The sequence below is a fragment of the Bacillota bacterium genome, assembly GCA_013314855.1.
GTDB lineage: Bacteria > Bacillota > Clostridia > Acetivibrionales > DUMC01 > Ch48.
Map to the genome: position 1 here is coordinate 1 of JABUEW010000001.1, position 57671 is coordinate 57671.

The window sequence follows — 57671 nt, forward strand, 5'->3', positions numbered from 1 at the left end:
ACCCTCTAGTTAATTCCTATCTCTACGCGGACTTCTATATCCGCTAGCTTATCCTTATCTCAAGGCTTTGTCCTTGCTCTTCTTTTTTCGCTCTCGCTTCGTTTTCTCAATTCAAAGAGCCCTCTTTTATACACTGTTCACTTTTCAATGTCCATATCCGCATTTTAATTATATTTACAAGCGGCTTTACTAATATACCATCATCCAACGTATATTTTCAACTTAAGTAAACCTTTTTATCCTGGAAATAAATCAATTTATATTCTAATATCTTACATAAACTCATTAAATCTAATAACCGTTTTGTTTTATTCACTTCTCAATTTCAGTTATATTCTATTATAAGACTTTATTAATAAAATATATGTTTTATTATATTCTATTCTTCTTTATAAAATATATGTTCTTTTAATCTCATCCATCTTTTGTTTGACTTTTTTAAAATCTTCCCACATAAACACCTTTTTCGTTTCGTCTCTGAGAAGCGCCGCAGGATGAAAAGTAGGCATAATCCAAAACTGTTGCTTTTCTACCCATTGCCCACGAATCTGAGTGATTTTTGCATTTTTATCTATTATATATTTTATTGCCGTAGCACCAAGACATACAATTATTTTTGGATTTACGAGTTTTACCTGTTTTCGCAAATATGGTAGGCACTGCTGAGCTTCCTCTTCAAAAGGCACACGATTTGACGGCGGCCGACATTTAACAATATTTGCAATATAATACATGTCCTCCGTTATCATTAATGCATCAAGAAGTAAGTCCAAAAGCTTTCCTGCAGCACCAACAAATGGAAGCCCCTCTATATCTTCCTGTCTCCCAGGTCCCTCCCCTATTAACATTAAATCTGCATTAATATTCCCACGGCCTATAACAACATTTGTCCTGGTTTTACTCAAATTACATTTTCTGCAGTTTGAACACTCTTCTATCAATTCATCCCAACTCAACATATACAAAGCCTCTCGTAACATAAACTTAACAACGCCTGCACTATAATACTGCACTATAATATCCATTATTTTAATGGCGGGTAATTTTTAAAATTTCATACTATCTATTATAATATACTATCTATAATCTTTTTCATTACACTTCCAGCGCTGTCGTGTATAACAATCTTAGCCTTATAGTCGTATGGTGTAGAAGTTTTATTAATCAATATCAGTTTATTGCCCCTATAATAGTTTATAAGCCCGGCAGCAGGATATACCACGAGACTGGTACCAATAACCAACATCACTTCAGCATCCATTATAGCCGATATTGCACCCTCCATAACTCTTTCATCTAAAGATTCTTCGTACAGCACAACATCAGGTTTTACTATCCCGCCACAAATATTACATATTGGTATGGGTTTGGTTAAATCCATTATATAGTCCAGGTCAAAAGCTTTGTTGCAATTCATACAATAATTTCTATAAACTGACCCATGCAACTCATACACTTTTCTTGATCCAGCGGCCTGATGCAGTCCATCAATATTTTGGGTAACTACAGCTTTAAGCTTCCCTAACTGCTCCAGTTTAAACAATGCTATATGACAGTTGTTAGGTAATGCATCCCTGTAAACTAAATTGTTTCTATAATAATCAAAAAAGTTTTCAGTTTCTTTAATAAAAAAAGTATGACTCAACAGGTATTCCGGAGGATATTTATACTTGTTATCAGAAGCATAAAGCCCTCCGGCAGACCTAAAATCGGGAATATTGCTTTCTGTAGAAACTCCTGCGCCTGTAAAAGCAACAACATTATTGGAGTTCTTTATTATCTCTGCAGCTTGTTTCACTAAGTCCATATCTGCCACCTCCAACTAGTATCAATACAACAAACCTATTCCATATGCTCAAGGTTTTCAAAAACGGATTTTACCATGTTTTGAGCCTCGCCATGCTTTACAAGCATCATAAAAAAGAAAGCTATTATCATTGCTATGGTTCCATATATAAACATAAATCCGTCACCTAAGTAATCCTTAATTCCACCGTACAAAATAGGACTTACAATAGATGCTAACATTGAGAAAAAGTAATAATATCCCGTATACTTGCCTATTCCCCTATTGGATGTCATTTCAACCACCATTGGATATGAATTAATATTAATCAAAGCCCAGCTGACCCCTCCTATTCCCATTAACACAAACATGACAGGTATGTATTTTACAAATATCAAGCTGCTGAAAGTAAGGGTTATAATAATAAGTCCCAAAAGAATTGTTTTCTTTCTCCCCAGCTTTCCCGCAACTAACCCCGCAGGTATTGAAAAAATCAGGAATAAGGCTGAAACCGTCATGAGAAGGTAAGATGAAATGCTTTTATCAACTCCCAAAACTTTTTCACCGTATGTCGAAAAGAATGTCTCAATTGCATTAAATCCGGTAAACCAGAAAAATATAGCTAATAAAAGGAATATAAGGCTTAATACTTCTCCTTTCTCCGCCTGCTTTTCTGTCGAAAATTTTTGGGATACTTCCTGTTTATCATCAACTATTTCCTTCGGTTCATGAATAAAACTATACATTAATATAATTGTAAGAATCAATATTCCTGACCCTATTGCAAAGGGGTAGTATTCATTTAGCTTAAACAAAATTCCTCCTAACAAGAATGCTACTGACGCCCCCAGTCCACCCATAAAATTAATTATACCGTTTGCCTTGCTTCTTAAAGCATGTGGCGTAAAATCCGGCATTAATGCTACAGTAGGTGCCCTGTATATACTCATAAAAAAGTTTAGTAGTATAACAGTTGCCATTAGGAGAGGAAGACTGGACTTGGAAAAAGGTATAAGGAAAAATGCAATTGCTGAAAGGGGAATACCTACAAGCAAGTACGGCATCCTTCGTCCATACCTTGTATTTGTCTTATCACTTAATGTACCAAAAAGCGGTAGAAATACAAGGGCAAAAACATTGTCAATGGTCATAACCATCCCTACTGTCAAGCCTTTTAAACCAAGTTTATCCAAATATATAGGTACCGCTACATTATATATTGACCATACTATGCTTACAGTAAAAAAACCCAGTCCTATCAGGAATATTTTTTTATAATCCAGCTTCAATGTTAATACCCCATTTCTTCCAGTATTTTAATTGCTATATCAGGTACATTTGTAATAATACCGTCTACCCCTGCCAATGCAGCCAACTTTATATGCTCAGGTTTATCAATGGTATAAGGATTAACCAATACTCCATTTTCATTACAGGCTTTTACAGCTTCAGGGGGTATACTTATATACAGAGGATGAATTGCTTCAGCCCCAAGTCTCTTTGCATACTCCCATGGTTCTACCAAACCCGCTGAATACAAAAGCCCGATTTTTATTTCCGGCGCAATCCTTTTTACCTCCAATAAGCTGTAATGGTTAAACGACGAAATTATAACCCTTTCTTCCATTTTATATTTTTTTACCATTTCTACTACAAGCCTTTCAATACCGGGGTATAAAACGGCACCGCTTTTTAGCTCAATATTAAACAAAATATCTTCAGTTGAAATCAAGTCCATAACTTCTTCAAGAGTAGGAATAGGTTCATTCTCGAATTCCTCTGAAAACCAGCTACCAAAATCCAGTTTTTTTAGTTCCTGAAGAGTTTTGTCCTTTATTAGCCCTGTTCCATTACAGGTACGTCCTAGTTGTTGGTCATGGACTACAACAGGATAACCATCCTTGGTTAAATGGACATCAATCTCTATCCCCCCTGCCCTCATTTCCAACGCTTTTCTAAAAGCGGCCATGGTGTTTTCAGGCGCATAAGCGGATGCTCCCCTGTGAGCAATTATTATTGGTTTTTTCATACCATATCCCCTTTCATTTCATTTCATTTCTCCATAAAGCTTTTGACATTACCGCTATTTTCATGTAGTCCTTCAAATTCTTCCCTTTTTTACTTGCATTGGTGTAGTTCCAATCTCGCTGCGAAATATGCGGTTAAAATGATTAACATTATTAAACCCTACTTCAAAACAAATTTCTATAACTTTCATTTCAGGTCTTGTTTTAAGCAGCTCTACAGCCTTTGCTATTCTTAATCCGTTAATATATTCCGTAAAGGTTTTTTGCGTCATCTGTTTAAAGAGGTACCTAAAATAAGATTGAGAAAGCATTGCCACCTTTGAAACATCATTTATTGTTATATCTTTTGTATAATTATTGTTTACAAACTCAATTGCATTATATAGTGCATCCCTGTGCCTTGCCAGGACATTGTCAAACTCTGTTCCCGTTGTTACTTTTTTGTATTCCCTTCCTACAATAACCAAAAGCTTTAAAAGCAATGCTTTTATGACAAGTTCAAAATCAGTATCCATACGTTCATATTCAAGTAATACTTCATTTAGAATTTTTTCTACTTCAATCTGGCTACTTCCTGTTAGGTTAAGCCTCGGTTTTACTTCATGTTCAGCCACAAGAAAAGGTTCAAGATATGCAAAGTCCATAAAACCACTATCATGGGAACCATTTAAAATGTTTGAGAAACGTTCATTGATAAACTCAGGTACAAACTCGAATTCAATAAGCTCAAACTTTTCCCTATAGGCATCAATAAAATAGTGCGGCACATGTGGAGGAATAATAAAAATATCACCTTTATACACCTCAAAAGCATTATTATTAATTACATGCTTGAGCCTTCCTTTACACATGTAAACAATCTGTATAAATTCATGCATGTGTTTAGTTTGATTGCACCTGCCCATTTTTATAATAAAAAAGGGCAAGTTGTTTTTATTATCCTCTATTCTTACAATATGTACGCCTTCATACATATTACCTTCAAGATAATTGCCATTCAAAAATAATTAATCCTCCCATACCCAAGAAAATTTGCCTCGCTCATGATTCTCTTAAAAAGATTTTACTATAAGAATAACTAATTCTCAAGTAGGATTGTAAATTATGTAAGAAAAAGAAAGGTACTGCCACTCTCCTTTCATATGAGCAGTACCCTGATAAAAGCATTGCTTCATGCCATAAATTGCCTATCTCTGTACACGGCCGGATGCATCCCCGCCCATCAGGCTTTCAACTTCCTTTACTGTTACCCTATTGAAGTCACCACTTATAGAATGTTTTAAACAGCTTGCTGCCACAGCAAAATTGAGGGCATCTTCTTTGCTATCATACTTATTAAGTCCGTATATTAAACCTCCTGAAAAAGCATCTCCTGCACCCACACGATCCACTATATCAGTAATATCGTATTTTCGGCTATGATAAAAGTTTTCGCCGTCGTTCAGGCATGCAGACCATCCATTATAATCTGCGCTTTTGCTTTCGCGCAACGTAATTGCCATAACCTTCAGGTTCGGGAATGCTTTCATAACCTTACCTGAAAGCTCCTTATACTTGTCAACATTTAATTGTCCGCTTTCAACATTAACATCTACAGTTATGCCAAGAGATTTCTGGCAGTCTTCTTCATTGGCTATACCGATATCAACATACTTCACCAGTTCCGACATAACCTCAATTGAAGTTTTGCCGTACTTCCATAGTTTTCCACGATAGTTAAAGTCACAAGATACGGTAAGTCCCATATCTTTAGCAATCTTTACAGATTCTAACGATAATTGAGCTGCCGACTCACTAATTGCTGGCGTTATGCCTGTTATGTGGTACCAGGTAGCACCTTCGAAAACCACTTTCCAATCAATATCGCCAGGCTTTGCTAATGCTATGGCTGAATATGAACGATCATACACAACCTTCGACGGACGCTGATTAGCTCCATTCTCAAGAAAATAGATTCCCATTCTTCCAGGTCCTCTTTTTATCAGGGAAGTATCAATACCAAACTTGCGAAGTTCTGCTACACATGCATCTCCTATTTCATTTTGCGGCAGTACAGTTACATATGCAACATCCATTCCGAAATTTGCCAATGATACGGCTACATTAGCCTCTCCACCACCAAAAGTAGCTTCTAATAAAGGTGATTGGAAAAACCTCTCCAATCCGATCGGCTTTAATCGGAGCATAATTTCTCCAAAAGTAACTACTCTTTGTTTCATTCTTTCTTAACCTCCTCTTGTTACTTTACGTTTTACATTATTATGCTTTACAATATTATGCTTTATTTATTTTGCAATAAATGAATTGCAAAGCCGCCAATTTCTTCCTTAAGGTAAACTGCAACAATAGGACCACCTGCAGAACCTTTTGCAGTACTCATATCAACTGCAATACCATTACGCTCCAGGTAAGCTATGGCTCTGGATATACTATTGGTCTTAATTGCTATATGTCCGTTTTTACCTAACCCCATACTCTTGTTTACTTCAATACCGGTGCCTGCAAAGTTAGAACTATTACCTTCTTTTAATGGCAGGTTAAATATTGTTGCAAATTTTCGGGCAACTTCCAATGAGCTTTCTGCATCAGGCATATTTATACCAACATGGGCAAGGTCAAACCCAAGCATAATATTTACTGCTTCACGGGTAAGCCTGGTAATTTCTTCAAAATTACCGTTCTTAATTAATTCATCTTTAACCATCCAGCTTCCACCACAAGCTAAAACTTTATTAAATGCAAGATATTGGTTAATATTACTTGCATTAATACCGCCTGTGGGAATAAATTTCATCATACCATATGGCGCACTTATCGCTTTAAGGGTATCAATTCCTCCTAAAGACTCGGCCGGGAAAAATTTGACCACTTCTAAACCAAAACCAAGCGCCATTTCAATATCTGTGGGACTGCTGCATCCTGGTGTAATGGGAATATCATTATCTACACAGTACTTTACTACAGAAGGGTTAAATCCTGGACTAACAATAAATTTTGCTCCTGCATCAACTGCACGCTTTACCTGATCTACACTCAATACCGTTCCTGCACCTACAAGGATATCAGGCAATTCCCTACTTATATTTTTTATTGCTTCTTCTGCTGCAGCAGTACGAAAAGTAATTTCTGCAACAGGTAAACCACCTTCAAGCAATGCCCTTCCAAGGGGAACAGCATCTTTTGCATCATCAATTTTGACAACCGGTACTATTCCAAGGTCACCAATGCTTTTTAAAACTTCATTCATTATAGTCACTCCTCTTTTATTTTTTATTAATTTATTATCGTATTATAATTCTCATTATGGATCTCTTAATATTTTTATAAATCTCTTTTTATACTTTATTAACAGGGTACTTTGGTTTTTTACCCAATAAAACATCCCTTACGTTCTCGGCAACTTTACGTTTTAATTCCGACATTGAGTCTTCACTGTACCAGCCAACATGGTCTGTAAGTACACAATTCTCAAGTTTCATTAGAGGGTTGTCGGCATCAAGTGGTTCCTTATTATGCACATCCAGCCCTGCGCTGTTGATTTGTCCGGAAACCAAAGCATTTATAAGCGCTTGCTCTTCAATTACCGCTCCCCGGGAAGTGTTAACTATAATCGCAGTAGGTTTCATCATGGCAAAAGTCTCTGAATTTATAATACCCCTGGTTTTATCATTTAACGGCATATGAATCGATATATAATCTGCCTCTTTTATTGCAGTCTCCCAGTCTACTTTTTCAGCACCGGCCGCTTTAATAACTTCAGCATCTACATATGGGTCATACACAAGTATCCTAGAGAAATTGAAACCCTTGATTTTTCTGTGTAACGTACGGGCTATCATTCCGTATCCAAGAAATGTAAATATTTTACCTGCCATCCGATATATAGGATCTGCACTACCTATATTCCATTTTCCAGCCCTGACCTGGGCATCGCGCCGTGCCACTTTCCGTACACATGCCATAAGTAATGCAAGGGCATGGTCTGATACTTCCTCTGCACAATAGTCGGTAACATTAGTTACATAAATTCCTTTTGCAGTACATGCTGAAACATCAACGTTGTCATAACCCACTCCATATCTGGCAATTACTTTACACTTTTCTAATTTATCAACTACTTCTGCAGTTATAGGTGCCAAATTTACCATTATCCCATCGGCATCACGACATGCATTTATAACTTCTTCTACTGTAGAACAATTTGATATTATAACTTCTGCATCAATACTTGAAAGTATCTGTTTTTCTTCCTCATAGGTTTTATGTCGGTCATCGGTCATAACCACCTTGAATCTAGCCATCTTTTTCTCCCCTCTTCATTTCATAATAATTATCACAATAAATTCTACCATAATAAATACAACAAATACAAACACTATCTTACTAGAATATTTTTTCTATTTTACCAAAATATATTTATTAATCATACTAATATTCTTATTAGGGCAGCGGTTGTAGCACATTCCACAAGCTACACACTCCTCATTGTTAATTTCCCAGCAATCGTCATGCTTCAAGTGAATTGCAAATTCACTGCAAATGGAAGCACACAAACCGCATCCTTCTCCACATCCGCAGTTCAGGCAACGCTTTGCCTCTGCTACAGCCTCTTCCTCCGTCAATACACGGGTGTGGGTTGAGAAGCTCTTGACCCTTTCTTTTCCATCCATTGTATTCAAATCTATATGACCGTTATCCTTAAAATATCCTGTACGTTTTAATACATCCTCTTTTGAAACAACAGGATATTCAGGTTCATACTCCAGTACCGCATTTTCTTTTGAAATATATTTATCAATGGATACTGCTCCCCGTTTTCCTGCTGCAATAGCTGCAATTACACTTTCTACATTTACAACATCCCCTCCTGCGAATACTCCTTCAATGTTGGTTGCTCCTGTAGAAGCTTCACATATAACCATACCGCGCCTGTCAACAGTAAGGCCTTTCACAGCTTTAGGATCAGGCTTCTGTCCCGTTGCTGCAATTACAGTGTCACATGGAAGTACAAACTCTGCATAATTTACTGCTTCCGGTCTTCTCCTGTTGGATTCATCCCTTTCACCCAATACCTGGTTAACCATCCTTATGCCGGTTACTTTTCCATTTTTAACTTCGATCGCCTTGGGAGCAACAAGGTACATTACCTTTATACCCTCTTCTTCAGCCTCTGTAATTTCTTCCTGTGAAGCCGGCATCTCATCCTTGCTCCTTCTATAAGCTATATAGACTTCTTCAGCTCCAAGCCTCCTTGCAGTACGAGCCGAATCAACAGCAGTAAACCCGCCGCCGATAATAACAACCCTTTTGCCCACATTTGGATCTTTACCGTCGTATACAGACTTTAAGAAGGATATGGCTGGATATACACCCTCTGCATCTTCGCCGGGAATGTTAAGGCTTTGACCTTCTTGAGCTCCAATACCAAGGTATATTGCAGAATATCCATTGTCTTTAAGAGTCTCCAGAGTAAAATCTTTTCCGAGGCCCTTTCCTGTAACAAATTCAATTCCCATACCCTTTAGTGTGTCAATCTCTTCATCCAGTATTTCATGGCTCATTCTAAATCTAGGTAGCCCATAGCGAAGCATCCCGCCGATATAGTTTTCTTTCTCAAATACTGTTACTTTATAACCTGCCAGTGCCAGATTAAATGCACATGAAAGCCCTGAAGGCCCTGAGCCTATTACGGCAACTTTTTCATCTCTTTCGGCTTTTTTACAAATATCCGGCTTCCACCCTGCTTTTTTAGCATAATCAATAACAAATTTCTTTATTTCCCTAATTGGTATAGGCGTCCCTATATCGCCTCTTGTACACTCTTCTTCGCAAGGATGGTTACAAACCCATGCACAAACCGACTGTAAGGGATTTTTTGACATTATTAGCTCATAAGCCCTCTTGAAATCTCCCTTTGCCACTTTCTGCACATAAGCCTGGGCCGGTACACGGTGGGGGCATGCAGCCTTACAGGGAGCAGCCAGGTTGGGTTCGGTTATCTTTGCATAGCCTTCGTAAAGGGTAAGCTCAGGTGCACTTTTTACCAAAGGTACAACCATGTCTCTCATTTCCCTGGTAGATTTATAGCCATGTTCTTCCATGTAATTCTTTAGGTCTAAAATTAAGTCTTCAATAAAACCGAAACCACTAATAAGAGTTTCTGCACATATACCAATCAAGTCGGCTCCGCACATTATCATTTCGACGGCATCCCGGTAGTTTCGCACACCACCGGCAGCCATAATTTTGGGCCCAGGGCCATTAACTTTCCTTATTTCGTAAGTGTCCCTCAGGGCTAGAGGTTTGACCCACGCTCCTGCATGGCATGACATGCTTATTTCATCCTGTAAATGATAAACCGCCTTACCGGGGTTATCCAAATCAATAGGAGGTATTCCGAGACGGTTTGCAGTACCCCCTACGGCATCTGCTCCTGCAGCATACAAAGCTTTTGCCACCTGGGCAATCTTTCCGCCTTCAGGTGTAAGTTTTACAAAGAGAGGAATTTTTATTGCCTTTTTTACCTCACTTACAATCTCTGCAACGGCATCGGCCTGTTGACCGAGGCTCGCACCTGTACGAACTGAACAACACTTTTCATTACCTGACGATATTTCAACATTATAGGACATATTGGGACAACACATATTCAGCTCAATAATATCGGCACCAACTTCTTCAAATTTTTTAGCCATATTTACCCAGCCTTCAATACCCTTGTCTCCGGCATAAGTAATATTTGCCATTAATATAAGTTCTTTTAATACTTTTTTCGCATCTTCCATTAATTCCAAACCTTCGACAAAGGTAAGGCGTTTCTCTGCCGTAAAAGCCAGGGCATTTCTGTCATTAAATATGGCATACCTTGGAACCCTGTTAATATAAGGTGCAGGATCTATGGTAAGCTTTATACTGGCTGCGGCCCAGCCGGTTTCCTCAATCCGCTTCAATTGTTTTACAGATTTTGTAGTAGGCCCGGAAGCCACATAAAATGGGTTTTTAAATGTAATCCCCCCTACCTCTACAGGCAGGTATAAGTCTTTGTTCATAATAAGTATTACCCCCTAATAAACTAACTTTAAATATTAAAATATTAAACTCCACAATATTTACAAGATTAAGCTCCTATTTTTAAAGCCCTTCATTAACAATTTAGAGCCTATCATTTACAACTTTAATACCTTCTCTTGCCGATTTATAAATCAGGTTTACTACTTTCAAGGCTTCAAGGCCGTCAACACCTCTTAACCCCACCCTTGCATCTTCATCCTTAAGGCAGCATTCCATAAAGTGCCTTATTTCATTTACATAACCAAGGTTGAATTTTTCATCAACAGCAGGCTTTGACCAGCCTGTAGTTATTTCAGCTTTTTCAACAGTATAACTTAATCCGGGAACTGAATAGCAAGTAATTGGAGATGAAAATGTAAGATCAATATGCATACAGCCTTGAGTACCGTAGATATCTATAACATCTTCCATGCCTCCCATGGTAACATAATTAGCTTCCAATAGAGCCTGTGTCCCATCGGCAAATTTAATGATGCATGCAGACCAGTCTTCACCCTCCATTTTTTTGTGTATAAGATTGTTGTCACTTCCCCCTGAAGTCATAGCCACAAGTTCTGTCCATTTGTTTTCTTTAAGTGCAAGCATAAAGCCCACAGGGTGAATTCCAAGATGAACCATGCATCCCCCTCCGCAATATTTAATTGTCTGGGCGAAAGGTGAATGAGACCCGCTGTGGCATTCCCTGGCACGGATGTATAAAGGTTTTCCTATAGCACCTTCATTAATAATTTCCAGCGCCTTATTGATGGCCGGCGCAAAAATCCAGTCTTCTGCATAGTAAAGCTTCTTACCGGCTTTATTTGCCGCTTCAACCATTTCTTCGGCATCTTCAACAGTCGTAGCAAGAGGTTTTTCCGAAATTACATTCCGCCCCTTTTTGAAGGCTTTAATTGCTACATCATGATGAAGAAAATTAGGAAGGCAAATATCCACAACTTCACACTCTACTTCCTCAATAGCCTTGTCATAATTGTCATAAGCAACATAATCTGTCAATCCATACCTTTTTGCAAGGGACTCTACCCTTGAAATATCCTTGTCACATATTGCAACTATCTCTGCTAATTCCTTACATCGGGAATACCCATCCATATGAAGGTCAGCGCTGAATGCTGCCCCAACTAATAAAACTTTAACCTTTTTACCCATTAAAATCCCCTCCTAATTAAATAATGCTGAAAACCCAATTTGCATACTGTACACTTTTATCAATCAAAATATCCAGTATCTTCTTCCCTTTTTCTTTGGTAGCAAGACTTGGTTTCCCCCATACGCCGTTTTTACAATACTTGAATATGGGCGCATAGTTTAGAAAATCCCTTGGAACATCCGGTATGCAATCCTCAATTAAATCTTTCCTGACAAGCTTTTCATTAAGATAAAGTATTACTGAAGTTTCGAACTCACAGGCATGAAGATTATCCCTGCACTCCAGCACTCCTCTCATTTCCTCTGAAGTGAAATATTGTACAATATCTATCTTTGCCACTTTAATATCGGGATTGGTTGCATTAACCTCCCTTACAGCAGGTGCGCCGGTAAAAATCCCTCCATGGGACTGGATATAGACAATTTTCCTAAACCCTTGTTCTTTAAGGCTAAGAAGAATATCTTTAACCATGGAGTAAAAGGTATCGGGATTCATCCATACACTTCCCTTTTTGCCCATATGTTCCCTGCATGTACTAATGGGGAGGGTAGGTAAAAGGTATGCTCCCATTTTCTCCGCAACTCCTCGGGCAATAGCCCCTGCTATTATAAAGTCAGTACCTACGGGAAGATGCGGTCCATGCTGCTCTGTTGAACCAACTGAAAGTATTGCAGTGTCCGGGTTGGCTTCCATTATTTCATCTACAGTTGAATTGTACCATAACATGCATGATGCCCCCTTTAAATAAGAATCTCTACACACACAAATAACGGAGAAACATCTCCGTTACAGTATCAATCCTCTTTTTTATGCTTTCCTCCGTATCTATTTTTCTTCCCAAAAGTTTTGATAAGGTATACCTGTTTGAAAAATATGAAAAACTACAGGTAAGCAAAGACAAAATTACCTGTTCAGTATCCACATCCGACCTAAAAATACCATCTGACTTACCTTTATTTATAACTTTTCTTAAAAGGTTAAACACAGGATCCTTAATCCCTGAAAAATCGATATCCTTAATATACTCACCCTTGTTTAAATTTTCCCAAAGTATAAGGTTAACATAAGTAGGATTGTTTTTTAAGAAATCAAAATAAAGGTTTATTATCCTTTTCATAGCGTCAATACAACATATGTTTTCGGATAACAATACCATTTCCTGCTTGCTAAGCCTGCTGTAAACCTCTACAAGGACTGCCCTATATAGTTCTTCCTTGTTTCCAAAATACTCGTAGAGCATCCTTTTATTTATATTAGCCGCTTCAGCAATATCATCAACACGTGTACCGTATATACCCTTCTCGGCAAACTTAATTTCAGCAGCCTTGAGTATATCTTCTTTTGATTTTTGCGAATTTCTTTCCCTTTTTACATTCGCCTTTACATTTTCTTTTATATTTGTTCTTTTCATTATGAAATCTCCTTATGAAATCATCCAGTAAGTAACTTGTTAGTTACATTATACATCAGTGATATAAGGATGTCAATAAAAAGCTTTGAACAACTTCTTATGCTTTTAAATTCGGTATTTTGCGGCCTAGAATCTCCTCCAGAGCTTTCCATGCTCTCTGACATTCATCACTTATTAATTCAGGAGTAAAACCAAAATCCAGATACATATTAATGGCTTTATAACTTTCGGAATAAATAACATAAATATACTTGGCTTTGCAGGATATCTTGGTGCACCAGTACTGGGGTTCTGGCTGTTAATCTCAATACTTCGTTCGGGTAGAATTTAGGTCGTTGGGCACGGAGATGTTTTGTTCACCACATGAAGCAATGCCACATGAATCAATAAGTGATTCATACGAGAAAAAGGGTGGATTTAAACCACCCTCAATATTAGAATTTCATATCTGGCACTTTATTTTTAATCTTTTTTAGTGTAAACTATTCATGTAAACTATTTATATTTTTCTGAGTCATTGGAGAATTGTCCCCATTGGATTCGCCCTTATTCCATTCATCGGGTTGAAATTGCATTCGAGGACTGTCCCCAATGACTTTTTATTTCTTATTACCTGTTCCATTTATCATATGCATCCTGCATTATCTTTGTAAGTTCATCAAGCCCCATTGATTTAACAGTATTTACATAATTGTCCCATTTGTCAAGAGGTTCTTCACCAATTATAAACTTGGCAATCATTTGTTCAACGTAGGTATTTATATCATTTTTTAGGAAGTTCATTCTTTCAGCCTGTTCCTGAGTGAAACGTACAGTATTTGGGTATATTGGTATCATATATGGGAAGTAGTGTTTTTCGCTTTCATTAGCTTTTAATAGAAGTAACGGGTCTGCGCTAGGTACTGCATCTGTTACAACCCATCCGAAACCACCGGGCATTACATGCTTGTTGATGTATTCAACAGGGTTTAAACCTTCCACCTTTGATTCCCGCGTATAAGTTTTTCTTGATGCATCATCAAAATACCAGTTATAGTCGAGTATTCCAAGGAAGTTGCTCAACCCGCAAAGGCCTTCTACGTTTTCATCTACTGTTCTGAAGAAAACATCAGCCCATCTTACCATAGCTTCCGGATACTTACATTTGTTTGTAAGTACGAATGTACCGGTATAAACCCCCGGAAAATCGGCTGTTACTTTTTTATTATTAATTGCGGATGTTAAAGGTGGAAGCAGTTCGTAAGGAGCATCCTGCCCGGGTTGAAGCACTGAAGATAATGAAATTGTACTTATACCCATTTTACCTTCTTTATACTTGGCAATATACTGCTGCATGGTTTGAGTAAACATTTCATGATCAAGCAGTTCTTCTGAATACAGCTTTCTCATATACGCAAGGTATTCCTTAAATGCAGGCTGAACAGGATTAAATACTACTTTGTTACCAATAAGGTCAAAGTTAGCTCCTCCAGCCTGGCCACTGAAAGCAGCATAGAATATCGGATGCAGTATGCCTGGTATATTTCCAGCACCCGCCGGTTCCATTTTCCAATAGGATAAAGGTATTTCATCTTTCTGGTTGTTCTTGTTGGGATCCTTTTCTTTAAAAGCTTTAAGCACATTATAAAGCTGCTCTACTGTTTCTGGCTTATTCATTTCCACATTTGCCAGCCACTCCATATTTATATACAGTATATTGGCTGCCATCGTTTTAGTTCTTACTATATAAGGTAAAGAATAAATATGTCCGTCACTTGCTGTAATTGCTTTCTTTATATTGGGGTTTTCTTCCAATATCTTTTTAATATGGGGTGCATACTTGTCAATATAACCCTCCAGCGGCAAAAATACACCCTGCGGCCCATAAGTTTCTTCATCTTGTATTGATATCGCACCTTGATAGAATACGTCAGGATAATCTCCGCTTGCAAAAATCAAGTTCTTTTTCTCCGAATAACCGGTTGCTAATGGAGTGTCATACTCAAAACTGATGTTTGTGAGTTTTTCCATTCTCTTCATAACTTCCATGTCTTTCCATTCCCCATGAAGCGGACTCTTAGCTCCCATAAGTTTTAGTGTAATTTTCTCTTTTGCAATAGGGAAGCCTGTAGCATTCATATAAGCAGGAGTATCATCCTTTGTCGCGGGTTTCTCATCGGCATTCTGTGTCTGGTTTTGTGAAGTATCATTTGAGGCTGTGTCTTTTTCTTTAACAACACATCCAGCCATGCTTCCCACAATGAACGTCAGGATTACCACAATTAACAATAGATTTTTTAGTTCTTTGAATTTACTCATTAATTAATTACCCCCTTTAGATATTTTTTTGGTATTAATCCTATTTTTTGCTAATACTTGTTGTCCTTTTATCCTTTAATAGCACCTACCATAATACCCTGTACAAAATATTTTTGTATAAATGGGTATGCTATAAGTACAGGGGCAGTAGACACTATTATGACCGCATACTTAATCATATCTGCAATTCTTGCCTGCTTTGCAATTGCATCAATTTCCTCACCGGTTTTCATCATCTCAGTACTCATTTCATTTAGTATAAGTATTTCTCTCAGTATAAGCTGTAGTGGAAACATTTCCCTTTTTGATATGTATATCAAAGCTGTAAAATAGCTGTTCCAATGAGTTACTGCATAAAATAGTGTAATAACTGCAATAATTGGGGTTGAAAGCGGTAACACAATTGTAAGAAATAATCTTGTATTTGAACAGCCATCCATTTCGGCAGCCTCTTTCATTTCATTTGGTATATTTGATTGGAAATATGTCCGTGTTATTATTATATTGTACATACTTGCAGCTCCTGGTATTAATAATGCCCAAATTGTATCCCTCATACCCAGGCCTTTAATGATAAGGTAAGTAGGAATAAGACCGCCGCTGAAAAACATAGTAAAGGTAAAAAGACCCATAAATAAGTTTCTGCCGTAAAAATCTTTCCTTGATAAGGCATAGGCAGCAGGGAGAGTCACAAAGAGATTTATTATTGTGCCTAAGAATGTATAAAATATAGTATTCCTATAACCTGTCCATATCTCTTTATCTCTGAATACCCTTAAATATCCTTCAAAATTTATACCTTTTGGCCAAAGCCAGACTTTACCCTGATTAACTAGATCAGGATTGCTTATAGAAGCGCTTACTACGAATATTAACGGATATATTTCTATTATTAGGACAAGGGTCATAATAATTACGTTTATAATATTAAACAATTTATCAGCTTTTGATTCTTTAATAGCACTCATATCGGGTCCTTCCTCCTCATTACTTCTCTCTAACATCTCACATCTAACTTCTACCACAGGCTTGTTTCGTTTAAACGTTTGGCAATATTGTTAACTATTACCAATAAAGTAAAATTAATCACTGAGTTAAAAAATCCTACCGCAGAAGAAAAGCTATACTGGGCATTCAATAACCCGGTCCTGTATACATATGTTGATATTACGTCAGAAGATTCCATATTCAATGAATTCTGCATCAGGAATACCTTCTCAAATCCTACATTCATAATAGTTCCGCTGTTAAGGATTAATATAATAACCATTGTTGGCATTATACCCGGAATGTTAATATGCCTTATACGTTGAAGTTTTGTTGCTCCATCCACTATTGCTGCTTCATGGAGCTGAGGATCAATACTACTTAAAGCTGCAAGATATATAATTGAGCTCCACCCGGCATTTTGCCATACTCCTGTCCAAACATATATACTTTTAAACATACTTGCCTTGGACATAAAGGGGATGGGCTCTCCTCCAAAAGCTTTAATTATTTCATTAACAATACCATTAGAAGGTGAAAGGAATGCAAAAATCATACCTACCAGTACCACTGTTGAAATAAAGTGGGGGGCATAAGTTACATTTTGCACAAGTTTTTTAAATCTCTCATTCTTCAATTCATTTAGTAATAATGCAAGTATTATAGGTATTGGAAAACCTGCAGCCATAGAATATAAAGCTATGCTCACAGTATTTTTTATCAGAACTTTAAAATAATAGGATTTAAAAAAATAATTAAAGTGTTTCATACCTACCCAGGAACTACCCCAGATTCCTTTAGTTGGAATGTAATTTTTAAAGGCTATCTGGATGCCATACATAGGGCCATAATGAAATATAAGGAAGTATAGTAAAGCAGGTAGTATGAATATATATAATTCATAATTTTTACTTATTTTTTTCCATGCATTATTACTCTTATTTTTAGTTTTTCTCATTATATTTACATCAGGACTTTCAATTGTATTTGCGTTTTGTGCCATATTTTAAGTTTCAACTCCCTTTTATAAGCCGGAATCCTAAGGTTTAACCTTTGTCTTTTATCTTTTAATAATTTAGTAATGTCCTTCAATAATTTTACCGATTTATATGTAAAAAATATCATTGAATAATAGAATTGTAAATTAGTTTTTTGTTGATGAGATTTGTTTTTATTGCATCTATACCGTGACTTATCAATTGATTTATCGATTTATTACACAGATGTCTTATGAAAATACTTTAAATCTTCAAAAAATAAAGACTTTTAACGGCAATCTATTGGTTTTTTTTACTATTGTTTGTTTTTCTTGCAGAATACAGTTCCCTATACTGCCCCGGAGTTATCCCTTCAGTTTTTTTGAACTTCTTCATAAAATATGTTAGGTCAGTATAACCTATTTCCCTGACAATACCTTTTATTGGCATATCAGTAGTACTTAATAGCTCCTTGGCCTTTTCTATTCTAAGTTTAATAACATAATCCGTAAATGTATAATTGGTTTGTTCTTTGAAAAACCTGCTTAAATAGTAAATTGAAAAGCCAAACTCATCAGCTACACTTTCAAGACTTAAATTAACATCATGAAAGTTTGCATTTATATATTCCAATATCTGGTTGTTTAATTCAGCACTTTTGGTATTTTTTCTTTCTTTTATATAATCACATAGCTTTGAAACAATTATTTTGGTTTCCTTTTTTAATTCGTCTATATTAGAGAACTTCATTAACCCTTCAATATCATAATCTATATCTGTTATTTTCATTTCATTAATACTCTTTATTATCATGTTAACTATATCATAGCAGATATATTTTATCATTAAGGCAGAAGATTGATTTTTAGCCACATTCTCAAACATAATTTCCAGTGTTTCAATAGCAACAGTTTTATCACCTTGTTTCAAGCTTTGCACAAACCGCAGTTGGTCTTCCACTGGATACCAAAAAACCTGTTGCTGAGATTTTCCAATATCATTAAACATTAATATACCTTGTCTTCCCCTTACTTTATTCTCTTCTAGGGCAGCATAGGCTTCGATAAAGGAGCGGTTTATTTTATTTATATTATTATACAATTTCCCACCGCCAATAATAATATTTTCTCCGGTTGTTTCCTCCAATACCTGTTTTATCCTTAAAGTAAGCTGTAGGTAATCTTCATACTGTCCCTGTCCTGTATTAAGATTAAGAATTAAAGCTATAGCATCATCCTGGATTAATTCTACAGGATATGCAACACCATTTGTACTGAACTTTTCCTCCACAACTTCAAATACCTTATCTTTAAACATCCTGGTATGTCTATCTTCAGTTTTTAGTTTTTTATCCACCATTACCACAGCAAAAGAAAATCCATTTAAGTTAATATTAGAAAACTCAATAAGAGTCTTCATAGTTCCTTCATTAAGTATCTCACCTTTTAAAAGCTTTGTAAGAACCTGTTCTCTTATAAAAGGCTTTTGCATATTTATCTGTGCTTTCAAATTCCTATTTTGTTTTATTGCAGTTTCAACGGTACGACCAATCCTATCTATCTCATCCATTCCCTTTCGCCATTTACAATCCCTTGCTATATCAGACTCATCAGAATTATTACCAGAATGGTTTGATTCCGGCCATTGAAGTGTAATAAAATTCATTAGTTTTTTTATAGGTTTGTAAAGATTAGTAGAAAAAACAACTGCTAATATAGCTCCAAAAGAAAGTATTATCAAAAATGCCTCAAGCATTAATGTCTTAACATTTATTAACTGTTCAAAAAACTGTGCTCTGGGTATTGCAACTACAAATGTAAGTCCTGTATTTTCCGAAGTTTCAATTATTAGAGAAACATCTTTATTCCCAAATTTTACATCCATTATGCCTGTTTTATCTGTAGTCTTAATTAAGTCTATATCTTCCGGCTTTAATTCAAACGACTTATTTTCAGATAGCAATACTAATTTGTTCTTATCAAGTATTATCAGACTTCCTTTGATATAACCTATGAAATCCTTAAACAAAGCTCCAATGGTTGACTTCTTTATAAGAAAAATAATTACTCCATACGGGTCATAGTTGCCATAGGAAATTGGGTACATATAAGTTATAAAATCTATATTAGGGGAATTAAATAATTTAAGCTTCTCTGAGCCTATAAATGCAGGAAATTTTAATGATTTTATTTCATTAATAAAATCCTCCTCAGCTTTTTTATCATATTTATAAACATTCCTTGCAAGTGTAGATATTGTGCTTTGACCGCCTAAAGAATATACATTACCTGTATTTTTCAAATACATATAATAATCGTCAATAAAAGCATTTTGAACCTTATACATTCCCAGCTGATAAAGTCCTTCTAATCTTTTATACTCATTTCCGCTCATATTATATGGAGTCAGTTTATTATCTACATTTATTCTTAAAGCAAGATCTTCTAATTCTTTTATCCTTAAGTCTAAATTATTTTTTAACTGAGTCAATTTATACTTATTTGATGCTTCAATTTCCTTCCGTATATTTACAACAGAAATATTATATAATACGCCTGTCATTACAATCAAAGGAGTAGCAACAATAAGAAAATATGAAATTAGAAGCTTGTATTTATATAATGTATCTGTTCTCACTATTTTTTTAATCAAAATATCAGCCTCCAGGTTTTTACATCTTGGTTATAAGGATATTATATTATTGTCTATACATTCCATTTCATTGACCTCTCCACAGCCTTTTTCCAGTTCAAATATTTTTCTTTCCTAACTTCGTCACTCATTGTTGGGGTAAATACTCTATCAAGAACCCATTCATTTGAAATATCTTCTTTACTGTTCCAGAACCCTACTCCGAGACCTGCCAGATATGCAGCTCCAAGAGCCGTAGTTTCCGTTATTTTCGGACGTTTAACATTAATGTTAAGAATGTCAGCTTGGAACTGCATCAAGAAATCACTTACACTCGCTCCTCCGTCAACTTTCAGTTCTTTTAGTTCAATTCCTGAATCCATTTTCATTGCTTCAAAAACATCCATGCTCTGATATGCTATTGACTCAAGGACAGCTCTTATTAAATGCTCCCGCCTTGTACCTCTTGTAATTCCTACAATAGTTCCTCGTGCATACATATCCCAATATGGTGCTCCGAGGCCTGTAAAAGCCGGCACCATATATACTCCTCCTGTATCTTCAACTTTTTCCGCTTCAATATCCGATTCGTGGGCGGTTTTTATCATTCCGATTTCATCCCTTAGCCATTGAATTGCTGAACCTGCGTTGAACACACTTCCTTCCAGGGCGTATTCAACCTCGTCACCTATAACCCAGGCTATTGTGTTAAGAAGGTTATGTTCTGATTTTATGGGTTGCTTTCCTATATTCATAAGTATAAAACAACCTGTCCCATAAGTGTTTTTAGCAGTCCCAACATCAAAACACGCTTGCCCAAATAACGCTGCCTGCTGGTCTCCTGCTATGCCGCTTATTGGTATGGGAATTCCCAATATATCCTCACAAGTTTCCCCTATTATACCGGATGAAGGTACTACGGCAGGAAGTATGCATTCAGGTATTTCCATTTGTTTTAAAAGCTCCTTATCCCATTTGAGTTCCCTTATATTATAGATCATTGTCCTGGAAGCATTTGAATAATCCGTCACATGTAATTTTCCACCGGTAAGATTCCAGATAAGCCAGCTATCTATGGTTCCTGCCATTAACTCTCCCTTTCTGGCTTCTTCCATAGCACCAGGAATATTTTTAAGTATCCATTGTATTTTTGTTCCTGAAAAATAAGCATCTATTACAAGACCAGTCTTTTCTTTTATTACTTCCTGTAAGCCATCAAACTTTAATCTGTTACAGATGTCGGCAGTCCTTCTGCACTGCCATACTATAGCGTTGTAGATAGGTTTCCCTGTATTTTTATTCCATACAACGACAGTCTCTCTCTGATTTGTAATACCTATACCAGCAATTTTGTCAGGGGAAACCCCCGAGTCCTCTATAACACCTCTTAGAACTGCAAGCTGACCTGCCCATATTTCCTCCGGGTTGTGTTCTACCCATCCAGGGTGTGGATATATCTGTTTAAAGGGTTTGTTTTTTATACTCTTTATTGTACCCATATCCATATCAAAGAGTACTGCCCTTGAGCTTGTCGTACCCTGATCAATTGCTAAAATATACTTTTTTTTCATAGAACCCCCCCTTGGAGACACTGCGTTATTTCTGTAAGATTAAGCGTTTATTTGTATATAACTTCTATAGTTATTATTTTATCTTAGTATAGCCCAAATAACAACATGAAAGCAACCAAATCTTTAAAAACTATTGTTAAAGAAATTGGAATGCTATATAATAAAAAAATAAATACAATCTATACTAGATGCCAATAATAAAAGAGCCAATGATAAAAGATTAGAAACTAAGTTAAGAAACTAAAGGTTATATTTTAAAAGATTATTAAAAGATTATATTATTATTATAAATATAGAGGAATTAAAAACATACATATGATATACACAAGAAAATCTAACATCATGCTGACAATGAGCCTGTATTTACTGATGGTGGTTTATGCAATTTCAGTAACGATGGTGGGCCCTTTGATGTCAATATTGATAAGTCATTATACTCTTAGATTCTCCCAGGGAGGTTTAATAGTAGCATTCCAGAATATAGGCGGTATTCTTTCAATTGCATTGGGAGCAGTATTGGCAGACCGGATAAAAAAATCCGTGATTATAGCTTCAGCATATGCTTTATACGGCATTTCGTTATTCTCTATAAGCCATGCACCTTCATACGGATTATTGCTCGGGTTATTTTTTATTCTGGGGGCAAGCACAAGAATGGTAGATTCAGTAGTTAACGCTTTCATAGCCGATCTTAACCCGCAGAAAAGAGGATATTTCCTTAACTTGCTACATGGCTTTTTTGCCATAGGTGCATTGCTTGGCCCGATTTTTTCTCAGCATGTTGTTGGTAAAGGTGTTGGATGGAACAGGGCTTTCTGGGCGTTAGGTATTGTTTGTTCAGTAGTTTTGTTAGTATATATTATTGTATTAAAATTATTTCCCCCTGTTTACACGAATAAAACTCAATCAAAATCCATTGACTTTTCCGGTGTTATAAAAAGTTCGGTTATGTGGGTTCTATGTTTAATAATAATTATGTATTCTGCTCACCAGTCAGGTATAAATACATGGTGGGTTATGTTTATGGAAAACTTCATCGAAACCTCAAAAGTTATTTCAAGCCTTTCTTTGTCCATATTCTGGATAGGAATTATCCTAGGACGTTTTACTTGCTCGTATCTCATTCGCTATATAAAACCAAGATATATTCTTGTGATGGGAAATTTATCCGGAGGATTTATTCTTACTGTAAGTATCCTTGTAAAGGTACCTGATTTATTAATTGTGGCAATAGGGCTGGCGGGATTCCTGACAGGAGCGGTAATACCAATTCTCGTTACTATTGCTTGCAACTGGTACCCCCAGAACTCGGGCACAGCATCTTCAATGCTTTTTTTCAGCAGTTCACTGGCCAACATATTTTCCCCATGGTTTATTGGGCTTCTCACGGAAAATGCCGGATTTCAATGGGGTATAATTATCACCGGCATTTCTTTGCTGGTGGGATTTTTCTTTTCTCTACTTGTCCCCGCCAGGGAAAAACAATAACGAATTATATCCCCTTCAATTATTTTATTTTTGATATAACTTAGGCTCTTTTATCCTCCATGAGTTTTCATTATCAGGACGGGTTAGTATGCTGTATGTTTCAGGTCGACGCATTCCCAGAAAACACTCTTTTAATGTGGTATATTTTTCTTTCAGCTCATCGGTTGCCCAATACTCGAATGATTCGTCAAGGTCCACTTTAGCAAAAGCAATTTCCGGTCTTATGGCTGGTATCCGCACGCGTACGGCCATGTGGATCGACTATACGGGCATGACCCATTGCTTTTCCGAACGGGAGATGGCATTTGTACAAAGTGGCTGGTAACAACATATATTTAGTTGTCAATAGCTCTCGCATTGACCAGTGCAGTGATTCATTAAAGTTACCATTGTAGTCAATCCGCATTGTTGGATGTACTATTACATCTGCACCTTGAAGAGCCATTATTCTCCAGATTTCAGGATAATGTATTTCCCTGCATAAAGTTATACCAATTATACCAAGATCAAGTTTAAAAACAGGATACTCACATCCAGCCTCTACTAAATAAATATGCTATTCATTAAATCCAAGATCAATTAGTGTCAATGACATCACTTTTGCAAAGTCTATTAAATCGTCTGTTTTTACAAACTCATCCGGCATATGGCATGCACCTTCAGTATCCCAAGTACCTATCCCAAAACAAATGCATGATCCTTTACCAAATTCATAATATATGGGGAGATCGGATATTGCACCTGCGGCAAGTTTAGCCTTTTCCCCTGTAACCCTTTCATAGTTTGCTGCTACGGTTTTTACAAGTATATCATTTATATCAGTTTTTGCCCCATTAAAAAATCTTCTGTAAAAACTCAGTTTTGGTTTATGAATCTTCGATTTATCCATTTTCTCATATGCGCTATCTATACATTCAAGCAGTTGCTTTTCATTAACATCCTTGTTTTTTGTAGAATAAAGGTAAGCTTTGATTATGCCACTATTGGCAAAAGATAAATCGGTCTCATCCCCTATTTTAAACTCTAAAATTCTAAATACTGTTGACTTAAAAGCTGTAGCATTAAATAGAGGATCACTTTCAAATTCTTTCAATTTTTCTTTTTCAAAATTTTTTAGTTCATTTCGCATTACATACATTGCATCAAGACAGTTGCTTGCATCCTGCATAGCCTTCTTTGTTTCAAATTCAATTTTAAATCTTCCGCCGCTTACAGATACTGGTGCTATATCAAAATTAACACCATCGGCATAAATATAATAGTTACATGGATATTTTAGAACAGCCGCAAGTGACCCATTAGCTCCTCCGCCTTCTTCATCTACAACGGAAGCAAGCACCACATCATTATCCAATTTAATATTGCAGTCGATTACAGCTTTTAAAGCCATGTATGCAGCTGCAAGGCCTTCTTTGTCATCACAGGCTCCCCTACCATAAACTTTACCATCTCTTAGAAGCCCCGACCAAGGGTTCACCGTCCAATCATTCGGGTTACCCACAGGCACCACATCTACATGGGCACTCAACATTATTTTTTTCGTAGACTTCATTCCCTTGTATATACCTATAAGATTGGGTCTATCCTTGTAATCCCTTTCTTTTAAATAACCCGGATGATTCTCAATATTCTCTATAGAATCGGGTGTAAACATGTCAATTCTCAAGCCCAATTCTTTGTATCTTTCCGCAAGGTATTCCTGGCATTTTTTTTCATAACCCAGAGGCGGAAAGTTTTCACTTGGTATCCTTATTAGTTCCTGGAGTAAAGTAATACAATAATCCTTATTCTTATCAATATATTCAATTACTTTAGACTTATACCCTTCTTTATTTACCATATAATAGATCCCTCCACATAATTTATTCAATCACAAGGCAGAAACTAAGGTAGAAGCTTTTCTGCCGGTACATATTCCATACCTATACTTTCCGCAATAGGCTTATTTGTTATATAGCCTTTATATGTATTTAATCCGCGCTTAAGTGAGCAATCATCTAATATAGACTTTTCAACACCATTATTGGCAACTCTCAAAATATATGGCAGAGTTACAGATGTCAAAGCAAAAGTGGAAGTCCTTGGTACCGCCCCGGGCATATTATCCACTGAGTAATGTATTACACCATATTTCTCGTAATAAGGGTTATCATGTGTTGTAACCCTATCTATTGTTTCTATTGAACCTCCCTGATCAATAGCTACATCAACAATTACAGAACCCTTTTTCATAGTTTTTACCATCGTTTCGGATACAACCTTTGGTGCCCTGGCTCCTGCCACCAAGACCGCCCCTATCAGAAGATCTGCTTTTTTTACCATTTCAGCAGCATTATATTCATTATAAAGTAAAGTGGAAACTCTTCCTGAAAAAATGTCATCCAACTGAGACAATCTATTTTTGTTAACATCAAGTATGGTAACCCTTGCGCCAAGCCCAATTGACATTTTTGCTGCATTTGTACCGACACAGCCTCCCCCTATAATAACAACCTCGGCTGGAAGAACTCCTGGAACACCTCCTAACAATATACCGCTTCCACCGTTATGTTTCTGCAGCATATACGCACCTACCTGTACCGACATTCTCCCAGCTACCTCACTCATTGGTGCTAATAGCGGAAGAAAACCATTTGCCAATTGTACTGTTTCATAAGCTATGCCTATTATCTTTTTTTTAATTAAAGTTCTGGTTAAAGCCGGATTTGGCGCCAAGTGAAGATACGCAAACAGAGTTTGTCCTTCTTTCAATAAATCATATTCACTCTCGAGAGGTGCCTTAACCTTAAGTATAATATCTGCCTCAGAATATACCTCAGTGTTATTTTCAAGGATCACTGCTCCAGCTCTTTTATATTCATCATCTTCAATGCCGCTCCCAACCCCTGCTGATTTCTCAATTATTACTTTGTGACCAGCCCTAACAAGTTCATTTACCCCAGCAGGCGTTATTGCAACCCTGTTTTCATTGTTTTTTAATTCCTTTGGAACCCCTATTATCACTAGTAATTCCTCCCATACTTTTCCTTATCTTGATTATCCAAATTATTTACACAAATTGTTCCCATTACCTTCGGTGTTTTTCTGCCACACTTTTTACAATTTGCGCTACCAATTCACAGTCCTCTTCTGTATACTTTTCACAGAATGTAGACCAGCGCAACCAGTTCTCAAGAAATGCAGCTGCATTTGGGCACATGCTCTTATAATTATATTCGTATGATGCAGGAGGCATTGAATATGGATATACCTTATTACTTGCGTTCTCCTGCAGGAAGGTACATGCATCCGGCATGAAATAGTAACGGGCAGTACTAATCCCTGGTATTCCGGCAGCAGCACATTCCTCACCAAACTTGTCAGCAGTACAATCAAAAGCTTCAGGATCTATACTAAATCCGCACATCCAGCAGGAGTATACATCAAGATAATCTGGAATTTTATCAGGAATAATGCCAGGTATATCGGCAAGTTTTTTATTGATAAGTCTTACCATTTTGTCCCTCTTAGCCACATTTTCCTGAATAATTTCAAGCTGGGCCAGGTTTATTGCAGCTGTACAATTAGGCATACGGATTGCACTGCCGGGTACAACATGCAGTCTTCCAAAACCGGGTTTAATTTGTGCACCCCTGCTCTGACAGCGAAACCTAGCGTATTCAGCCAATTCGTCATTATTGGTTATAAAACAGCCGCCAATATCAGATCCCATGGTTTTTTCAGCATCAAAAGAAAACGCACCTACATCACCTATTGTCCCTGCCAGTTTTCCCTTATACCTTCCATATACAGCCTGGCACGCATCCTCTATAACCATAAGATTATATTTTTTCGCCAATTCCAAAATTGGATCCATATCACAAATAATACCTGTCATATGAACAACAACAATTGCTCTTGTTCTATCAGTTATACAAGGCTCAATTGTTTTGGCACTTACATTTACACTGCCGGGTTCAGTATCTGCAAAAACCGGGATATTGTTGTTCTTAATAAATCCCATAATAGTACCGTAGTCTGTTATAGGGCTGAATATAACTTCATCTCCAGGATTAAAATTCAATGCTTCAGCCAGCATTTGAATTGCAGATGTACAACCCGGAGCAGAAACACAATGCTTTACTCCCATTGCTTCTGCATACGCCCTCTCAAACCTGCCTATCATATCAACAGTTAATCCACTGTCAACAACCTCTTGAAGGTATTTTAAAGCATTAGGCCCCATTATTCTAGGAAATGGCGTTGGCAGTTTTCCCTTTAGCCCTGCCAATGCTTCTGCTCCATATTTTGCACGTTCCAACTTCTTTTCCATCACAAATTACCCCTTTCTTTTCGCTATAATTCATTTCGTAGTTTAGAGTAGTTTAGAAATAATTTTAGTTGTATAATTTACTTTTGTTAATATTTCTTTTTTCCATTTATATAACTTATATAATAATAATAGAATTTTCACCATATTTCTTCACATTAAATTGCTATATATGTGGAAGTTATTGCTTAATAATATTACCCTGAATTCATATTATTTTTTTGACACTAATATAAACGTATATTTTTATAAACGTATGTTTTACCTGTCATTCCATTACAACAAGCCCATAGATTTTAAAATTCGGAACTTCAAACATTATCTTTCCCCTTTTTGTCTCAAATGATATTTCCTTAATGGCATGGAATTCGGGGCTAATAAATGACAACTTTTTAATAATCCTGTTTTTGGGTTGCTTAAAACTTACCTTTAAACCTGTAACAATATTTTGATAATCATAGTTCACCAAATGCAGCATTAGCCTCCCTGTGCTTCTCTGGGTAAGAAATTCAGCAGCTGTAGTAAAAGGCCCTTCTATTCTTAAAATCTCACGGCCTTTTCTCGCCCAGTTCAAAATTTCAATTATCTCCTTCCAATTAACGGGAAGATACCCTTGAAGTCTTTTTAGGTATGGAACTGCGGGTCCAATTGAATGTCTCACATGTGATATTTTCAAATCCTTTTCATGAGGCACCACCTTTGGAATAACAGCAAACTTTCCCTTACCAAGTGTCCCTTTTACCACTTCGTTTATTGGCCATTTGATACCAAGAACATTTTCTAGTCCGTATTCCTGCTCTTCCATAGGTACATGGAAAAGAGATACACCTTTCCTTCGTCTTCCCCACTCATCAAGAAGAGATGTCTGATCGGTAGCTATAAGGCTTCCTCCATTTTTTACATAATTTTCAACCTGGGAAATTTGTTTGGAACTCATATATTTTACATTTGGAAGAACAAGCACTGAATACTCTGATATATCTTCAAGGTCCTCATCATATATAACCGAATATGGGATCTTTGATCTTATAAGCGTCTCTTCAAAATATATTAGACTAATAAGAGAAGACGTCATTGAATATGAAAGTGAAGGATATGAATTAAGAAGTGCAATTTCGGGAATTTCCTCGGTTTCCTCAAAATACTTCCTATTATGTTTAAAAAATTTAATATATTCTTTTGTTTCTTTCTCAAGGCAATCCAATCCGGGCATACCAACCGTGTTAAATACAAAAGGATTGAACGCCATTGATTCTGCAAGATCAAGCAGTATATTTTTTCTTTGGAAATTGGTCATCCATACGCCGCGTCTAAGCTTACGAGCACTTTTAAATGTGCGTATCCTTGTAGCCAGTTTTCCGTCCTGATGCACCCCGAGAATCCCCTGGTCTGCCTCAGCTGCAAGAGCGTCGCAGTGCGGATATATTGATGTTGGCCATATACCATGAAATACTGCGTTGTTGAGCCCCCCCATTGGGCCCATGTATGGGCAATTCCATACTATTGCAATATCAGGTGATATTTTTTTTATGTATTCCTTAAATCTCTTTGATACCTCTCCTAGTCTCCAACATCTGAAATCTATCCATTCCTGCTGGACCGGATCATTTATAGCGCCGGGTTCTATACCTGCAAAAAGAAATGGGTCTGTATAGTTCCATTTAAGTTCATCCACAAATACAGGTGGAAAGATTCCATCCACTTTTGGAAACCCAAACCGTTCCAACCTTGACTCCCGTGATGGGTATTTTCTGTTGAGATATTCTCTAAATGCCTTTGTGCAATCATTACATGCGCAAGCAAAGGAATAGTAACCATAATTATCGAAAAAAACCAGATCAGCCTCCAGATTTTCAACGGCATATTTTATGCCTTTTTCTACATACTGTAGGTACTCTTCCTTATTTATGCAGGGAATAAGCCTGAAGTATGAATTATAATAAGTCGGTTTTCTTCCCTGGTGATCTACCTGTACCCATTCCAGTACTGCTTTTTCTTCATTTACTACGCCTTCATAGAATACTGAACCTATTGATTGAACATAGGCCCCCACTTTTATACCTTTCTCGTGGAAATAGCGGGCCATCTGCCTTTGTCTTTTCATATTCTCATTATCTGCTTCATAACCAACATTATTAAATGCCTGGACAACTACCAGATCTATGCCTAGTTCATGTAGTTTTTTAGCTGTTTCTAACGAGTGCTCTTTGTTGTAAATTTCCCAAAACTGATGGGTTACAAGCCCTTTTCTCTGATTCAAAATAAGGGCTTCACCTTCCTGTACTACTATTACTCCTTTTCTTAACCAGTCTACAGAGGTCAAAGTATAATCTTTCATAACCTAACCTATTCCTCCTCTAAATAGAGTGTTTTTCATTACTATAATTCAGATATAATATGATAACCTTACTTCTATGGAACTTTTAATTCCACTCCTGCCATACTTATTAACAGTACATGCACTTATGGTATTGCTGCCTTCTTTAAGCCGCCATTTAAACTCTTCCTGCCTGGTTTCCCAATCATTATCATCCAATTTGACAATATAATGGTCAAAATAAGGATCTGTATTACTCATCTTTACTATTAATTTTATATCCGGGTTTTCGGGACAGTCTTCAACCGTTAATTCGATTTTAGTCTGATTGAGGGTAAAATAAACGTCATCGGGATTTTCAACCCATTGGATTTTGGGCCATGCCCTCTGGATTGGATATTCATTTACAAGCAGCAGGGCTTCTGCCATTTTATCTGAAAACATATAACTCTTATCGGCAGCGTGTATTATAATGTAAGTGTAAAAATGCATGCTTTTGTTTATAGTAAACCGCTTCCACATTTCAATCAACTGCGCTTTACTTGAAATATAATTGTCTGCATGATTCTTTCCGAACATCTTAAGAGTAGCATCATAAAACCCCTTTAACTGGGATTCAAGTTCATCCTGGCTAAATTTGATTTCAGGCGTTGCCGGAACCTGTTCGACATTTTTTTCTTTCCCACAAAGCCATGCTTTTCTTACTTCATAGGAATTCAAGGGTACCCCTTTTTCCTCGTAATGCCAGTCTGTTGTTGGATCAAAAACAACCCATTTTCTATAGTCATTTGACCATACTTCTGTCACACAGTGACCAGTAAAAAATGAATTTTCTGGTTCAGGTATATCGCTCTTATCTCTTAGTATACTTACAAGCCTTGCGGGAAAACCTAAGGACAGGCAGCATTGCATAAATACACTTGCATATACTCCACAGGCAAAAGTCGCTCCCTTCTCCGCTGCTTCCAGTACATCGATGGCATTACCGCTTCTAGGAACAGGATTACCTGTAAAACCATATTTCCACCTGTTTTTTACCCATTTCCTGAGTAAAACCAGTTTTTCAAATTCAGTTTTTCCATTGGCCACTACATTATCAAGGGAGTATTTCTCTCTCAAGGCCTTAAGCTTAGCATCATCATATTCAGAATAATTATAGCGGGTATAATCACCAATGATTGTGGGATTATCATATTTAACTATCTTTAATTCTTTTAACCCTTTAAATATTCTTTCCATATAAACGTCTCCCCTGTTAAACTTTTAAGTTTTAAACATTTAAAGGTTAAATAGCCTTTAATATTTATAAGTTTATAAGGAACTCATTTTTAGACATAAGATTTCTTCTGTACCGCTATTTCCATACCATTGTGAACTTCAATTGTAAAACACAATATTCCGTTTTTAACAGGGTACACCTTCACCTGGTTTCCATCTGCAAAAACATTTATTACCTCAGGTGTAAACGGACATTCTATCAATATTGTAAGTTCCTTACAGTAAACCTGTTTGGGTACAGAATTCAGATTGACACAAAAATGACCCTCTTTAATATTAATATTTTCTATAAAAGCACATCGGCGCATATACCTGTAGTCAATTACCTCATCCGGATTTGCATACCAACACGAATTGCCTCCCTCGTATATAATTGTTTCCAACCTCTCTCTGTGATGGGCAGCATTGCAGTCCTTATACAAATGAATAGCTTGTTCCAGTGGACAATGGCAGTAATCCACAATCCAGCTATTCAAAGCCCTCGCCTGATGGATGCGTTTCCATGGGTCATAGGTTCCATCAAATACTCCCCAGTATTTTTCGTGAAGTGGAACACGGTTTATCCAAAAAAGATCATCTGCATCCGGGAAGTTCACATCATCAGTTATACTCATACCTGCCAGGTAGCCGTATTCTTTAAGTTTTTCTATTACATCGCTTGTCAGGTTATCATTGTTGCCTGGAGCAGTATACACTGTAACAGGCCTTCCGATAGCATCCTCAATGACTTCTTTTGCCTTGAGTAATTCCAATTCAGGATTGTTCATTACATTTTCATGACTCCAGGAATGGTTCCCAACGCCCCACCCTTTTGATACAAGCTCCCGAAGTTCTTCACTGTTCATATGTCTCATACCGTTAAATGAACTGGTACCACAATTTCTACGCTTTCCTATTTGACCTGCTACGACTTCAACATGCCCAGGTATTCCAAGTTCATCATGAACTGGAATTACGAATTTTGACAAATCGGCGAGAGCTTCATCGTATGTAATTGAATATACCCAATCCTTACAATACTTCCATTTTGCAACTGAAAGTTTGATATTTTCTTCCATATATTTTCAACCTACCTTAATAATATATTGGTTAATATCATATAACGTTTATTTATACTAAAACCCTATATTTGCCATTTTAATTGGTTATCATTGTTTATCCATCAAGCCTCCATTATCACCAAACCATATATTTTAAAATCCGGAACCTTAAAAGATATTGAGACTCCTTTTGTTTCAAACTCAATATTTTTCTTATCTTTCAACTCAGGTGTTAAAAATGTCAATCTGTTGATCTTCATATCTGTAGGAACTTTAAAGTTTACAAATACGTCTGTGGCATTACAGTTATGATTATAGTTAACCAGGTGAAGGATAACCCTCCCTGCATCTTTCTGCTTAAGCAGTTCTGCACAAACAGTATCAGAAGCTTTTATTTCAAGTATTTTACTGTCTTGCCTTGCCCACTCAAGAACTTCCATTATTTCAGCCTGGTTTTCCGGTAAGTAACCGAATAATGACTTTAAATAAGGAACTGCCGGCCCTATTGAATGTCTTACTTCACCCAGATTTAAGTTTTTAGAATGAGGGTAAACCCGTGGTATTATTGCAAATCTTCCTTTACCCAGTGTACCCTTTAAGATATCTTTTGTTGGCCATTTTACACTGAGTACTTTCTCAAGGCCATACTCCTGTTCTTCCAGAGGAACTGTAAATAATGATACTCCCTTGCGTCTCCTTCCCTTCTCATCCAGAAGGGATGTTTGATCAGTAGCTATAAGGGTTCCCCCGTTCTTAACATACTTCTCAACCTGAGAAATCTGTTCCGAGCTCATATACTTTGCATTGGCAAGCACAAGCACAGGATACTCTGAAATATCATCCAAGTCTTCATCGTATATAACAGAATATGGTATTCTTGATCTTATAAGAGTCTCTTCAACATATATAAGGCTCATCAACGGAGCTATCATATCATATGAAAGTGAAGCATATGAGTAAAGAAGGGCAACTTCTGTAATCTCTTCAGTATCAATAAAATACTTATTGTTCTTTTTGAAAAAGCTGATATATTTTCGGGTGTCAGGTTCTAAAGCCATCAAACTTGGCGTTCCTACAGTATTATACAGGAATGGATTGTATGCCATTGATTCGGATAGATCCAGCAATATATTCTGCCTGTGGAAATTGGTCATCCAGACGCCTCGTTTAAGTGCCCGGGCATTCTTAAAGGTTCTTATCCTTGAAGAAAGCCTTCCGTCTTCATGTGCACCCAGAAGACCCTGATCTGCTTCAGCAGCAAACGCATCACAGTGTGGATAAATAGCTGTAGGCCATACACCATGAAATGCAGCATTGTTAAGTCCACCAAAAGGCCCCATATAAGGTGCATTCCATACTACAGCAATACCTGGTGATAGGCTTTTAAGGTAGTCATAAATTCTCTTTGATACCTCACCCAGCCTTGCGCACCGAAAATTTATCCATTCCTGTTGTACCGGATCACTTATCACACCTGGGTCGTACAAAGATACAAATTGGAAAGGGTCTGTAAAAGTCCATTTCAGGTTGTCAGCAAATACTGGAGGAAATATTCCATCCACTGTGGGAAAACCAAACCGCTCAATTCTCGATTCACGGGTAGGGTACTTATAATTAAGATATTTTCTGAATGCTTCCTTACAGTCGTCACATGCACAGGCAAACGAATAATAGCCGTAATTATCAAAAAATACCAGATCTGCCTCAAGGCTTTCAACTGCATATTTAAGGCCTTTTTCTATGTATCTTAGATATTCGTCCTTGTTTATACACGGTATATACCTAAAATATGAATTATAATATGTAGGATATCTCCCAAAGTAATCTTTTTGAACCCATTCTAAGCACGATGGTTCTTCTGTTATTACTCCTTCATAAAGAATGGAACCTATTGTCTGTACATAAGCGCCAACCTTTATTTCTCTTTCATGCAAATATTTAGCAATTTGTCTTTCCATAATAATAAATTCGTCATCAGCATCATACCCCATAGAATTGAAACCGCCAATTGTAACTAGATCTATACCCAACTCTTTTAGCTTATCTGCAGCTTCAGGCAAGTGTTCTGTTCTAAAAATTTCTGCAGATTTTAAGGTAGTTAGGCCCTTTCTTGCTTGGAACGGGTGCTCAACTTCTTGAACAACTATAATACCCTTCTTTAGCCATTGAACATCAGTAATTTTTAAATTTTTCATCCTTTAGCACCTCCAATTTGTAAAAGCTTCTAAACTTCAAAGGAAAGGTTAACGGTTATCGAACTTTCTATGCCATACCTTCCTTTTTTATTTACTGTACGCGCACGAATTTGGTTATCGCCTTCTCTAATAGTCCATATAAATTCCGGTTCACTCTCTTTCCATTCACCTGTATCAATGCAAACTTGATAATAACTAAAATCGGGATCAGTATTTTTCATCTTTACTTCAAGTTGAAAGGGCTTCTCTTGTCCATCCACTACTCGAATCTCAATAAAGGTTTGATTAAGGGTGAAGTAAACATCATCAGAATTTGAGGTCCATGTAATATTCGGCCATGCCCTCTGGATAGGGTATTCATTTACCAGGAGCAAAGGTCCTTCTTTTTCATCGGCAAACATATAATTTTTTTCTCCTGCACCAATTATAACGTATGTATAAAAATGCATATTCTTGTTTTCTGTAAATCTGGACCATACAGTATAAACATCACTGGTTTTTGATATATACCTATCGGCATAATCCTTACCCATTAAATCTTCAGCTGCTTTGTAGTGCCTTTTGAGATAACCCTCCAAATCTTCTGGAAGCACATCAGTTACGGTTCTTTCCGGCACCTGTAATACCTTAGATGCTTCTCCATTAAGCCAGGCTTTTCTTATTTCATAAGCATTTAAAGGTATGCCGTCTTTCTCATAATAACAATCCATATCCGTATCAATAACTGCCCATTTTTTATATTCATTAGTCCATACTTCATTAATACAATGACCTGTGTTAATGGCATCTATAGGATCAGGTATATCACTTCCATCGCGAAGAATGGATACAAGTCTTGCAGGAAAACCCAAAGCAGCACAACATTGTTGATAAACACTTGAATATACTCCACATGCAAAAGTTGCTCCTTTTTCGGCCGCTTCTAATATATCTAGTGCATGGCCGCCTTTAGGTACAGGCGACCATCCATGAACCCACCTGCTTTTAACCCATTGTCTAAGTAAATTTAGCTTATCCCAATCAGTCCTTCCGGATTCTATTACCCTGTCAAGAGAATATTTGTCAACTAGCATTTTCAGTTTCATTCTATCAAATTCGGGTACTTTAAAGCGGGTGTAGTCTCCAATTATGTTGGCATTATTATATTTTGTAATTTTCAATGCTCTTAAACCTTTAAAAGCCTTAATCATATTTAATCTCTCCTTTATGTTTTTCCCCATTTAACAAAGTATAAAGTTCAGGCCTCCTTGCTTCCATAATTCTATTCCTAAAATTAAAGTCTTTTATTACCTTTCCTTCTCTATACACAAAACTAACTTTTTCCCTCACTGCATTCATGTCTATTTGAGCTATATATGCCCCTTCAAGGTCATAGTTAGATGCGAAAACGGTTTCACCAGTAGCGTCAATAATATTACTACGAAGTTTCACCTGAGAAGATGGAAATGCACATGTTACTATATAAGCACAGTTCTCAATTGCCCAAGCCCTGAAAACCCCTTCATTTATTGAATTAGCATCGTAACCCCAACTTTGGGTTTGATTTATTATTATTTCTGCACCTTTTAAACCTAGTATTCTGGGTATTTCTTGACAATATGAATCGGCACAAATTACAAACCCGACTTTGCCGAAATCAAGTTCTACAATCTCTATTTCAATACCCGTAGGTAATTCCTTATTATACATCATGGTGCATGTATTTACCTTTTCATACTTGTGTATAATATTACCGCTGCGATCAAACAGTAATGTAGTATTTATCCCGTCAAAACAGTCGTTTACAGCGATATAGCATTTATTATTTCTTGCACACGCAGAATACATACTTATTTTCTCATCCTGAAATTCAACCTTTATTCTACCTTTAGGGTTATATTCCATAGTTGAAAATTCCGAGCATATAACTATATCACATTTGGATGCTATGCTATTTATATAATCACACTGCTTTATATACCAGCTTTTTTCATTACTAGATATAGTATCACTATAACTCATCTGAACAAATCCTATTACAGGCTTTTCAACTGAATATACTTTTTTTTCATATGTACTACTTTTCAATATATCTTTAAATATACCTCTTTGGTTTTGATGGTATACTATACTTCCATAGCCGTAAATATATTTCTCAATTTGTCTTTTCTTTGAAAGATCAATTTCACAAATAATAAAACCTTTTTCTCTTCCCGTGGAAGCGATAACATCCCCTCTCAAATCATAAACAGCAGCCCTGCCTGTATGCCTTCCTAATCCATTAGAATTAAAACTCTTCTCCAATTGTTCAATAGAATACCCATTTTCTCTGTTCAGCAACTCATAATTATTTGTCATATACATACCTGTATGGCTTGCATATGCCGAGGCTGCTACATAAAAGTAGTCAGCAATAGCCCTGCCTCTTAACAGATAATTCTGTTCCGTATCATCTCTTAAAGGCCAGACACCTAAAGAACATAGTAAAATTTCTGCACCCTTAATGGAATATATTTCAGCTAGTTCAGGAATAAATATATCGGTTCCCGCCATTAAACCGACTTTACCAAAGTCCAACTCAAAAACTGGCATATCACTGCCTAATGCTAAGTCAATGTCGAGCCCCTCAATTTTATGAGTTTTAACATATTCTCCAATAAATCGGCCATCTCTGCCGATAATTTTTGAAATGCAAGCATTTCTTCCATTATTTCTTACAAGTGTATTATATACTACATAGCAATTGTTTTCTCTGGCATGTTTAGAAAATAGCTCCTCTTTTATCTTAATAGTATGAATTCGAAAACCCATAAGGCTTCCGTTTATTATATTTCAGAGATAAGTATTTTTAACTTACCTCCAGAAATCCACTAATATATTCCATTAAATTTTCCAGCTATATTTACTAAATTGTAACAAAATATGGGTCCAATCTCTCTTGACAAACGTCTGTTCCCCCCCATAATTGAAGTGGATGGTATTTTTTACCATTACTTTGATTACGGAGGTTTTATTTATGCTGCGTGATTGGCCCTCCCACGAGGAGTACCAGAAAAATCTTCTTTTGCACCTAGTCTTTTTCTACTTGACCGATAGGGAAAGGGTGGTTGAGTTGAAAGAGTCTATTTCCAAACTCTTTATGCTCAACCTTGACCTGGCTTACCCTATCCTCAAACCGCTATATTCCAATACCGGACGTCCGGCTAAGAATCAGCAAGGTATTATCCGCTCCTTAGTCCTTATGCTTGACCAGGGTGAGCATGACATACCTAAGTGGGCAGCCAGAGTCGCCAGTGATAAGCTGCTTTGCGCTATATGTGGGTTTGAATATGGCAAAGCGCCATCCTTCAGCTCATATTACGATTTGACCAAGCGACTCTGGCAAGCCTCTCATGAAGTGCAGGTAGCCAGAAAGAAAAAGCTCCGCACTTTTAAGCCTAAGCCCCGCAAGAAGCCTGGGGCCGGTAAAAAATATGTCCTCTTGAGACATAATGGCGTTGTTAAAAAGTTCGCCTCTCTTGCAATCCGGGACAAACTCCCCGAGTATCGCCCTGAGATAGTTTTGCAGAAGCTCCTGGCCAGATGTGTTGTCGATACTTCCCTTAAAATGGGCATCCTTGGCAACCCCAAAAGCTTCTCTATCTCTAATGACGGCACTCCCTATTATTCAGGTGCCAGCCACTATGGTGTAAAAGTCTGTGATTGCAAATCCAAGGGGATCTTTGACTGCAAGTGCAAAAGACGCTATTCCGACCTCGATGCTACTTGGGGTTGGGACAGCTACCGCGAACAGTGGTTCTACGGCGATACACTGTTTGTTTGCACTGCAGCAGACAGCCCCTACGACTTGCCTATTTATCTTCGCAAAGCTCAAGCTCAAAGACATGACAGCATTATTGCCATTTTCGCACTGGATGAAGTCAGAAAGCTTTACCCGGACATTACCTTTAAGAATTATTTAGCTGATGGCTCCATGGACAATTACCCTACCTATAAGCTCCTCCAGCACCATAACATGATCCCTTTTATCCCTCTCGACTCCAATGCCAAGTTCCCGGATAAGAATCTGCCTGCTGGAGTCCTTTGCTTTGATGATAAGGGAAACCCTATTTGCATGGGTGGTATACCTTATCAAAACTGCGGATACTCTTATCCTAAAGGTATCAAATACAGGTGTTGGTTTGACTACTATAGGATTGATAAACCTTGCAGCTGCAGCAACAGCCCCTATGGTAGAACCATTTATATTAAACCGGACTATGATCCAAGGCTTTTCCCTCCCGTATCCCGCAACTCCGATACCTTCATAGAGACGCTTAAGCGTCGGACTACAGTGGAACGTAGTCATAAAAGGCTTTTTAAAGACTACGATATTGAAGCGGGAAACTGCCGTAGTTCAAAAGAGCGTTTTATGCGGGCTACCATGGCTGCTATCAATATACACCTGGATGCCTGGATTAAGCACACCGGATTCAGTATTATTACTTCGCTTGAAGAACTGGCCGGTTAAGTTGCTTAACGTACTTAATAATTAAATCAACTTTTTAAGCTTTAACCCCCCAAATACAATGGGTTAGCCTTGCTATGCGCTTTTTTCCCTTTACACCTGATTATACACGCAGCATATTCTGTTTTCAATGTCCACTTAATGTATATTGCTGGATTAATATCCTCTTACTTACACTTTTCTAGTTTACTACAAGACTTCCATCCTACTTTTCGAATTCATACAAACAGTTTTTATTCCATCCTCAAAAATGTTTTTTCTATCACCGGCATCAGTAAATACATCACATATATTCATTATTTCTATATCCTGAAAATACTCAGGAGCATTGGAGCCGAAAACAACTTTCCCCTGAATATTATTTATTTTCTAATGACAAAAGTTGGCAGGCCCATTCCGTGAAGTTTCAATCCACAGGTTATCTGCAAATTCAAGTGCCCTTATTGTATCATTGTAATAGTCGCTGGCACCACCGTGCCCCATAATAAAATTTACATGTTGGAAAAGCCTGGCAAGTTCAGCAGCATGAAAAGGTTCGGCTATACCTGCCGTACCTGTATGCACGTAAACAGGCACCTTATATTCGTCCGCTATTTCCAATAGCGGATATACCAGGGGATCTGCCAACCGGAAACCATGAATAACAGGATGAAGTTTAAGTCCCATCAACCCATCATCAAGTGCTTTCCGTAGTTCATCACAAGCTTCCTTGCCAAACCATGGGTTCACTGACGCCATTCCTGCAAACCTATCCGGATGATTTTTTACTGCACCTGCAATTAATTTATTTCCTTCTCTGTTTGCAACAGTCAAATACCTATCCATTGGACAAGTTATGGCAAAATCTACTCCTGCTTTATCCATTTGTTTCAGTAGTGTATATTCGTCAAGCTGCATTTTTATACCATTCCCTAAATGTACATGGCAATCAATTTTTTTCATATATTGTTACCTCTTTTCTTATCCTTTTATCCCTTAATAGACCCTATCATAATACCTTTTATAAAGTATTTTTGTAAAAATGGATAAATACATATTATGGGTCCAATTACCACAATAATCATGGCATATTTTACTTGCTGCATTACTCCAACTCCACCTACCAAAAAATCATCTATAAACTTCATATTGTTGACAAACTCATTAGATGACTCGATTAATACACGTTTTAAATACAACTGCACAGGTTGAATATTCTTGTTTGGTGCATAAATCATAGCATTAAACCATGCATTCCAGTGGCCTACTGCATAAAATAATACAAGTACCGCCAGAATAGGTTTTGATAAAGGTAACATGATCTTGAGAAAAATACTGAAATGCCCTGCCCCATCAATAACGGCAGATTCATAAAGGCTTTCAGGTATATTATTAAAAAAGGTGCGGGTAATAAATATATACCAGGCACCAACCGCAGAAGGCAAAACAACCGCCCACCGGGTATTATACAACCCAAGCTGTGTAATATTTATAAATTGAGGAATAAGTCCGCCCCCAAAAAACATTGTAATTGTAATAATAATCAACATGAATTTTTTAATTATAAAATCTCTCCTTGATAGAGGATAGGCTGCAAGCACTGTCATAGCAACATTAATTGATGTCCCAACTATGGTATACCAGAGCGTGTTATAATAAGCCAATAATAACATCGGATCATCAAGTATGTATTTGTAAGCCTGGAGAGAAAATCCCTTAGGCAACAGCCATATTTCCTGTTTGATTATATATACCGGATTACTAATTGAAGTGCTTAAAACATAAATGAATGGATATAAAGTTGCAACAAAAGCTAAAAATGCTAATACATAACATGCCCATAAAAAAACCATATCAGTTTTATTTGATTCTTTCATGCTCATTACATGTTACCTCCTTTACCATAGTGATATTTCAGATACTTTTCTGCTAATAGCATTAGCAGTTACCAAAAATAAACAATTTATAACAGAATTAAAAAGACCAACTGCTGCACCATAACTATATTTCAGTCCTACTAGACCCTGCCTGTATGTAAAAGTGGATATGACGTCAGCTACATTATATGTTGCAGGGTTATATAACAGGATTATTTTTTCAAATCCTACACTCATAATATTTCCTAAGTTTAAAATCAATAAAATGATTATAGTTGGAACAATCCCCGGTATTGTTATGTAAAATATCTGCTTTAACCGGTTAGCACCATCTAATCTTGCTGCTTCATATAGCTGTTCATCAATTCCTGTTATAGCTGCAAGATAAATTATAGATCCCCATCCGAAAGATTGCCATATTCCTGAACTGATATATATAAACCTGAAATATTTAGAGTTCAATAAATAATTTTCAGGCGTGCCTCCAAAAAGCTGAACCACCTTTGATACAATTCCAGTTTGAGGCGATAAAAAATTAACTATCATACCACAAACGATTACTACTGAAATAAAATGAGGAAGATAGCTAACAGTCTGTACAACCTTTTTATAAGCCTTATGTTTAATCTCATTTAAAATAAGTGCAAAACCTATTGGAAAAGGAAAGCCAAAAACCAAGCCATAGAAACTTATCAAAAATGTATTTTTAATTAGACGAAAGAAGAAAGCAGATGAAAAAAACAATTTGAAATTATCCAGACCAATCCAGGGACTTCCCCATATCCCCAGGCCCGGGTTAAAGTCCTTAAATGCAATAATAACTCCATACATGGGTTTATAATGAAAAATAATATAATATATGATTACAGGAGTTACCATAAGTAAAAGTGCCTTATCCCTTTTTGCTTTTTTAATAAATAAATTCATTTTATTACTTATATTCTGCATTATAAATACATTCCTTTCACTGTGCTTCAAATATATAAACTAATTAAATTGTATTTACAAATATTTTCAGTATTATGTATTATATTTTATTTATTTTATCCAGATAATATTTAAGAAAGCCAAATCAGACAAGCAATTAATATACCTGCCTGATTTGGTTTCCTTTACACTTTTAAATAATTAATTTAACGTTAACTTTTACTTAACCTTACTTTATATTAGCCTTAAAAGCATCATAAATTTGTTGTTTAACCTTTAGAACTTCATCAATACCCATACTTTTCAGTTTGTTAACATAGGCATCAAAATTATCCAGGCTGTCAGCTCCAATAATGAAATTTACAACAGCTTCATCTCTATAAGTTCTGATATCTGCCATATACTGTTCAATAACTTTATTCTGTTCTATTGAGGAATGAGCTGCAGGAAATGCAGATACCAGATATGGAAGCCTTTTTTTCACGAAATCTATGCTGCCTTCTTTTAGAGCACCGACTCTAATAGAATCCTGCCAACTGTAATTAAATGCTTCCAACAAATAAATAAAAGGCAGAGCAGGATAAGTTCCATCAGATATTTTTACTTCATTTGGCGTTAAACCCTTTTCTTTAGATATATTTAAGACTTTATCGCTATTTATCATTTGTTCTCCGCTGATTGTGTAATGGTATCCTTCTATTCCAAGCATCAGCAGTTTTGCAGTTTCAGGATTAAATGCTAGGTTATCCAGCCATTTCATTGCTATTTCGGGATACTTGCATGCAGATGTAATAGATGCGCTGAAACCCCATGCAGGATCCTGTATGGCAAATTTATTGTATCCTTCCGGTCCCTGGGCAAAAGGCGTTAAAACATACTTATCTTCCTTTTCACCGGCAGCCATTAAAGTAGTATTCTGTACCATTGGACCAAACCCACAGGTAGCACCAATAATATTTTGAGATATCTTTGCATTCAACTGATCCCTATTCTGAGTGGTAAATTCATTGTCCAAAATCTTCTCATCATATAATTTTTTCAGCCATGCCAGTACATCCTTGAATTTAGGGTCGATATATTCAAATGTAACTTTTCCATCAGGATTTGGGAAAAAACCATCTGTGGATAATACATGTACATCCCATGCATCTGCAAAAGTCAATACCCAAGCCCACAAATCAGTGGAAAGGGGTATTTCATCCGTTGGATCTCCGTTTCCATTCATGTCCTGCTTTTTGAATTCTGATAATATTATATACCAGTCATCAATAGTTTTTGGTATTTCTCTGTTGATTTTTTTCAACCAATTTTCCCTAATCATGTAGGCAGCAGGAAAATATTGGTTATTCACTGTCGCATCTCCATAAATGACAGGTATTGCACCATCAGGAGTACGAAGGGATGCTGCATATTTAGGATTGTTGGCAAAGTGTTTTTTTGCATATACACCTACTTTCTCAATCAAAGGTGCATGATCAACAATAACCTTGGACTCATACAGACTCAGAATGTCTCCAACCGGAGTCAATATATCCGGCATATCTGTATTTGCAGCAATCCGCGTACCAACAATTGTGTTGTAATCAGCTGCCGGATAAGCATCGAATTTCACCTTGATTCCTGTCCTTTTCTCAAGCTCCTGCCATACCAAAGGATAATCATTCATACTTACATATTTAGTGTACCTGTCCATACATACAACAGTAAGAACAACATCTTCCTCAGCAACTGTACCTGGTTCACCGGTTTTTGATGTTGCCGTCTCATCTTTTTGTTTTGTTGCTACTTTTCCAATCTGACAGGCAGATAGCACAGCTGTCATTAGAAAAATAAAGCAAACAATAAACACAACTTCTCTTAATGATTTTTTCATAACATATAACCTCCTTTTAAATTTGGAATGCATTCGAAAACTTAAACCGTTTCCGAATTCTATATTTGAGGCTTGGCATTTTTTAGCCTCGTAATGAAGAATATACGACTTTGAATATACAACTTTCACACAATATAAATGTCTTCCTATAAATTTAATGTAACGTTACCGATAAACCCTATTTATTTAACAATGTAATTTTCCTCCTTTTATCCAGGGAATTTATACGGATAGCTTTTTGAATTTCTAACGTTAAATTGTATTTGTAATATAACATAAAATATGTTACAAAACAACGTTCAATTTATAATTCTACAATCAGCAATTAACATTTTGTTCAAAAAAACAACGGCAGTGAAAGAACAGAGTTGCGTAGTTAATTTATCAATAAATCAATTCAACTGCCATGTATACCCTTGTGCCATCCATATAAACAGGCAAACTGACCCTATCTCCATCAATACTGCATTTTGATATAAGGTCCTGTCCGGTCATAACATCTTTAAAGCTTTTCACAACTTTTCCTTCCGGTATTTTCAACACTAGATTTGTTTCATAAGCTAATGCAACATAATTTATAATAAGACAAAAAATTGAGTTTTCAGAAATCATGGGAAACAACTCCATAGTAGGAACATCTCTTATGTCCCATGGGCGAAGAGTCCTATAGGCATTTGGAGGAGGCCATGGTTCCAGACAAGCTGTCGGTACATCTTTCGCAAGCCATTTCAGGAGATTCTTAAATAAGCTTATTCCCCCTGTAAATTGCCGTACTGAGCCGTGAGATCCCGGTTTAACATAATCATACACCGGTACACCGGATATCCATGCCTCCCGTTCAATACCATTATTCTTTACGATAATAACCGGTTTGTTTTCATGTTCAGCTATAACATCCCCGGAAATAGCCGGTTTAAAGGTTGCAAAATCCATAACTATCTTAGGATAATCTGCAATTATTCCCCACTTATTCTCCTTTACTTCGAAAATAATACGGCTGTTTTCATTCCAGTCTTTCCCTTCAACAAATGGACTTTGCCCTACCCACAATATGCCAACGCCTTTCCGTTTAAGCATTTGTATGGCTGAAAGCTGACCCTCGGGTAATATACACGCTTCAGGTACAACCATAACTTTAGTATTCCACCGGCTTGCCCTGTCTTTAATGCAGCTATCGAATACCCATTCCCATGGAAATCCTACCTGATTCATAATGGAAGGCCACCTATTCAAATATTTATCTCCCCAGTTTCCTTCCTGATAAATTTTAATATGTGTATACTGGGGATTTACAACACTTACATAGGTATAAGGTTCACTTTTTTCAAAATATCTTTTCATTTTCATAGATTCTCCAAAAGCTTCGGAAAATCCTGGTATAAGTTTCATCAATTCATATGAATAAGGGGTAACCGCATTTGCTCCCAGGGCAAAAGGAATGGTTCCCGCTAATAATCCATCCTTCTCTGTTAGTTCATAAGAGGTAAGTGGCGGGAAGAATGCCTGAGGGTAAATATTCATTTCACAATCCACAGTTGCCCCCTTTAACATTCTGGTGGATTCAGTCAGGAATCTTTCGCAAGGTTTATATGAATATAAAGCAGTATGTGTTTTATGATATGGATCGGTGCTTATGATATCAAGGTTACGTGCATCCCCAGGTAAATCAATTCCAAGTACAAATGGGTTTACCATATTTGCGACAATACTTGGAGAATATTGAATTCCTACACGGATATCCGGTCTTTTCTGTTTAATAACGGTTTTAAAATATTTATGTACTTCATTCCATGATCTCATACGATATGAATTCCATTTTCCCCATAATTCCTCGTCTTCTTTTGTTGCTGACAACGGCGGATAATGTCCGGTTTCTAAAAAGAATTGGTTTTTGCAGTAATCACAGTAGCATCCTATGGAGTTGCCGGAAAAACCAATAGATGCTTCATCGTTCAGATGAATTTCAGTGACAGCTTTAACTTTTATTATATTCATCAAAAAATCTACATAATCAGCTTTGTTTTCAGGTTGAAACGGACAAAGCCAATTTACAGTTGTAAGCCCATCACTGTCAATACTTCCTCCTGAGCAAACCATCTTTCTATGAGGATACGACTGAAGCAGTTCTTCCTGATATTTCTGATACCCTGTAAACACCTGGATTGGTAAAGCGTATTTGTCACAAATCCTCACCAGTTCATAAAACTCTTCCATGCTGAAACCCTGTCCGGTAAATTCAGGTTTTTTTGCTTGCGATACTACAACTGCTATACCTGTATACCCTTCTTCCTTAATTTTTTTTATAGTTTCATCATTTAATGATTTTCCGGGAAAAATTATAAGCGCATTATAGCGAATTTTTTTCATCTTCAATTTTTCCTCCTTCCCTTAATTTAATGTAAACATTTAATGCCTGGTTAAAAATTAATACAATTGAGTATAAATATAATTGAACGTATTCATGGATGTATCAACTTAATACCTGTGAGCTTTAAAGAAGCAATTTCATAGCCTGATAAGCTGGTACCTGTCTTTATCAAGAGGATAATTATGATATCTGATTGATTTATCTCTTGATTTTACAAAACTGGCACTGTAAGTTAGCCAATCTCCGATATTAAGTCCTTGTATCTGAAGTATCCGCCCCGGCCATCCTTTTTCATAAGAAAAATCTATCATCTCATCCATGGTTTCCATAGCTTTAAAACGCTCCCTGTTGTAATTCACATACATTACCCTGTTCATTGAGTTCAGATGGTAGGAAGAACCCCAGAAATCCGATCTAATATTTAGTGAAGGTTTCACCAGGTCCGGGTGTTGAAAATGATTTACTTCAAGGATAATTCCGTCTTCCGGCTCACGGAAGGCTATATTTTCAGACTCAAACTCAATACCCAGAGCATCTCCCTTTGAATCAGCAACTACAATATTTATTCCTTTTACACCAGAGCACTTGTATCGATTTGCATAATATCTGGCATCTTTGCAGTCGGAGCAATACTGTGCAAAAATTCGCGTCCACCAATATAAATTTATTGTTTCAGGATTGTCTTGGAAATTAAATTTTGGATGACCGGAAGCTCCTCCTACCATCAAACCGGCATCATTTACCGCTGTTGCAGGCGATAAAGTTATACATGACTGTATGGCTGCATATGCGTGTGGTTTCAATCCACGATGAATTACCGCACGGTCGCCCCTTTGATACCAGGACGTTACTTCCTCCAAACTGAACGGATCAATTGTGCGTAACATAATCGGACCATCATTGCGCGTCTGTATTGCAAGTGCTGAACAACCCGTATTTCCGGTAGAGTAAATCTGGGTGAAATAAGCTTCTTCAGGGCTTAATCCTGCAGCAGCACCAAAGGCCTCCACCTCTTCTATCAGCTCTGGAAATTCCCTCTTCATAAATACAAAATTCTTTCTGAAATATGGAGATTCAAAGGAATCATTAGTCTTCCAGTATTTTTTCAATACCTCTCTTACCATTTCAGGTGAATTTTCCCCCAACAGCCTTCCCCTGTTTGAAGAATCTCCTGTAAGTTCAATGACTTCAACCAACGGTACTTCGTTATTCATTATATGCTTTACCCCCTTTGTTTTAATTTAATGTATTCGAAAACTCATAGAGTTTTCAAATGCTAAATTTGAAGCTTGGTAATTTTTGCCTTACCTCCATTATATACCATATAATTCCATATCTTTTTCCAGTAGCACAATAAAATTCTATTAACAGTACTTACGCAAACAAGCTAAAAGCTTCATATATCAGGACTTTGAAAACCTAATATTGTCTAAAAGGTTGTTGCAATAAGGTTTCCAACATTTACAGCTATATTATGTAAACCATTTACTTTTCGAATTTGTACTAATTGCAGTTTCTATTAAATTTCATAAATCAATAGTCAATTTTTGCAAGTCTTATTCTTAATAATCCTCATACTGGTTAACCAATTACATTTTTCCTTATATTTTACCGGATATCTTCCCTGAAGGTACTACTGCTATAACCCGGCACGGCGATGCACAGGATTTTTGAATCTTAAGCGGCATAACTATCATCTTTATCCTTGGTACAGATATTTTTGTTAAATTTACAAGGGGAGCTAAAAGAAGCGTTCCTGACTCAAAAAACATGTGTGCCCAATACTTTTTATCATTAGGATCCTGCCATGAACTCATATCCGAACCAAGAATACTGCACTTGTGTTTTACAGCATATTCTACTGCACTGTAACTAAAGTGGGGAGAGTCGTTCAAATCCTTATGTTCAAGAAAATTAAAGCCTGTAGAAATAATTAATGCTTCACCCGGGCTGACTTTCTCATTAACCCTTGACATTTCATTCTCAATATCTTCTACTGTCACAATTTCATTTTCTCTACGGGGAATTTGAAGGACCACTGCTGAAACAAATAAACGATCCAATCCTACTTCGTTTATCTTTTCCATCTCAGGATGAAGATGTGCTCCTGTTTCAAGGTACGTCGAAACCTGTCCGCACATGGAAATATGCTGGGAGTATGTCATGAAACCACGTTCTTTTGCGCGGGAACTTAAGTCCAGTTCACTAATATGAACTGGTGGAAACAACTCCCTGCATATTGTCATCCCTTCATCAACACCTGCACCCAAATCAACCAGTTCACCCATATCCCATATTTCATTTAATTTTAATATCATTTTAACTCCTTCTTTAAGCATATTTTGTTATAATATTTCATTTATCTAAATTATTTAATATAATAACCTGCCCGCTTTTAGCTGACTCAACCACAGCCCGTGCAACCTCTACTGCAGCCCGGCAATCCTGGGGTCCGGCACCTGATGGCTTTCTTCCCTCCTGGATTGCCGATGCAAAATCTTCAATCTCATCTCTTATAGGAAATATAAGTTTTCCATAAAGATTCTCGGCACTATATGGACTAAAATATGTTGTTTTCCCCGAACCCCAGAAGGAATAATCAGAGCCTGGGTCCGTAAATTGGATAGTGCCATCTGTACCTATTACTTCCAATCTGTGATCCATAACTACAGGAGCACCCTCCGGTATATGAAAAACCTGTTCCATTGTTCCAATAACACCATTTTCCATTTTCAATATAACCATCCATGTATCTGCAAACGGTAGACCTAATAGGTTCCTGGATTCAGCAAATACTCTGGTTACCTTGCTTCCTGTAATCCATAAAAAAAGGTCAGTAGTATGAATTCCCGGTTCTATTATCAGCTCCGGTATATTTCCCTGATAACGGGGTAGTGAAAGGTTGGGTGGTCTACCATTACGTCTTGATGCTATTGATACTATCTTTCCTATTTCACCGCTTTCCACCATGCTTTTAATTTTTACAAAATTTGGAATATAGCGGTTAATGTAACCTACCAGAACAATTAAACCTTTTTCCCCGGCAAGCCTTATTACTTTGTCATGGTCTTCCAGATTTGCACTTAACGGTTTTTCAACAAATACATGTTTGCCATTTTTCAATGCTTCCAAAGTTATATCTGCATGCCTAATTGCCTCTGTAATAATGCATACTGCATCTATATCCGGCAATTGCACTAATTCCCGGTAATCTTGATAAGTATTTTTTACACCATACTTGCCGGCAATTTCCTGAAGTCTAGCTTCATTTCTGGAACAGATTGCCGAAAGCTCCATTCTTGGGCTATAATGTATTATGTTAGCATATTTTTCCCCAAAATTACCCAATCCTATAAGTCCAATTTTAACCTTGTTTTTATGTATATTCATTAAAAAATACCTCCGTTCTTTTCCTTTATCCCTTAATTGAATCTATCATAATACCTTTTAAAAAGTATTTTAAGTATTTTCATTCTTTCATCTATTGCATTTATACAAACAGCTTTTTGAACTGTTAATATTGAATTGCATTTATAATATAATATAAAACTAAAACAGGCTTAAAAACAATGTTCAATATATAATTCTACAATCAGCAATTAACATTTTGTTCAAATAATAACTGTCAATTTATAATTCCATAATCAGAGTTTAACATTTTTTTATATTGTCCGGGAGTCATATTTTCATTCTTCTTAAACTGCCTTCTGAAGGTAAGGTCATTTGAAAATCCTGATTTTTCTGCTGCATCTTTAATACTTTCACCTCTTAATAAAAGCTGCTTGGAATACTCAACTCTGATTTTATTTATATACTCTAGAAATGTATACCCTGAATGATTCTTCATATATCTGCATAAATATTGTGGAGTTACATTTAAGCTCCTGGCAACTTCACTCAGAGTTAGCTGAGTATTTGTAAAATTTTCCTGTATAAAGTTAACAATTCTATTCCATAACTCAAGTCTTTTACTCTCGTGATGCATTCTTATATGTTTACAAACTTCCGAAAAAACATTTTCAATACTTACTAGCATTTTGTTTATACTGTTAATTTCTTTAAAATCTGAAAATTTGTAACCAATATTGTATTCGACATTCATATTTTTTAAAGCTCTATGAGCTAGACATAAAAAACTATACATCATATGCTGAATCACAAAAACATTAATATTATCAGGATTAATACTGTCATTAACTGCCTTCTCACACAATTCATAGGCTTTTCTATCTTCTCCCTGCATTAATAATTCCAAAATTTCCCGTCCTGTGTATTCAGGTATATAATAAAAAATCTTATTTTGTTTATCTTCCTTAGAATAGATAAGTATAGGACACTTTTGGAAATCTATAGTGTTTTCAATAATTTCCTGGCAGTCCTGAAATGACAAATAAATATTCTGTAAATTAGATACTACACGACCTATGGCAATAGCCTGTACATTATTATTCATAAGATTAATATGATTTTCTTCTATACATTGTATTACCTCTTTCTTTATATCATTACCTTTTGTATCCTTTAAATTTACTACCATTACTGTTTTTAATAAGTCAATATCAATAAAAAACACCGCCATATCATTTCCTAAGAATTTACTCTTTAATTGATTTTTAATTATTTCATTCATAGGGAGTTTCTCATATTTCAAAAACATAACACAAATAAAGAAATCATATGGGAAGAAAAGTCCGACAGTATCCATATCATTTTGCAAATTATCAATCGAGAGAATATTTCCGGTGATAATTTTTCTTAAAACATAATTCATCAAAATCGGCCTTACTTTTTGAATTTCTGTTTTTAAATATAAATTATTTGATACTATCATTTTAATATTTTGCTTCAAGAAATGATATTCATCTGAGGATGACATATTCAATGATTCTAAAGTTTTACTATCAAAAAAAATATTCATGATGTCATATACTGGTTCAGAATTCATTTTAGCTAAAATAAACGAAATGATTAAACCAAATAACAGAATTATTGTAAGAATCATTATAGTTTGTATCATAATCGGTTTTGTATTATACATTATAGTAAATCTGGGTATTATGGAAATATATTGTAAATCATAAAACTTAGATTTTTGGGAAAACAAAATATATTTTTCATTATTGATTATGATTTCATTTTCATTTAATATTCTTCCCTCCAAAATTCCATGAATCAATTCTAATTTTTTTTCATCATTTAATCCATTACTACTAGAAAAAATACAATTCCCATGAGAGTCTACCAACATATTTATGCCAAATTCCATAATTGTTCCTTTATGTAATATTGATTCTAAACTATCCCTGTTAATAAGAAAAAGGCACCTGCTGTTACTATTGTTCTGAAAAGTGGGCATTTTTTTGCTGTAAATTACCAAATTTGTGATAATACCCATAAAGTTCACCTTTGAAACCGGTACAAAATAAGACTCTTCCTCTACATTCATAATCATATTTTCTCTGCTTTTATCTAAGAAAAACAAAACATCCTTAAAAAAATCTTCTTGACTGCATCCACCCCAAGTCGAGAAATAAAGATCATCCTCTATAAATTGGATAACAATGTGTTGAACTAAATCATTGTTTGCAGCAGCAACCCCTAATTGATTTTTACAATTATTTATTGTAGTAATATTATTTTTTAACTTTTTAACACCTAGATTTCCAGTTTTAATAATTTTACTTATTTCTCCAACTTGAGAAAACTGAACAACAGTATTTATAATATCCTTCATTTTATTATCAAGTTCTTTTACACTTTCCTTCATGATATTGCTGTATTGTGTCTTGTTTTGTGTGACAATAGAATTTAGCAAATTGTTATAATTTAAAATGCCAATAACAGTTAAAGGTATACTGAACAACAAAGAGTAGGATATTAGAGTTTTCAAAAACAACGGTTTTTTGAATTGAAGAATTAAGCTTTTAACTCTATATATGACTTTATTCATGTATTAATACCCCCTCTTTCTAACGTAGTGTTAAACTATTTACGCTCAAATAAATTTTAAAGTCTTTATTTATCAAAGGGTTAAATGTTTTTTATATAAAAAAGAATAACACCCCCCTGATTTTTTATAGAATTATAATGTAAGGGCAAGAATGACTATTACACCTGCCTAAGGTTGCTGTTGCCTTTTTTAAGCTTATATATATTCAGATTGTCAAGGAGCATTCCGTTGGAGCAGCTTTTTAGGGTGTCATAGTAGTTCTCATTTTCTTTTTTCTTGTTTTTCTTTGCTTCTTTCCAAGTGTATTTTTTATACCCTTATCTCTAATGCCTTTGCTGTTCCTGAAATCGTAGCCATATAAAATTCCCTTGGGCTCATGTAGAATATCGATGAGTGTATCCTGCGTATGTTATATCTGTCTATAAATTCAATCACTTCTCTATATCCCTCTTCGTACTTTTCAAATTTCCACTTTCCAAGACATTCATCCTCAAGTATTCTATGAAAAGCTTCTATATGAGCATTTTTATCCGGTGTTTTACAGGGTATCCTCACATGTTCTATATTCAGTTCCTCACACCTGCTCTCAAAAGCATGGCTTATAAACTGTAGCCCGTTATCTGTCCGTATTACCGGCTTATCCTCCTTTTCATACAAGTTCCTGCGCATTAATGCCCTCTACAACATTATGACAGCATCACTGCCTTCACAGCTTAAGCCTATATGGTAATCAACCACCATCCTGTCATACACATCGATTATTGATAATATGTAGAAAAACCTGTCTTCTCCGGCTATCTAACCGTACTTGATGTCCGCTTCCCATAATTGGTTCACAGCTGTTACTATTCGATTCTTCGCAAGCTTTCCTGGATACTTCGGTTTTATTTCCCTCTGAGGTTTTAGTATTCCAAGTTCTTTACATAACCGGTAACCTTTTTCTTGTTTATTATAAGTTTATATTCCTTTCTTAAAGCTATGGTAAGCTTATAACATCCATAGCTTAAGCCGTCTCCTTCACTTAATTCCATGATCCATTCTTTTATTTGTATGTCGCATACTATTCTTCCATCAATGGTATATGAATAGCCAGGTATAGGCCTCCCTCCATTTTGTTCCTTTTCCTCACCTCTCTTGGTTCTTTTATTAGGCTTGAATCCTTCTTCAATCCCTTTTTTGTCATTTTTTTCATTGGCTCTTGTTTTTTTGTACCCGCACCCATCTTGCTACTATTTACTGGCTAACATTATACTTCCTTCCGACAACACTGCAATCCTCAGTTTCAGTGGCTTCCTTAATGACTTGCTTCTTAAATTCCTCTGAATGTTTCCGTACTCTCATATTTTTTTCCCCTTTGCTTACTTTTTTATTATATAAGCTTTGGGTCTAATTGTCCAAATAGATTAGGGGGCTTATGGGAAACCTTCTTTGCCTTTTGACTCAAGACTATGAGTAACACCTTTATGTGTCAAATAAAAATTATTTTCTTGAGCAACATACTCATTTTCACCTACTGTTATTTTGCCTGTTCCGCTTAGCACGTAAATATAATGGTAGTATTCATGTTTATGAGTCGGTAATTTATCTCCTGATACATAACTTTCTTTTGAAAACCAAATTACATCTATGCCGCAATCAAGCATAAAAACACTCCTATATAGAAAATGTTAACGGTTTTATCCCCCTAATACTTCACTCTCTTTGAACTAACATCATCCTTTTTCTATGACAGTTACATTCTCCTACACCTTCGCACAAAAGAAAAGCTGGGTCTTTTTTTAATATAGGTACCAACAATTCTATTAATTTATTTCCATTTACTAATTTGCATAAGGCATTGCCAATATAACCTTCACGTTGAATTTCTTTTATTCCTTTGATGTTTTCAATCCTTCCAAAAGCTTTTGAACAGCCGGAAAGTTTTTTGCTTAACGGAATTCTTTCAATACTTCCATCATCTCTTTCCACCAGGTAATAGTCTCCATAAGTGTCTTTGTTTTTTATATGAAGAAAAGGTAAATCCGCCAGACATTCGGCAACATGTATAGTTGAATTTGCTTCATGTCCGACTCCTATTAGAAGAACTAAACCCCCATTTTTTGCAAGTTTATGAATAGGTGTATCCTCGCCAAAAGGCGGAGTATACTCATTATGATTTTCTACATACTTTTCAGCTTCTTTTCCTATGGTAGCCACCGAATGGGTAGGGTGGTCACTTCTGTATGCATCACTTCTTCTCCAGAAAACATCACTTACAAGTCCGGTTTGAGACGAGGTCTTCTTTTTGTTGTATGGCAATGTTCCTTTATTACCTTCATAACTGTAAGTAAAAGTTGGCATCATTATAAGTCCTTCTTCTCCAACTACATTCAATAGCGCATTAATCAAGGTATCAGCTCCACCTTCAACATAACCTATAGATTTTAATGAACAATGAAATATTAATTTATCACCTTTTTTAACACCCATTTTTAAAAGGTCAGTTATTATCCGTTTTAATCCGATATTATTAACCGTACTGTCTGACTTATCCAACTTATTATTCCCCCACCAGTAACAATTTGCAGCCCTTTTGTTTTTTAATTCTATTAAAATTATAGCATTTTCATTACTTTATGTAAATACTTCATATTCCTTCACACAAATAGAGTATACCTACAGTAAAATCCTAAAATTCCTGCTTATGCCTTCACCCTCTATCCATTTGTTACCCCATTCCTCAATATAGGATTCTTTTCTCAACTCTTCACAGCCGATTGAAATTGTATTTGCGGATAATATTCCATCATTATAATCAAATACTCTAAGTTCAAAAGGATACTCCCTTAATGAACCAGTCTGGCAATAGGCTATCCCATTCTCAAAATACAAATCATTTATATGCCAATGGCCCGATAGCACAAGTTTAACATTATCGTATTTACTTATAAGCTTCTTTAATTCATTACCATTTGATAGTCCCAAAAGAAAACCGTCGAGTTTTTCGCCTTTCTTTTGTCCAATCTTCCCATCAGGGAATCTGGCAACAGGGTATAATGGTTTCCATGCCAGAGGTACATGCCCCACCATAACTACCTTACAGTCCCTGGCAACTTCAAGTTCAGATTCTATCCATTCCATCTCTTCATCAGAAACACACATTGCCACTATTTTACCAGAGTCGTATGCTTCTTTATCAAGGTACGGACTTATAGATCCATCCAATGATTTCCAATAGCACATATCCATGAAAATGAAATACAAATCTCCAAATCTTTTTGAATAATAGCATTTACCATCAGGAAGTTTATAAATATCACAAAGGGACTGGCGTACTCCCGGATACCATGTATCATGATTCCCCGGTACTGCATACCATGGACACGGGAAACTATTAAATATTTCACAGGCAAACCTGAAATTTTCCATATTACATTTATGTGTTATATCCCCACATATAACAACAAAATCTGGCGATATCTCTGAAATAGTTTTTACAAGGCACCTGGCGATTTCAGCACTTTTGGTTAAAAGCACCCTGTTCCAAAATACACTGTCTTTAGCATTTTCAAGCATAATAAAATGAGTATCACTTAAAACTGCAAATTTCATTTCTTAGCCTCACCTTGCACCATTTTAAGTAAATTACTTAAGTAAATTACCATTTTATTTCTATTTTATTTTATCAATATTTATTTTTGCTTCTTCCTCAAAACATTCTACCTTTTTATACTCTCTTATCACATACTCATCTTCATCTCTGAAAACTGAAATGCTCAAAGGGACATCCGTTTTACCTTTTAGTGTACATTGTACACCGGCTTCATCTATATTTAAACTATTTATCCACACACCATCTTTCCCTTTTAAGTAACGTCCTATATCGTCATGTCCCGCATATATTTTCTCATATTTGCCTGTCAATTGTCCGGCTAATTTTAGAATATTGTCCCATTCGTCCATTGTCATGTTTTCAAACTTTTGTTCATGGGTCACTATTTCGGCATAAAAACCTGCCCTCAAACCATGAAGTATTTGATTAGCAGCACTTCGTCCAGCTTTATCTACATCGGTATTCAAACTTTCCGCAAGGTAAGGAGTACAACCAGTGAGAAAATCCTCCCTGAATCTGCTTAACATGGCTGCAAAAGCAAAAAAGTCATTATCATCGGGAAGATAGTCATAGTAACAGGTTTGCAGGTTGTATGGCCAAAACCCGTCACTATAACACATATCCGCCTTGGGGAGTCCAGTCTGCAGGGCGGGGCAGAAAAACAAGCGACCTCTTTTTTTCAGGTATGGCAGAGAATTAACTCCACAATCTCCAAGGTGGAATCTGATAGTTTTACCTGGAGTTGCTCCAACCCTTCTCCACCAACTATCTTCAAATTCAAAAACCCTTTCCAATTCTTCACTGCTCATTTCACCCTTGCCGTAATGGTAGTAAAGGAGGTTATAATAATCAAGGGCATGAGAATTATAGCTTACTCTTTTATCAAGTAGCCCTTCTTTTATTTTGGGGAACAACCTTTCCGGGACATTCCTCAAGAATAATGAAGGCATGGGGACATATCCGTGTTTTACCGCAATATCAACATAGGCAAAGTCATGTCTTCCGCTGCAGTCGTCAAAAGACATAGTAACAAAAGGTGGAATCATATTAGTTACAAAAGGTTTTTTTACAGCCCATATTATGGAACGCCAGAACAGGTCCCCAAGACCTCCTGTATGGCCGTATATCTCATTCCGCCAGATGCGTGGATTTATTGTAAACTGTACTGCTTTACCTTTGCCTCTGCGTGTTGCAAACACAACAGGATAATTGCCTGGCTCATATGCGCTCCAGGGAGCAACATGACGTATGTATATAAGTTGCTCTTTACCTAATAATCCTTCAGCCAAAGGTTTTACATCCAGACCCCATTTTTCTACGGCAATAGCAGTTACCATTTTATTAAATTTATGATACTCTCCATCTATTTGCATTTCTGTAATATAATGTTTATTGTTCTTTATTCTTACTACGTCTGTAGCATAAGGATGGGGATTTATTTTATCAAATCCAAATATCTTAAGGTATTCACTATTGTAATGGCGGATGTCATTGTCAAAATTTACAAGGCCTGTCCCTTCTTCTACAGTTTCAGCTATCAACTTCATTTCTTCATCTGTAAGAAAATTTCCCAGACGGCTCTGGGCCAGGATTATTCCGGCACAGCTTCTCAAAATTTGGGGCGTCAGCCTTTGTTTTGCAAGGTCCAAAACCGTGTAGGGCATACCAAAATGCTCAAGCGCTGTTAGTACCGTTTCATCAACGATTGAATAGTCCCAATATGAACCTATGCTGTTAACAACAACCAACAGGCACCTGTTTCCTAAAGAATTATGCCTTTGCCTTTCAACTTTTCCAAAATTGTTCTTCAACCTCATCACCCCTATTACTATTAATACTCTATACAATCTATACAATTTGCTTTTTATCAGTTATATTACCGGTAATGAACCATTCTCTAATTAGTTATGATATCAATTTCTCAGCATTCTTATAAAACAACCTTTCTTTTGTTTCATCATCCATAGTAACATAATTGAACATATCCAGCCTGTTTTTCAGCGGATACATGCTTTTACCAAAGCCAAAATCCGATCCGAACATTATTTTGTCATTGCTTACCCGGTCTATTATTTTTTGAAGC

General features: G+C 36.3%; 45 protein-coding genes (1 of these 45 running past the window's edge). 2 read left to right on the forward strand and 43 right to left on the reverse strand.

The features are described 5' to 3' along the window. Positions 1–389: 389 nt before the first annotated feature. The 17 genes from HPY74_00005 to glpK all read right to left on the reverse strand — a co-directional run bounded on the left by HPY74_00005 (position 390) and on the right by glpK (position 21909). Positions 390–959 (reverse strand): uracil-DNA glycosylase, encoded by a 570-nt coding sequence (locus HPY74_00005; protein NSW89060.1) that lies wholly within the window; start codon positions 957–959, stop codon positions 390–392. A gap of 107 nt (positions 960–1066) precedes the next feature. Then, on the reverse strand, positions 1067–1816 hold the full coding sequence (locus HPY74_00010) for an NAD-dependent protein deacylase (protein ID NSW89061.1): 750 nt from the start codon (positions 1814–1816) through the stop codon (positions 1067–1069). 26 nt (positions 1817–1842) lie between these two features. Then, a complete protein-coding gene (locus HPY74_00015) occupies positions 1843–3075 on the reverse strand; it encodes an MFS transporter (GenBank protein ID NSW89062.1) in 1233 nt (410 codons plus the stop codon). Positions 3076–3077: 2 nt separating this feature from the next. Beyond that, positions 3078–3815: a glycerophosphodiester phosphodiesterase gene (locus HPY74_00020; GenBank protein NSW89063.1), complete on the reverse strand. Its 738-nt coding sequence runs from the start codon at positions 3813–3815 to the stop codon at positions 3078–3080. Between the two features lie 72 nt (positions 3816–3887). Further along, positions 3888–4814, reverse strand: a complete 927-nt coding sequence (locus tag HPY74_00025; GenBank protein NSW89064.1) for a helix-turn-helix transcriptional regulator — start codon at positions 4812–4814, stop codon at positions 3888–3890. Between the two features lie 186 nt (positions 4815–5000). Continuing rightward, positions 5001–6032: a sugar kinase gene (locus HPY74_00030; GenBank protein NSW89065.1), complete on the reverse strand. Its 1032-nt coding sequence runs from the start codon at positions 6030–6032 to the stop codon at positions 5001–5003. A gap of 62 nt (positions 6033–6094) precedes the next feature. Continuing rightward, a complete protein-coding gene (locus HPY74_00035; protein NSW89066.1) occupies positions 6095–7060 on the reverse strand; it encodes a bifunctional 4-hydroxy-2-oxoglutarate aldolase/2-dehydro-3-deoxy-phosphogluconate aldolase in 966 nt (321 codons plus the stop codon). An 88-nt stretch (positions 7061–7148) separates the two neighbouring features. After that, complete coding sequence (locus tag HPY74_00040; protein NSW89067.1) at positions 7149–8114, reverse strand: C-terminal binding protein; 966 nt, start codon at positions 8112–8114, stop codon at positions 7149–7151. Between the two features lie 96 nt (positions 8115–8210). Further along, on the reverse strand, positions 8211–10862 hold the full coding sequence (locus HPY74_00045) for an FAD-dependent oxidoreductase (protein ID NSW89068.1): 2652 nt from the start codon (positions 10860–10862) through the stop codon (positions 8211–8213). Positions 10863–10965: 103 nt separating this feature from the next. After that, positions 10966–12033 (reverse strand): Gfo/Idh/MocA family oxidoreductase, encoded by a 1068-nt coding sequence (locus HPY74_00050; protein ID NSW89069.1) that lies wholly within the window; start codon positions 12031–12033, stop codon positions 10966–10968. Positions 12034–12049: 16 nt separating this feature from the next. Continuing rightward, a complete protein-coding gene (locus HPY74_00055; GenBank protein NSW89070.1) occupies positions 12050–12760 on the reverse strand; it encodes a creatininase family protein in 711 nt (236 codons plus the stop codon). Between the two features lie 28 nt (positions 12761–12788). After that, complete coding sequence (locus HPY74_00060) at positions 12789–13445, reverse strand: TetR family transcriptional regulator (protein NSW89071.1); 657 nt, start codon at positions 13443–13445, stop codon at positions 12789–12791. Between the two features lie 609 nt (positions 13446–14054). Continuing rightward, on the reverse strand, positions 14055–15743 hold the full coding sequence (locus tag HPY74_00065; protein ID NSW89072.1) for an extracellular solute-binding protein: 1689 nt from the start codon (positions 15741–15743) through the stop codon (positions 14055–14057). A 68-nt stretch (positions 15744–15811) separates the two neighbouring features. Further along, complete coding sequence (locus HPY74_00070; protein ID NSW89073.1) at positions 15812–16711, reverse strand: carbohydrate ABC transporter permease; 900 nt, start codon at positions 16709–16711, stop codon at positions 15812–15814. Positions 16712–16761: 50 nt separating this feature from the next. After that, a complete protein-coding gene (locus HPY74_00075) occupies positions 16762–17733 on the reverse strand; it encodes a sugar ABC transporter permease (GenBank protein ID NSW89074.1) in 972 nt (323 codons plus the stop codon). Between the two features lie 274 nt (positions 17734–18007). Continuing rightward, positions 18008–20359, reverse strand: coding sequence for an AraC family transcriptional regulator (locus HPY74_00080; GenBank protein ID NSW89075.1), 2352 nt, complete (start codon positions 20357–20359; stop codon positions 18008–18010). 53 nt (positions 20360–20412) lie between these two features. Further along, positions 20413–21909 (reverse strand): glycerol kinase GlpK, encoded by a 1497-nt coding sequence (gene glpK / locus HPY74_00085; protein ID NSW89076.1) that lies wholly within the window; start codon positions 21907–21909, stop codon positions 20413–20415. 315 nt (positions 21910–22224) lie between these two features. Here glpK and HPY74_00090 point away from each other — a divergent pair, with 315 nt between their 5' ends. Then, positions 22225–23397, forward strand: coding sequence for an MFS transporter (locus HPY74_00090; protein NSW89077.1), 1173 nt, complete (start codon positions 22225–22227; stop codon positions 23395–23397). A 24-nt stretch (positions 23398–23421) separates the two neighbouring features. On the opposite strand, the gene HPY74_00095 is transcribed toward HPY74_00090, so the two are convergent. From HPY74_00095 to HPY74_00145, 11 genes are all read right to left on the reverse strand, one after another. Then, a complete protein-coding gene (locus tag HPY74_00095) occupies positions 23422–23637 on the reverse strand; it encodes a hypothetical protein (GenBank protein NSW89078.1) in 216 nt (71 codons plus the stop codon). Beyond that, a complete protein-coding gene (locus HPY74_00100; GenBank protein NSW89079.1) occupies positions 23597–23950 on the reverse strand; it encodes a carbon-nitrogen hydrolase family protein in 354 nt (117 codons plus the stop codon). Before HPY74_00100 ends, HPY74_00095 begins: the two co-directional genes overlap by 41 nt. 3 nt (positions 23951–23953) lie before the next feature. Continuing rightward, positions 23954–25237, reverse strand: coding sequence for a M20/M25/M40 family metallo-hydrolase (locus tag HPY74_00105; protein NSW89080.1), 1284 nt, complete (start codon positions 25235–25237; stop codon positions 23954–23956). A 44-nt stretch (positions 25238–25281) separates the two neighbouring features. After that, positions 25282–26400 (reverse strand): alanine dehydrogenase, encoded by a 1119-nt coding sequence (ald, locus tag HPY74_00110; protein NSW89081.1) that lies wholly within the window; start codon positions 26398–26400, stop codon positions 25282–25284. Between the two features lie 64 nt (positions 26401–26464). Continuing rightward, complete coding sequence (locus HPY74_00115) at positions 26465–27709, reverse strand: aminotransferase class V-fold PLP-dependent enzyme (protein ID NSW89082.1); 1245 nt, start codon at positions 27707–27709, stop codon at positions 26465–26467. Between the two features lie 265 nt (positions 27710–27974). Further along, the gene (locus HPY74_00120) at positions 27975–30044 is read right to left on the reverse strand and encodes a beta-galactosidase trimerization domain-containing protein (GenBank protein ID NSW89083.1); all 2070 of its coding nucleotides are present in this window, start codon (positions 30042–30044) and stop codon (positions 27975–27977) included. Between the two features lie 48 nt (positions 30045–30092). Beyond that, the gene (locus HPY74_00125; GenBank protein ID NSW89084.1) at positions 30093–31262 is read right to left on the reverse strand and encodes a transglutaminase domain-containing protein; all 1170 of its coding nucleotides are present in this window, start codon (positions 31260–31262) and stop codon (positions 30093–30095) included. 89 nt (positions 31263–31351) lie between these two features. Next, a complete protein-coding gene (locus tag HPY74_00130; GenBank protein ID NSW89085.1) occupies positions 31352–32359 on the reverse strand; it encodes a polysaccharide deacetylase family protein in 1008 nt (335 codons plus the stop codon). A gap of 104 nt (positions 32360–32463) precedes the next feature. Then, the gene (locus HPY74_00135; GenBank protein NSW89086.1) at positions 32464–34536 is read right to left on the reverse strand and encodes a beta-galactosidase trimerization domain-containing protein; all 2073 of its coding nucleotides are present in this window, start codon (positions 34534–34536) and stop codon (positions 32464–32466) included. A 29-nt stretch (positions 34537–34565) separates the two neighbouring features. After that, positions 34566–35726: a hypothetical protein gene (locus tag HPY74_00140; GenBank protein NSW89087.1), complete on the reverse strand. Its 1161-nt coding sequence runs from the start codon at positions 35724–35726 to the stop codon at positions 34566–34568. Beyond that, positions 35719–37326 (reverse strand): carbon-nitrogen hydrolase family protein, encoded by a 1608-nt coding sequence (locus HPY74_00145; GenBank protein ID NSW89088.1) that lies wholly within the window; start codon positions 37324–37326, stop codon positions 35719–35721. Before HPY74_00145 ends, HPY74_00140 begins: the two co-directional genes overlap by 8 nt. 205 nt (positions 37327–37531) lie before the next feature. On the opposite strand from HPY74_00145, the gene HPY74_00150 reads away from it, so the two are divergent. Beyond that, positions 37532–39025 (forward strand): hypothetical protein, encoded by a 1494-nt coding sequence (locus HPY74_00150; GenBank protein NSW89089.1) that lies wholly within the window; start codon positions 37532–37534, stop codon positions 39023–39025. A gap of 366 nt (positions 39026–39391) precedes the next feature. Here the strand turns inward: HPY74_00150 and HPY74_00155 are convergent, their stop codons facing one another. From HPY74_00155 to HPY74_00225, 15 genes are all read right to left on the reverse strand, one after another. After that, complete coding sequence (locus HPY74_00155; protein ID NSW89090.1) at positions 39392–39964, reverse strand: amidohydrolase family protein; 573 nt, start codon at positions 39962–39964, stop codon at positions 39392–39394. 26 nt (positions 39965–39990) lie between these two features. Beyond that, positions 39991–40884, reverse strand: coding sequence for a carbohydrate ABC transporter permease (locus HPY74_00160; protein NSW89091.1), 894 nt, complete (start codon positions 40882–40884; stop codon positions 39991–39993). Between the two features lie 15 nt (positions 40885–40899). Then, complete coding sequence (locus HPY74_00165) at positions 40900–41826, reverse strand: sugar ABC transporter permease (protein NSW89092.1); 927 nt, start codon at positions 41824–41826, stop codon at positions 40900–40902. 208 nt (positions 41827–42034) lie between these two features. Beyond that, complete coding sequence (locus tag HPY74_00170; protein NSW89093.1) at positions 42035–43678, reverse strand: extracellular solute-binding protein; 1644 nt, start codon at positions 43676–43678, stop codon at positions 42035–42037. Between the two features lie 384 nt (positions 43679–44062). After that, on the reverse strand, positions 44063–46045 hold the full coding sequence (locus HPY74_00175; protein NSW89094.1) for a hypothetical protein: 1983 nt from the start codon (positions 46043–46045) through the stop codon (positions 44063–44065). A 138-nt stretch (positions 46046–46183) separates the two neighbouring features. After that, a complete protein-coding gene (locus HPY74_00180) occupies positions 46184–47260 on the reverse strand; it encodes a hypothetical protein (protein ID NSW89095.1) in 1077 nt (358 codons plus the stop codon). 387 nt (positions 47261–47647) lie between these two features. Next, positions 47648–48364, reverse strand: a complete 717-nt coding sequence (locus HPY74_00185; protein NSW89096.1) for a cyclase family protein — start codon at positions 48362–48364, stop codon at positions 47648–47650. Between the two features lie 37 nt (positions 48365–48401). Beyond that, on the reverse strand, positions 48402–49436 hold the full coding sequence (locus tag HPY74_00190; protein ID NSW89097.1) for a Gfo/Idh/MocA family oxidoreductase: 1035 nt from the start codon (positions 49434–49436) through the stop codon (positions 48402–48404). 235 nt (positions 49437–49671) lie between these two features. Then, the gene (locus HPY74_00195; protein ID NSW89098.1) at positions 49672–51996 is read right to left on the reverse strand and encodes a helix-turn-helix transcriptional regulator; all 2325 of its coding nucleotides are present in this window, start codon (positions 51994–51996) and stop codon (positions 49672–49674) included. Between the two features lie 309 nt (positions 51997–52305). After that, the gene (locus HPY74_00200; protein NSW89099.1) at positions 52306–52665 is read right to left on the reverse strand and encodes a DDE-type integrase/transposase/recombinase; all 360 of its coding nucleotides are present in this window, start codon (positions 52663–52665) and stop codon (positions 52306–52308) included. Positions 52666–53408: 743 nt separating this feature from the next. Continuing rightward, on the reverse strand, positions 53409–53639 hold the full coding sequence (locus tag HPY74_00205) for a cupin domain-containing protein (protein NSW89100.1): 231 nt from the start codon (positions 53637–53639) through the stop codon (positions 53409–53411). A gap of 49 nt (positions 53640–53688) precedes the next feature. Further along, complete coding sequence (locus HPY74_00210; protein NSW89101.1) at positions 53689–54531, reverse strand: AAC(3) family N-acetyltransferase; 843 nt, start codon at positions 54529–54531, stop codon at positions 53689–53691. A 120-nt stretch (positions 54532–54651) separates the two neighbouring features. After that, entirely contained in the window at positions 54652–55587 is a 936-nt protein-coding gene (locus HPY74_00215) for a metallophosphoesterase (protein ID NSW89102.1), read from the reverse strand. A 60-nt stretch (positions 55588–55647) separates the two neighbouring features. Next, positions 55648–57399, reverse strand: a complete 1752-nt coding sequence (locus tag HPY74_00220) for a hypothetical protein (GenBank protein ID NSW89103.1) — start codon at positions 57397–57399, stop codon at positions 55648–55650. A 94-nt stretch (positions 57400–57493) separates the two neighbouring features. Continuing rightward, positions 57494–57671 carry the 3' end of an amidohydrolase gene (locus HPY74_00225; protein ID NSW89104.1) on the reverse strand. It continues 578 nt past the right edge of the window, so 178 of the gene's 756 nt are visible here — the last part of the coding sequence; its start codon lies beyond the right edge, outside the window; it ends in the stop codon at positions 57494–57496.

Coding starts and splice junctions, on each gene's coding strand:
- HPY74_00005 (NSW89060.1), bottom strand. CDS start 959: ATGTTGAGTTGGGATGAATTGATAGAAGAGTGTTCAAACTGCAGAAAA.
- HPY74_00020 (NSW89063.1), bottom strand. CDS start 3,815: ATGAAAAAACCAATAATAATTGCTCACAGGGGAGCATCCGCTTATGCG.
- HPY74_00030 (NSW89065.1), bottom strand. CDS start 6,032: ATGAAACAAAGAGTAGTTACTTTTGGAGAAATTATGCTCCGATTAAAG.
- HPY74_00035 (NSW89066.1), bottom strand. CDS start 7,060: ATGAATGAAGTTTTAAAAAGCATTGGTGACCTTGGAATAGTACCGGTT.
- HPY74_00040 (NSW89067.1), bottom strand. CDS start 8,114: ATGGCTAGATTCAAGGTGGTTATGACCGATGACCGACATAAAACCTAT.
- HPY74_00045 (NSW89068.1), bottom strand. CDS start 10,862: ATGAACAAAGACTTATACCTGCCTGTAGAGGTAGGGGGGATTACATTT.
- HPY74_00050 (NSW89069.1), bottom strand. CDS start 12,033: ATGGGTAAAAAGGTTAAAGTTTTATTAGTTGGGGCAGCATTCAGCGCT.
- HPY74_00055 (NSW89070.1), bottom strand. CDS start 12,760: ATGTTATGGTACAATTCAACTGTAGATGAAATAATGGAAGCCAACCCG.
- HPY74_00060 (NSW89071.1), bottom strand. CDS start 13,445: ATGAAAAGAACAAATATAAAAGAAAATGTAAAGGCGAATGTAAAAAGG.
- HPY74_00065 (NSW89072.1), bottom strand. CDS start 15,743: ATGAGTAAATTCAAAGAACTAAAAAATCTATTGTTAATTGTGGTAATC.
- HPY74_00070 (NSW89073.1), bottom strand. CDS start 16,711: ATGAGTGCTATTAAAGAATCAAAAGCTGATAAATTGTTTAATATTATA.
- HPY74_00075 (NSW89074.1), bottom strand. CDS start 17,733: ATGGCACAAAACGCAAATACAATTGAAAGTCCTGATGTAAATATAATG.
- glpK (NSW89076.1), bottom strand. CDS start 21,909: ATGAAAAAAAAGTATATTTTAGCAATTGATCAGGGTACGACAAGCTCA.
- HPY74_00090 (NSW89077.1), top strand. CDS start 22,225: ATGATATACACAAGAAAATCTAACATCATGCTGACAATGAGCCTGTAT.
- HPY74_00105 (NSW89080.1), bottom strand. CDS start 25,237: ATGGTAAATAAAGAAGGGTATAAGTCTAAAGTAATTGAATATATTGAT.
- HPY74_00115 (NSW89082.1), bottom strand. CDS start 27,709: ATGGAAAAGAAGTTGGAACGTGCAAAATATGGAGCAGAAGCATTGGCA.
- HPY74_00120 (NSW89083.1), bottom strand. CDS start 30,044: ATGAAAGATTATACTTTGACCTCTGTAGACTGGTTAAGAAAAGGAGTA.
- HPY74_00125 (NSW89084.1), bottom strand. CDS start 31,262: ATGGAAAGAATATTTAAAGGGTTAAAAGAATTAAAGATAGTTAAATAT.
- HPY74_00130 (NSW89085.1), bottom strand. CDS start 32,359: ATGGAAGAAAATATCAAACTTTCAGTTGCAAAATGGAAGTATTGTAAG.
- HPY74_00135 (NSW89086.1), bottom strand. CDS start 34,536: ATGAAAAATTTAAAAATTACTGATGTTCAATGGCTAAAGAAGGGTATT.
- HPY74_00140 (NSW89087.1), bottom strand. CDS start 35,726: ATGATTAAGGCTTTTAAAGGTTTAAGAGCATTGAAAATTACAAAATAT.
- HPY74_00145 (NSW89088.1), bottom strand. CDS start 37,326: ATGGGTTTTCGAATTCATACTATTAAGATAAAAGAGGAGCTATTTTCT.
- HPY74_00150 (NSW89089.1), top strand. CDS start 37,532: ATGCTGCGTGATTGGCCCTCCCACGAGGAGTACCAGAAAAATCTTCTT.
- HPY74_00155 (NSW89090.1), bottom strand. CDS start 39,964: ATGAAAAAAATTGATTGCCATGTACATTTAGGGAATGGTATAAAAATG.
- HPY74_00160 (NSW89091.1), bottom strand. CDS start 40,884: ATGAGCATGAAAGAATCAAATAAAACTGATATGGTTTTTTTATGGGCA.
- HPY74_00165 (NSW89092.1), bottom strand. CDS start 41,826: ATGCAGAATATAAGTAATAAAATGAATTTATTTATTAAAAAAGCAAAA.
- HPY74_00170 (NSW89093.1), bottom strand. CDS start 43,678: ATGAAAAAATCATTAAGAGAAGTTGTGTTTATTGTTTGCTTTATTTTT.
- HPY74_00175 (NSW89094.1), bottom strand. CDS start 46,045: ATGAAAAAAATTCGCTATAATGCGCTTATAATTTTTCCCGGAAAATCA.
- HPY74_00180 (NSW89095.1), bottom strand. CDS start 47,260: ATGAATAACGAAGTACCGTTGGTTGAAGTCATTGAACTTACAGGAGAT.
- HPY74_00185 (NSW89096.1), bottom strand. CDS start 48,364: ATGATATTAAAATTAAATGAAATATGGGATATGGGTGAACTGGTTGAT.
- HPY74_00190 (NSW89097.1), bottom strand. CDS start 49,436: ATGAATATACATAAAAACAAGGTTAAAATTGGACTTATAGGATTGGGT.
- HPY74_00195 (NSW89098.1), bottom strand. CDS start 51,996: ATGAATAAAGTCATATATAGAGTTAAAAGCTTAATTCTTCAATTCAAA.
- HPY74_00200 (NSW89099.1), bottom strand. CDS start 52,665: ATGCGCAGGAACTTGTATGAAAAGGAGGATAAGCCGGTAATACGGACA.
- HPY74_00205 (NSW89100.1), bottom strand. CDS start 53,639: ATGCTTGATTGCGGCATAGATGTAATTTGGTTTTCAAAAGAAAGTTAT.
- HPY74_00215 (NSW89102.1), bottom strand. CDS start 55,587: ATGAAATTTGCAGTTTTAAGTGATACTCATTTTATTATGCTTGAAAAT.